The sequence below is a fragment of the Candidatus Merdisoma sp. HCP28S3_D10 genome (assembly GCF_052065835.1).
GTDB lineage: Bacteria > Bacillota > Clostridia > Lachnospirales > Lachnospiraceae > Laedolimicola.
In genome coordinates, this window is record NZ_JBQHTG010000001.1 from 115,344 (window position 1) to 173,014 (window position 57,671).

41 protein-coding genes, 3 tRNA genes and 1 riboswitch (2 of these 45 cut by a window edge) are annotated in these 57,671 nt (G+C 53.9%); of the genes, 2 read left to right on the forward strand and 42 right to left on the reverse strand.

What is annotated here, in order from left to right; translation table 11 throughout:
- The 11 genes from cytX to ACTNCH_RS00560 form a co-directional block, all read right to left on the reverse strand.
- Positions 1 to 494, reverse strand: partial view of a putative hydroxymethylpyrimidine transporter CytX gene (cytX, locus tag ACTNCH_RS00510; RefSeq protein WP_441015841.1) — the 5' portion only. 676 nt of this gene lie to the left of the window's left edge; 494 of the gene's 1,170 nt are visible here — the first part of the coding sequence; its start codon is at positions 492 to 494; its stop codon lies off the left edge, out of view.
- A gap of 1 nt (position 495) precedes the next feature.
- Positions 496 to 1,302: a bifunctional hydroxymethylpyrimidine kinase/phosphomethylpyrimidine kinase gene (gene thiD / locus ACTNCH_RS00515; RefSeq protein ID WP_441015838.1), complete on the reverse strand. Its 807-nt coding sequence runs from the start codon at positions 1,300 to 1,302 to the stop codon at positions 496 to 498.
- A gap of 86 nt (positions 1,303 to 1,388) precedes the next feature.
- Positions 1,389 to 2,033, reverse strand: coding sequence for a thiamine phosphate synthase (gene thiE, locus ACTNCH_RS00520; protein ID WP_441015835.1), 645 nt, complete (start codon positions 2,031 to 2,033; stop codon positions 1,389 to 1,391).
- A gap of 1 nt (position 2,034) precedes the next feature.
- Complete coding sequence (locus ACTNCH_RS00525; RefSeq protein WP_441015832.1) at positions 2,035 to 2,667, reverse strand: thiamine phosphate synthase; 633 nt, start codon at positions 2,665 to 2,667, stop codon at positions 2,035 to 2,037.
- On the reverse strand, positions 2,660 to 3,913 hold the full coding sequence (gene thiH / locus ACTNCH_RS00530; RefSeq protein ID WP_441015829.1) for a 2-iminoacetate synthase ThiH: 1,254 nt from the start codon (positions 3,911 to 3,913) through the stop codon (positions 2,660 to 2,662). Before thiH ends, ACTNCH_RS00525 begins: the two co-directional genes overlap by 8 nt.
- A 13-nt stretch (positions 3,914 to 3,926) precedes the next feature.
- On the reverse strand, positions 3,927 to 4,697 hold the full coding sequence (locus tag ACTNCH_RS00535) for a thiazole synthase (protein WP_158362974.1): 771 nt from the start codon (positions 4,695 to 4,697) through the stop codon (positions 3,927 to 3,929).
- 42 nt (positions 4,698 to 4,739) lie between these two features.
- Positions 4,740 to 5,375 carry a thiamine biosynthesis protein ThiF gene (gene thiF, locus ACTNCH_RS00540; RefSeq protein ID WP_441015825.1) on the reverse strand — a complete coding sequence of 212 codons (636 nt, stop codon included), beginning with the start codon at positions 5,373 to 5,375 and terminating at the stop codon, positions 4,740 to 4,742.
- A 1-nt stretch (position 5,376) separates the two neighbouring features.
- Complete coding sequence (thiS, locus tag ACTNCH_RS00545) at positions 5,377 to 5,571, reverse strand: sulfur carrier protein ThiS (protein ID WP_158362978.1); 195 nt, start codon at positions 5,569 to 5,571, stop codon at positions 5,377 to 5,379.
- 216 nt (positions 5,572 to 5,787) lie between these two features.
- Positions 5,788 to 5,891, reverse strand: a riboswitch (TPP riboswitch).
- An 84-nt stretch (positions 5,892 to 5,975) separates the two neighbouring features.
- Positions 5,976 to 7,343, reverse strand: a complete 1,368-nt coding sequence (locus ACTNCH_RS00550) for an MATE family efflux transporter (protein ID WP_441015822.1) — start codon at positions 7,341 to 7,343, stop codon at positions 5,976 to 5,978.
- 108 nt (positions 7,344 to 7,451) lie between these two features.
- Positions 7,452 to 7,534, reverse strand: a tRNA-Leu gene (locus ACTNCH_RS00555).
- A gap of 4 nt (positions 7,535 to 7,538) precedes the next feature.
- A tRNA-Leu gene (locus ACTNCH_RS00560) sits at positions 7,539 to 7,623 on the reverse strand.
- Between the two features lie 183 nt (positions 7,624 to 7,806).
- Here ACTNCH_RS00560 and ACTNCH_RS00565 point away from each other — a divergent pair.
- Positions 7,807 to 7,889 (forward strand) — tRNA-Leu (locus ACTNCH_RS00565).
- Between the two features lie 233 nt (positions 7,890 to 8,122).
- Here ACTNCH_RS00565 and ACTNCH_RS00570 read toward each other — a convergent pair.
- The 3 genes from ACTNCH_RS00570 to ACTNCH_RS00580 all read right to left on the reverse strand — a co-directional run bounded on the left by ACTNCH_RS00570 (position 8,123) and on the right by ACTNCH_RS00580 (position 10,754).
- Positions 8,123 to 9,172 carry an L-threonylcarbamoyladenylate synthase gene (locus ACTNCH_RS00570; protein WP_441038285.1) on the reverse strand — a complete coding sequence of 350 codons (1,050 nt, stop codon included), beginning with the start codon at positions 9,170 to 9,172 and terminating at the stop codon, positions 8,123 to 8,125.
- Positions 9,173 to 9,219: 47 nt separating this feature from the next.
- A complete protein-coding gene (locus ACTNCH_RS00575; RefSeq protein ID WP_441015816.1) occupies positions 9,220 to 10,398 on the reverse strand; it encodes an iron-containing alcohol dehydrogenase in 1,179 nt (392 codons plus the stop codon).
- A gap of 122 nt (positions 10,399 to 10,520) precedes the next feature.
- On the reverse strand, positions 10,521 to 10,754 hold the full coding sequence (locus tag ACTNCH_RS00580) for an ABC transporter permease (protein ID WP_441015813.1): 234 nt from the start codon (positions 10,752 to 10,754) through the stop codon (positions 10,521 to 10,523).
- 52 nt (positions 10,755 to 10,806) lie between these two features.
- On the opposite strand from ACTNCH_RS00580, the gene ACTNCH_RS00585 reads away from it, so the two are divergent.
- Positions 10,807 to 11,646, forward strand: a complete 840-nt coding sequence (locus ACTNCH_RS00585; protein ID WP_441015810.1) for an N-acetylmuramoyl-L-alanine amidase — start codon at positions 10,807 to 10,809, stop codon at positions 11,644 to 11,646.
- Between the two features lie 53 nt (positions 11,647 to 11,699).
- On the opposite strand, the gene ACTNCH_RS00590 is transcribed toward ACTNCH_RS00585, so the two are convergent.
- The 28 genes from ACTNCH_RS00590 to ACTNCH_RS00725 form a co-directional block, all read right to left on the reverse strand.
- Positions 11,700 to 12,794, reverse strand: a complete 1,095-nt coding sequence (locus ACTNCH_RS00590) for a hypothetical protein (protein WP_441015807.1) — start codon at positions 12,792 to 12,794, stop codon at positions 11,700 to 11,702.
- Positions 12,795 to 12,813: 19 nt separating this feature from the next.
- On the reverse strand, positions 12,814 to 14,658 hold the full coding sequence (locus ACTNCH_RS00595; RefSeq protein ID WP_441015804.1) for a hypothetical protein: 1,845 nt from the start codon (positions 14,656 to 14,658) through the stop codon (positions 12,814 to 12,816).
- Entirely contained in the window at positions 14,652 to 17,498 is a 2,847-nt protein-coding gene (locus ACTNCH_RS00600) for a hypothetical protein (RefSeq protein ID WP_441015801.1), read from the reverse strand. Before ACTNCH_RS00600 ends, ACTNCH_RS00595 begins: the two co-directional genes overlap by 7 nt.
- Positions 17,499 to 17,519: 21 nt before the next feature.
- Entirely contained in the window at positions 17,520 to 17,933 is a 414-nt protein-coding gene (locus ACTNCH_RS00605) for a GPW/gp25 family protein (RefSeq protein WP_441015798.1), read from the reverse strand.
- Positions 17,934 to 17,976: 43 nt separating this feature from the next.
- Positions 17,977 to 18,759 carry a phage baseplate assembly protein V gene (locus tag ACTNCH_RS00610; RefSeq protein WP_441015795.1) on the reverse strand — a complete coding sequence of 261 codons (783 nt, stop codon included), beginning with the start codon at positions 18,757 to 18,759 and terminating at the stop codon, positions 17,977 to 17,979.
- Positions 18,756 to 19,847: a phage late control D family protein gene (locus ACTNCH_RS00615; protein ID WP_441015792.1), complete on the reverse strand. Its 1,092-nt coding sequence runs from the start codon at positions 19,845 to 19,847 to the stop codon at positions 18,756 to 18,758. The genes ACTNCH_RS00610 and ACTNCH_RS00615 overlap by 4 nt, the downstream gene beginning before the upstream one ends.
- A gap of 25 nt (positions 19,848 to 19,872) precedes the next feature.
- Complete coding sequence (locus tag ACTNCH_RS00620) at positions 19,873 to 20,595, reverse strand: CIS tube protein (RefSeq protein WP_441015789.1); 723 nt, start codon at positions 20,593 to 20,595, stop codon at positions 19,873 to 19,875.
- The gene (locus ACTNCH_RS00625) at positions 20,596 to 23,313 is read right to left on the reverse strand and encodes a hypothetical protein (RefSeq protein WP_441015786.1); all 2,718 of its coding nucleotides are present in this window, start codon (positions 23,311 to 23,313) and stop codon (positions 20,596 to 20,598) included.
- A gap of 22 nt (positions 23,314 to 23,335) precedes the next feature.
- Entirely contained in the window at positions 23,336 to 23,794 is a 459-nt protein-coding gene (locus ACTNCH_RS00630; RefSeq protein ID WP_158363006.1) for a phage tail protein, read from the reverse strand.
- A gap of 18 nt (positions 23,795 to 23,812) precedes the next feature.
- Positions 23,813 to 23,947, reverse strand: coding sequence for a DUF6760 family protein (locus tag ACTNCH_RS00635; protein ID WP_262670681.1), 135 nt, complete (start codon positions 23,945 to 23,947; stop codon positions 23,813 to 23,815).
- 41 nt (positions 23,948 to 23,988) lie between these two features.
- Positions 23,989 to 24,357 (reverse strand): phage tail assembly protein, encoded by a 369-nt coding sequence (locus ACTNCH_RS00640; protein ID WP_441015782.1) that lies wholly within the window; start codon positions 24,355 to 24,357, stop codon positions 23,989 to 23,991.
- Positions 24,358 to 24,430: 73 nt separating this feature from the next.
- On the reverse strand, positions 24,431 to 24,871 hold the full coding sequence (locus ACTNCH_RS00645; RefSeq protein ID WP_158363013.1) for a phage tail protein: 441 nt from the start codon (positions 24,869 to 24,871) through the stop codon (positions 24,431 to 24,433).
- 37 nt (positions 24,872 to 24,908) lie between these two features.
- Positions 24,909 to 26,627, reverse strand: coding sequence for a phage tail sheath subtilisin-like domain-containing protein (locus ACTNCH_RS00650; protein WP_441015778.1), 1,719 nt, complete (start codon positions 26,625 to 26,627; stop codon positions 24,909 to 24,911).
- A 72-nt stretch (positions 26,628 to 26,699) separates the two neighbouring features.
- Positions 26,700 to 27,092: a DUF4280 domain-containing protein gene (locus ACTNCH_RS00655; protein ID WP_441015775.1), complete on the reverse strand. Its 393-nt coding sequence runs from the start codon at positions 27,090 to 27,092 to the stop codon at positions 26,700 to 26,702.
- 32 nt (positions 27,093 to 27,124) lie between these two features.
- Positions 27,125 to 27,802, reverse strand: a complete 678-nt coding sequence (locus ACTNCH_RS00660) for a hypothetical protein (RefSeq protein ID WP_158363019.1) — start codon at positions 27,800 to 27,802, stop codon at positions 27,125 to 27,127.
- Positions 27,803 to 27,817: 15 nt separating this feature from the next.
- Complete coding sequence (locus ACTNCH_RS00665; RefSeq protein ID WP_441015772.1) at positions 27,818 to 28,384, reverse strand: DUF4255 domain-containing protein; 567 nt, start codon at positions 28,382 to 28,384, stop codon at positions 27,818 to 27,820.
- A 17-nt stretch (positions 28,385 to 28,401) separates the two neighbouring features.
- The gene (locus ACTNCH_RS00670; protein WP_441015769.1) at positions 28,402 to 30,108 is read right to left on the reverse strand and encodes an MORN repeat-containing protein; all 1,707 of its coding nucleotides are present in this window, start codon (positions 30,106 to 30,108) and stop codon (positions 28,402 to 28,404) included.
- Between the two features lie 21 nt (positions 30,109 to 30,129).
- Positions 30,130 to 32,805, reverse strand: a complete 2,676-nt coding sequence (locus ACTNCH_RS00675; protein ID WP_441015766.1) for a HAMP domain-containing protein — start codon at positions 32,803 to 32,805, stop codon at positions 30,130 to 30,132.
- A 12-nt stretch (positions 32,806 to 32,817) separates the two neighbouring features.
- Positions 32,818 to 33,708 (reverse strand): hypothetical protein, encoded by an 891-nt coding sequence (locus ACTNCH_RS00680; protein WP_441015763.1) that lies wholly within the window; start codon positions 33,706 to 33,708, stop codon positions 32,818 to 32,820.
- Positions 33,709 to 33,724: 16 nt separating this feature from the next.
- Complete coding sequence (locus tag ACTNCH_RS00685; protein WP_441015760.1) at positions 33,725 to 35,512, reverse strand: hypothetical protein; 1,788 nt, start codon at positions 35,510 to 35,512, stop codon at positions 33,725 to 33,727.
- On the reverse strand, positions 35,502 to 41,183 hold the full coding sequence (locus ACTNCH_RS00690) for a chitobiase/beta-hexosaminidase C-terminal domain-containing protein (protein ID WP_441015757.1): 5,682 nt from the start codon (positions 41,181 to 41,183) through the stop codon (positions 35,502 to 35,504). The genes ACTNCH_RS00685 and ACTNCH_RS00690 overlap by 11 nt, the downstream gene beginning before the upstream one ends.
- Positions 41,184 to 41,234: 51 nt before the next feature.
- On the reverse strand, positions 41,235 to 49,082 hold the full coding sequence (locus ACTNCH_RS00695; RefSeq protein WP_441015754.1) for an FN3 associated domain-containing protein: 7,848 nt from the start codon (positions 49,080 to 49,082) through the stop codon (positions 41,235 to 41,237).
- Positions 49,083 to 49,106: 24 nt separating this feature from the next.
- Complete coding sequence (locus ACTNCH_RS00700) at positions 49,107 to 50,936, reverse strand: ATP-binding protein (RefSeq protein WP_441015751.1); 1,830 nt, start codon at positions 50,934 to 50,936, stop codon at positions 49,107 to 49,109.
- Positions 50,933 to 51,472, reverse strand: coding sequence for a hypothetical protein (locus tag ACTNCH_RS00705; RefSeq protein WP_441015748.1), 540 nt, complete (start codon positions 51,470 to 51,472; stop codon positions 50,933 to 50,935). Before ACTNCH_RS00705 ends, ACTNCH_RS00700 begins: the two co-directional genes overlap by 4 nt.
- Positions 51,473 to 51,482: 10 nt before the next feature.
- Entirely contained in the window at positions 51,483 to 53,462 is a 1,980-nt protein-coding gene (locus ACTNCH_RS00710; protein WP_441015745.1) for a hypothetical protein, read from the reverse strand.
- 3 nt (positions 53,463 to 53,465) lie between these two features.
- Positions 53,466 to 55,625, reverse strand: a complete 2,160-nt coding sequence (locus ACTNCH_RS00715; RefSeq protein WP_441015742.1) for an ATP-binding protein — start codon at positions 55,623 to 55,625, stop codon at positions 53,466 to 53,468.
- The gene (locus ACTNCH_RS00720; protein ID WP_441015739.1) at positions 55,622 to 56,482 is read right to left on the reverse strand and encodes a hypothetical protein; all 861 of its coding nucleotides are present in this window, start codon (positions 56,480 to 56,482) and stop codon (positions 55,622 to 55,624) included. The genes ACTNCH_RS00715 and ACTNCH_RS00720 overlap by 4 nt, the downstream gene beginning before the upstream one ends.
- A 235-nt stretch (positions 56,483 to 56,717) precedes the next feature.
- Positions 56,718 to 57,671: the final stretch of a LuxR C-terminal-related transcriptional regulator gene (locus ACTNCH_RS00725; protein WP_441015736.1), read on the reverse strand. The gene runs 1,383 nt beyond the window's last position; the window shows 954 of its 2,337 coding nt (coding positions 1,384-2,337); its start codon lies off the right edge, out of view — the gene reads right to left on this strand; the stop codon is at positions 56,718 to 56,720.

Below are 57,671 nucleotides of genomic sequence, written 5' to 3' on the forward strand. Positions count from 1 at the left end.
GCGCCGCCGTGTCCGAAGATTACAAAGCTTAACAGTATGGTCAGGATAAAGAGCGCCGCCATGGCCACCGTATTTACCTTGCCCAGGTTCTCAATACCGATGAGAATCCACACGATAATCAGGCCGCCAATCAGCAAACACCAGACCCAGTTGCCCACGCCCAGGATACCGTCCGCCGCCAGGGCTCCGTCATAAATCATAATAGCCGTCCAGCCCACCAGCTGAATCACATTCAATGCGGAAAAGAGCAGTCCGCCCCTGCTTCCAAAGCTCATCTTTGCCGTTTCCATGGCGCTTCTTCGCACCTTTCCGCCGATGAGACCGGATAAGAACAACATGGTACAGCCGATGATGTGGCCTACGATAATAGCCAGCAAACCTTTTCCGAAGCCCAGATCCGCAAGATAAGTTCCTGTCAGAATCTCCGCAATCGAGACTCCGGCTCCGAACCAGATAAGACCGTTTTCAAATACAGAAGTACGCTTTTCTGTCATCTTACCGCACCTCCTTCGCAAATTCGCCCGTCAGATCAAAGGCATGCTTCATAGGGCCGGATCCCTTGCCAAGATCCAGCATGGCTCCCAGCGCGCCGGAGATATAATCCTTCGCCCGCTTTACCGCTTCCGGAAGTTTATAGCCCTTGGCCAGATTGGAAGCAATCGCGCTGGAAAGGGTACAGCCGGTTCCATGGGTATTGGGATTGTCGATGCGCTTGCCTTCGAACCAGTGGCCTTCCCCATTTGCATAGAGATAGTCGTTGGCGTCATTGATACTGTGCCCGCCCTTTAATAAAACGGCGCAGCCGTAGGTTTTGCTGATTTTCTTTGCCGCCTCCAGCATATCTTCTTTGGTTTTAATAGCCATACCGGACAGAATCTCCGCCTCCGGGATATTGGGCGTTACCACCTCTGCCAGAGGCAGCAGCTCCTTTTCCAGTGTCTCCACCGCATCTGTCTTCAGAAGCACCGAGCCGCTGGTAGCTACCATGACCGGATCTACCACGATATGCTTCGCCTCGTAATCACGCAGCTTCTTTGCAATGACACGAATCAGTTCGCTTGCGGATACCATTCCGATTTTGACCGCATCCGGGAAAATATCCTCGAATACCGCGTCAATCTGCTGTCCCAAAAATTCCGGAGTTGCCTCCTGGATTGCTCTTACGCCGGTGGTGTTCTGCGCTGTCAGTGCGGTAACCGCTGTCATCGCGTACACTCCATTCATGGTCATGGTCTTCAGATCTGCCTGAATGCCGGCGCCTCCGCAGGAATCGCTGCCTGCGATTGATAATGCTGTTCTCATTTGTGTTTTCCTCTTTTCCTTTGTTTTCGCATTATTTTTCTATCGCGACAGAGAGTGGTGCCCCCGGTCTGCCGCTTTCACGGGCTTTATGCGCCCGTTACTACCTCTTTTACCTTTTCCTTCAGCTCTCCCGCTGCCTTTTTAATATCCTCTGCTCCGAAGATGGCGGAAACCACAGCCGCGCCGGCCATGCCGCCGCCCCGGATCTCTGTGATATTCTCTGCAGTGATACCGCCGATGGCCACCGCCGGAATCTGTACAGAGGTACAGATTTCACAGAGCTGCTCCCTGGTAATCCGAATAGCCGTTGTCTTGGTAGGCGATGGAAATACGGCTCCTACGCCCATATAGTCCGCGCCTGCCTGCTCTGCCTTCTTCGCCTGCTCTACCGTCTTACAGGTGGCCCCAATGATAAAGTCTGCCGGAACCCGGGCGCGAATCTCACTGACCGGAGCGTCCTCGATCCCCACGTGGACGCCGTCTGCGCCGCTTTTCAGGGCTACCTCCACGTTATCGTTGATAATCAGCGGGACGCCGTGGCGATGACAGATTTCCTTTACCCGGATAGCTTCCTGCAGAAATTCCTCCTCCGAAAGCTTCTTTTCCCGCAGCTGCAGGATCGTCACGCCTCCCGCCAGAGCTTCCTCAATCTGCTCTTCCAGCGTCTGTCCGCCGGTCCAGTGCCGATCCGTCACCGCATAGAGCAGCAGCATCTCTTTCTTAAATTTCATTCTATCTTATCCCCTTCTGTGTGTTCGCTGCCTGTTCTGTCTTTTCTGAAAAGGCTGACAGATAGCGTCCCGGCGCTTCACATACCATAGCGCCGCTCATGACGCACACGCCTGCTGCCCCTATAGCCATCACCGCTTTATAATTCTCCGGAGCGATTCCACCGATGGCATACACGGGGATCTTCACGCTTTCACACACCTGTTTCAAAAACTCCAGACCCCGCCCGGGCAGTCCTTTTTTGCAGTCTGTGTCAAATACATGCCCCGCAGTGATATAGGTACACCCCAAGGTTTCCGCCTCCCGGGCGTCCTCCGCGGAATGACAGGACGCGCCCAGCACGGTAAAATACGCCCGCTCATCCGGGGATAAGTTCCGCAGGATAGGCAGCGGCAGGTGGAGCCGCTTTACACCCAGCTCCAGAGCTATACCCGGAAAGCTGTGCAGAACACAGGGCGTCTGATATCTGTCGCAAATTTCTGCCGTCTGACGCGCCAGTTCCAGATATTCCGCCTCCGGCAAATCCTTTTCCCGCAGAATGATACCCCTGGGTCCCGCCGCAGCCAGCGCTTTTATACGCCCCAAAAAATCATCTTTGCAAAGCTTACGGTTTGTAATCACTAACACATTAGACATACACATAATCATTCAGCACCGGCTGAAGTCCTTCCTCCGTGATATCTTCATACATGGTCTCAAAGCTCCGCCCATCGTTGATCTCAAACTGCTCGTCGCCGGTCTCTGTTCCGTCGTCCTTGCCGCTATATTTACTCTCATGATCCCCGATACCGGTGGATACGCCTGCAGACACCTTCGTCGCCGCAATCTTCACGATCCCGTTCCGGAAGGACGCGCTCTCCCGGGAGGATACGGTGATCCCCACGTAGGGCAGAAAGATCCGGTACGCGCAGATAATCTGGCACAGCTGCTTTTCATGGACGTCCAGCGGATTGATCTTATCGTTGTTGATAATCGGACGCAGTCTCGGACAGGACAGGGACATTTCCGCATGGGGATATTTCCGCTGCAGATAATAGACATGCAGCGCGCTTGCCAGCGCGTCCCTATGAAAATCCGACAGCCCCAGAAGCGCCGAAAAGCCCACGCCGCGCATGCCGCCCATCAGTGCCCGCTCCTGGGCGTTGAACCGGTAGGGCCATACACGCTTGTGTCCCATCAGATGCAGCGTTTCATACTTATCCGTATCATAGGTCTCCTGAAATACCGTCACGTAGTCTGCGCCGCATTCATGAAGATACCGGTATTCATCGGAATTGACCGGATAAATCTCCAGCCCCACCATCCGGAAATACTTCTTTGCCAGCTTACAGGCCTCGCCGATATAATCGACGCCGCTCTTACCACGGCTCTCACCGGTCAGAATCAGGATCTCCTCCATACCGCTGTCGGCGATAACCTTCATTTCTTTCTCGATCTGCTCCATATTGAGCTTCATGCGGTTAATGTGGTTATAGCAGTTGAAGCCACAATATACACAGTAATTTTCACAGTAATTGGCGATATAAAGAGGCGTAAACAGATACACCGTATTGCCGAAGTGCTTACTGGTCTCCCATCTGGCCCGCTCTGCCATCTGCTCCAGGAAGGGTTCCGCCGCCGGAGATAACAAAGCCTTAAAATCCTCCACGGAGCAGGTACGGTGCTCCAGGGCTGCCTTTACATCCTTCTCTGTGTACGTTTGATAATCATAGGACGCCACCTGGGACATGACCTTCTCACAGATGTCCGAGTCGATCTGCTCCATGCCCGGCATATATTCCATATGGTTGGTTCTGGAGGAGGGATCCGTCTCCAGCTTATGCTTCTTCGCCAGCGCTTTTTCGGAAAGATATTCCGAGTCTACAAAGAACTGATTTTCCATGTGCTCACACCTCTCAATCCCGCAGAAATCCGGTCAGCGGATCGGAGGCTGCCGCGCCCCTGGTCAGCACTCTTCCAAGCCCTGCCAGATAAGCGTTTCGTCCGGCCTCTATGGCGTCCTTGAAGGCGGAAGCCATAAGCGGCAGGTTGCCTGCTGTGGCCAGCGCCGTATTGGCCATAATCGCCGCAGCTCCCATCTCCATGGCCTCGCAGGCCTGAGAGGGCTTTCCGATACCGGCGTCCACGATAATCGGCAAATCGATTTCATCAATCAGGATCTGGATAAATTCTTTTGTGGCCAGTCCCTTATTGGAGCCGATGGGAGACGCCAACGGCATAACGGAAGCTGCTCCTGCGTTCACCAGATCTCTTGCCACATTCAGGTCCGGATACATATAGGGCATGACCACGAAGCCCTCCTTCGCCAGAATCTCGGTGGCTTTAATGGTCTCCTGATTGTCCGGCAGAAGATACTTGGAATCCCGCATAATCTCCACCTTTACAAAATCGCCGCAGCCAAGCTCTCTGGCCAGCCGCGCGATACGGACTGCTTCTTCCGCAGTTCTCGCGCCGCTGGTGTTGGGGAGCAGTGTCACATGATCCGGAATATAATCCAGGATATTTTCATGCTCTCTGGTGTTCGCCCTGCGTACCGCCAGTGTGATGATCTCTGCTCCTGCGTCCTTTACCGCAGCCTCGATTAAGTTCAGGGAATATTTTCCAGATCCAAGAATGAAACGGGAATGGAATTCATGTCCCCCCAGTGTCCATGTATCGTTGTTCATATGTATACCTTCTTTCTCTTAAATTTCGCTTTTTATACTCTTCTACGGCTCCGGCTCTCCCGCCAGAATCCGTATCACCATATGGGCCTCGTGGGCCGCGCAGGTCATGACCCGGCTGGAAACCAGCGTGCCGCACTCCTTCACATCGCTGACGCCGTCCCCACAGAGATAAAACCGCTTCGTAACCCGCCGGGTCTGTATCCGGTTCACGCTGTCCATGCCGGCCATACCGGAGCCGGACAACAGATATTTCTCCGGAAATTTCTCCAGCACGGTATTGACCAGCATTGCTTTGCACTCCGGATTGTCAAAGGCCTCGCAGACCAGGTCCGCGTCCGTAAGAAGCTCTCCTATATTGTCCTCCGTAATACGGAGCGTATGAGTCTCCAGCTCGATATAGGGCGCGATTTCTTTCAGATTTGCCGCCAGCGCCTCCGTCTTCGGAAGCCCCAGCTGGCTTGCCTTGTACTGCTGCCGGTGAAGATTCGAGATATCCACCCGGTCAAAATCAATCAGTATCAGCTTTCCCACGCCGGCTCTTGCCAGGCAGATACTGATATTGGAGCCTAAGCCTCCCAGGCCGCAGATGGCCACGGTCGTATGCTCTGCCCTTTTCTGGAAGGCTTCCCCATGCCGGGCTGCCAGGGCCCGGTGCCATTCTTCCCTTGTCGGTATCATCTCAGCCGCCTCCCACAAAGCTGACCACTTCCACGCTGTCGCCGTCCGCCAGCACCGCTGTCTCATACTGTGCCTTTGGCACAATATCGCCATTTCGCTCCACTGCGATCCGCTTCAGATCGTAATTGGTTCCGGCCAGATATTCCGCCACGGTTTTTCCGGCGATATTAAGCTCTGTTCCGTTTACTTTTACCATGCTTTCTTCTCCTGTCCCATAATTTTTCGCAATAAACGCAATAAAAAAGAATCCTGCTTCGCAGGATTCTCCGCCTGCGGCGGGTCGCCTAAGCGACATACTACAACTCCGCCGCAGTGCGATCCTGCCCGGAGGGCTTTTTTATGTAATAGGGGATTCCATAGGAATTTCCTATTACATAAAAAAGAAAGCCACCGATTTGGCAGCTTTCCGTTTTTCCTTTTTGCTCAGGTATCCCTACGTTGGCATTATCCAAATCAGGTTCTCGGTCGAAGGTCACACCTTCCTCTCAGCCTGTATACAAGCTCCCGTCTGTTTTATTGTCTTTTTGCATTATAGATCGATTTTCATAAAAGAACAAGGTCTTTTCAAAATTTTCCTGTACAGTTTCTACTACATATCACCTATACAAGTTCAGTCTGGCGCTTTTCCATTTTTCGCATATAGAGAAACCAGACCACAAAGATCGCGCCGCCCGTACATACCCAGGAGGCTACATAGATATTCATCAGCATATCGTAGGTGGGGAACCATTTAAATACCGTCAGAAGCCAGATCATACGGAATACAACCGTTCCCAGAATTGTGATAATAGAGGGTTCCAGGGATTTTCCCATACCCCGGAGCGCCGCGCTCTCCACCTCATAAGTGGCTGTCAGCCCCTCCAGCGAGCAGACATGATGCATCCGCACCAGGCCATAGACCGCCACACTGCTGCTGATAGTATAGATTCCTACGAAAAATTCGTCCCAGATCATAAAAATAATGCTCAAAATCTCGGTAAAGCCCATTCCAAACAGCATACAAAGCCAGAAGATCCGCTTACAGCGCTTCAGATTCCCCGCGCCAAAATTCTGGCTGGTAAAGGTTACTGCCGCCTGGGCAAAGGCGTTGGCAATATCATATGTAAAATATTCAAAATTCAGCGCCAGGGAGGATCCCGCAATGGCGTCCTCTCCAAAGGAATTGATCCCGCTCTGGATAAATACATTGGACACGGAAAAAATCGCGCCCTGAATGCCCGCCGGAATTCCAATCAGCAGTACCTTTTTCAAATCAGCACCGTCGATACACAGTCTGTGGAAGCAGAATTGAAATTCATCTGTTCTTGCATGGAGATGAACCATTACCAGCACCGTACTCAGCACATTGGAAATCACCGTTGCAATCGCCACACCTGCCACGCCCAGGCCGAATCCAATCACCAGAAGCAGATTCAGGAGCACGTTCAGGATACCGGACAGAATCAGGTAATACATGGGCCGTCTCGTGTCGCCATAGCTTCGAAGAATGGCAGCGCCAAAATTATAAAGCACCATGAAGGGCAGTCCGATAAAATAAATGCGGATATATAATAACGCCTCGCGGATGACTGTTTCCGGAGTTCCGGAAGCCTCCAGCACAAGCCGTGCCGTCAGCATGCCGACAGCCAGCAAAATCATTCCCAGCATTGCCCCGAAGGTCATAATCGTATGCACCATCCGGCTTATGCTGTCCCGCCTTTCCTGGCCGATCAGATTGGCCAGGGCCGCATTGGGACCCACCGCCAATCCCACAATCAGATTGACAAAAATTCCCACCAGCGCCACGCAGCTTCCCACTGCCGCCAGAGCCTGGGAGCCCGCAAACCGGCCTACCACCGCCACATCCGCCGAGTTAAACAGCTGCTGCAGAATACTGCTGAAAGCCAGCGGAACCGCAAACAGAATCAGCTTCCCCGCCAGGCCGCCGTTCAGCATATCCATTTCTTTTGTTTTCTTTCGTTCTTCCATCTTTATTTCTCTCCGCCGCAGTGCGATAATATTTTTTTGTAATAGGGGATTCCATAGGAATTTCCTATTACATAACAAAAGGTCTCAGAAATCATTCTGAGACCTTCATGCAGGAGATGGGACTTGAACCCACACAGCCTTGCGACTACAGGCACCTGAAGCCTGCGCGTCTGCCATTCCGCCACTCCTGCTCACTGCGGAAGATGGGACTTGAACCCACACGATTGCAATAATCACAAGATCCTTAGTCTTGCTCGTCTGCCAGTTCCGACACTTCCGCATTTAGTTGTTTGCTCGTTTCGTCAACGCGCTTGATTATAATAACACCGCTTTTAACAAATGTCAACTGTTTTCCCGAATTTTTTTCAAAAATTTTTATCCGATTTTTAAATTTACAAATTTGAAAATAATTTCAAAAAAGTGTTGACAATAGGAACACTTTCTGATAAGATACTATTTGTTCGCAGGAGTGGCGGAATGGCAGACGCGCAGGCTTCAGGTGCCTGTAGTCGCAAGGCTGTGTGGGTTCAAGTCCCATCTCCTGCATCATGAAAGCTTTTCAGAGGAATCTGGAAAGCTTTTTTTTGTAAGAACGGACGAAACCAGGAGCGGCGGAGGATTTTCTTCTGAAGTGTTCGGACGTTTCACAGACAGGCGTCTGTCTGGCTCGGACTCAAGGTCCGCTCCAGTCAGACACCAGTGCGCGAAAAGCCGGACACTATCTTAGAAGAAATTCCTCCGCCGCTCCTGGTTTCTGGTTTTTGATATAAACTAGATGGCTATACCCGTACTACTTTGTGGCCAGCTGCCTTCAGCAGCCGGTTCATGATGGCAGCACCGATGGCGGCGTCTTCGAAGGATTCGGAGAAGATACAATCCACATCCGTGTCGTCGAATTTACGAAGTACCTCAAAAAGGTGTTGTGCGATCTCTTCTTCGTTACTGCGGGCTCCCAGGCTCATGACCAGGCCATGAGGATAGCGTGACGCGGTTTCATCTGTAGCGATGATTCCCACTTTTTTTCCTTCCGCTTCGGCCTCTGCAGCCATCCGGTTCATGGTCTCGACTACTTTGTCGCTGGGACCTTCTACGATGGTCAGGTCGGCTCTGGGCGCGTAATGGCGGTATTTCATACCGGGAGCCTTTGGCTTAACGCCTGAGTTCGGAGCGATGATCGCCTTATCAATCTCTACCGGACCAATGACTGCTTCCATCATATCTTTCGTGATGGCGCCCGGACGCAGAATGACCGGAGGCTCTACACTCATGTCTACAATGGTGGATTCCAGGCCAATCACTGCCTGGCCGCCGTCCAGAATCATCTCGATCCGTCCGGACAGATCCTCTATCACATGGGCTGCCGTAGTCGTACTGGGCCGTCCCGATACATTAGCGCTGGGAGCTGCTATAAAACCTCCCGCCGCCCGGATAAAGGCCGCCGCGATCCCGTCGCTCGGCATCCGTACTGCTACTGTATCCAAGCCGCCTGTGGTCTCGGAAGGTACCCGATCTGTCTTCGGAAAAATCAGAGTCAATGGTCCCGGCCAGAAGGCATCCATCATTTTTTCTGCCTTTTCCGGCACCTTCGCCGCAATTTTATACAGATCCGCCCGTTCTTCTATGTGTACAATCAGGGGATTATCCGAGGGACGCCCCTTGGCTGCGTATATTTTCTTGGAAGATTCCGGATTCAGCGCATCGCCGCCGAGACCATATACCGTCTCCGTAGGAAATGCCACCAGGCCGCCGGCCCGGATAATATCGCCTGCCTCTTTCATGATTTCCGGATCGATATTGTCATAATCTAGTTTTCTTACCTGTGTATCCAAAGTTTCACCTGCTTATCGTTATTTTTTACATGATAGATCCAATATGGCTATTTCGCCATCCGGTAGATTTCTGCCATATCTGATCTGGTCAGCTTCTGAATGCTGCCGATGGTCCGCTTATCCATATGACTGCATTTGTAGGCCAGTTCCAGAATCTGTCCTTCCGTCAGTTCTACGCCCAGCTCTTTTATGCTGGTGGGCATATGAATGGATCGGAAGAAATCCTCCAGTGCTTCAATGCCTTCCAGGACGGTTTTTTCCGGATCCGCGTAGTTGTAAGTAACACCCATTACATTCACCGCGAACTTGGCAAAGCGCGGAACATCATTGAGATATACGTAGCGTGCCCAGCTTCCCCAGACTGCCGCCAGTCCTGCTCCATGGGTCACATCAAACATACCGCCCAGCTCGTGCTCCAGCTGATGGCAGGCCCAGTCACCTGCTCTGCCGCAGCCGGTCAGTCCGTTGTGGGACAGACTTCCCGCCCAGAAAACTTCAGAACGGGCGTCATAATCCTGCGGATTTTTCAGCAAAATCTTTGCCTGGTGCATCACTGTTTTTATAAGTCCCTCAGCCAGACTGTCTGTCAGCTCCGTATCCATCTCATGAGAAAAATACCGCTCCATGGTATGCATCATAATATCTACACAGCCGCTCATGGTCTGATATTCCGGCAGGGTATAGGTCAGCTCCGGATTCATAATCGCGAATTTCGGCCTGCCCAGATCACTGCTGCATCCCCGTTTTAACCAGCCCTCTTCATTGGTAATGACAGAGGAATTGCTCATTTCACTTCCGGTGGCTGCCAGAGTCAGCACCACGCCTACCGGGACGGAGTCCTTCACCACCGCGATTTTTTCATAAAAATCCCAGACCTCACCGTCGTATTTGACGCCATACCCGATGGCCTTGGCAGAATCAATGGCGCTTCCGCCTCCTACTGCCAGAATAAAATCTACTCCTTCTTTTTTACAAAGCTCGATCCCCTCATGAACCAGGGACAGATGGGGATTCGGCACCGCGCCGCCCAACTCTACCCAGGGAATTCCTGCCTCGTCCAGAGACTGAAACACCCGATCCAGAAGACCGCTCCGTTTCACGCTTCCCTTTCCGTAATGCACCAGCACCTTCGTTCCGCCAAACTCCCGTACCAGCGCTCCAGCCTGATGTTCTGTATCCTTTCCGAATACTACCTTTGTGGGTGTGTAATACTGAAATCCGTTCATGTGATGTCCTCCTTGTTTCTCACGCTTCGAACTGGGCCTGTCATGCGTAGCTGACTGCTCTGTTTCTATTATACTTCCTTTTCTGTGCGCTGGCAACGATGGAGTAATTTTAACAAGCTTATTTATTCATACCGCAAGGCCTCGATCGGGTTCATTTTCGCCGCCTTGTTGGCCGGATAATAGCCAAAAAATACGCCAATCAGAATCGAGAAGGTCACCGAAAATACGATACCGCCCACGGAGGGCTTCGCCGCGTAGCCCAGGGCATTGGTGGCTATCGCCGCCAGATTTTGTGACTGTTTTTTGTATAAGCTGTGAGGAAATCGTGTGAATCCTGTGATTTTTTCTGTGTTCACACCGGATTCTTCCGTGCATATCTATATAAAAAACCTGCGTACAGGAGAACCTATGGTTGAAAAAATTGTAATCGATGCCGGCCACGGTGGAAAAAACCCCGGCGCCGTCTATCAGGGACGCCGGGAGAGCGACGACGCCCTCCGCCTTGCCATGGTAGTGGGAAATATTCTGGAGGAAAATGGCTATGACGTCATCTATACCCGAACCACCGACGCTACCCAGTCCGTTGGTCAGAAGGCTGCCATCGCCAATGAAGAAGGCGCCGATCTTTTTCTTTCCATTCATCGCAACGCCGCCGACTATCCGGGCCAGTATGATGGAATCCAGACCCTGCTCTATGACGATTCCGGCCTCAAAAAAAAGATAGCTGAGCGGATCAACGCCAATCTGGAGGCGCTGGGCTTTCGAAATATCGGCGTCGATATCCGGCCCAACCTGGTGGTTTTAAACAGCACCCGGATGCCTGCCCTTCTGGTTGAGGCCGGGTTTATCGACAGCGATAAGGACAATCAGCTTTTTGACAGTCGTTTCCAGGCTCTGGCCCAGGCCATTGCCGAGGGTATCATGGAGACTCTGGAGGAATCCGCCGCCACAGAGGAAGGCGTTTCCGCCGACTCACTTTCTCCCGTAGCTTCCGTGAGCGACCAGACAGAAGATCCTTCCCTGCCTGATAAAGAGCTTTACCGGGTACAGGCAGGCGCCTACCGGGAGCGGGAATACGCGGAAAATCTTTTGAGTCTTCTGGAAAATGACGGTTTCCCCGCCTACATCATTTATCATGACGGTCTTTATAAGGTGCAGATCGGTGCCTACGCCCGGCTCAGCAACGCCATCGCCATGGAGCGGGAGGTGCGGGAAAAGGGCTATAATACCTACATCACCACCTGCTGAAGAGGATTATAAAAAGGGAGCAGTTCCTGACTGCTCCCTTTTTCCTGTCAAATTTATCCGAGGATATAGCTTCCATCCAGGGCGAATCCTGCCGCTCCTGCCTGCTCCGGCCGGGACAGGCGACTGTTCCGATCCAGATAGCAATGAGTATCCATGTGGCTGCTCCAGTTCAGCAGCACCAGCTTTCCCTCCAGCCCCAGGGGTGTGAATTCCCGGAGCAGACGTTCCAGTCTTTCCCGCTCCGGCTGTTTTTCTTCCCCTGTCACGTCCAGGATTACCGTAAACGTATCCTCATTTTTTCCGTACAGCCGCTGATAGATCTGAAGCAGCTCCTGATTTCGGCTCATCCAGTCATGCCATTTGAAATATTCCACCAGCACTGCTTCCCGGCCGGTGACAAATTTCAGCATTTCCAGAAGTACCCGGCCGGTTCCCCGGCCGCTTTCCAGTTCTCCCATCCGGCCCAGCAGAATCCGGAGCTGCTCCGGTGTATATTCCTGCCCGGCTGCCCGGTTTCCCGTCCATTCTGCGAAAACCGGGAGATTTTCCCGGGGCGTACTCTCGTAATCCAGATACTCCAAAAGCCGGTCCACCCGTTCCTCCAGATCCTCGTAGACGCTCTGAAAGCCGCACAGATAGCGTTCAAAGAAAGCGTTTCTTCCCTCTTCCTGATAGATTTCCGGCAGATATTCTACAAAGCTTCGCCAGGGAAATTCCACCCGGAAGCCTTCGATAGTAAAAAAGCTGTCGCTTCCCGCTCCCAGCACCCGGATCAGCACCCAGAGATACCGGCCCTCCAGCCCGTGAAGCAGCAGATCCGGCGTATTGACCCGGCGCACACTTTTCCAGTTCCCGAAAGCCTCCTCCGGCGCTCTGCCCTCTTCCCAGAGCTGTTCCACAGTCTCGGACAGATCCGTATCCGCGGCAGCCGCGAAAATTTCGTATTTACAGTGATGGAAGCTTCCCTCCAGCACCAGCCGGTGCCAGGTTCCTCCCTGATCCATGGAATCATAGACCGGAGCCAGGTAGAGAAACGCTCCGCTTCCTTCTCCGGTCAGCCGGTACTCCTCCGTCAGCTTCATCCGGCGGGTTTTTCCTTCCTTCAGGCCCAGCCGGTAAAAATTCAGTTTTTTTCCAGTCTCCATCATAACCGGCATTCCTCCTCTTTCAGCAGAACTCGAAGTCTGATTCCTTTAAGTAAGCCAACGCGTCCTCCCGGAGCAGCAGATCTCCCCGGTTGCTCTTCTCCGCGGCGCTGCCCGTCCGTTCCAGATGCAGTTCCCGGACTTTCTCCACGCCCTCCAGATTTTCCAGGGCTGTATACAGCTTTCCATAAGAAATCACCGCTCCAAAGCTTTTTCCTCTGATTTCCTGCTGCAGGCATTCCCGTATCGCTCTGCGGACGGCAGGCGTATCCTGTCTGAGCTTAAGCCTGCCATACACTTCCACACCCACATACCGGGGCGATACAATCCGTACCCTGGTATTGATCAGGCGGAAGGACTCCAGATGTTCCTCCAGAAGCTTCCGGTAAACCGGGCTCAGCTCGGGACACCTTTCCTCACTCCAGGGCTTTACTACGACAACCACCTCATTGCTGCCTGCTTCCTGCCGGTGCAGCTCCCCGTAAAGCTTTCCCGGGATCACATGCACCTTTTCCAGCATAAGCCCCGGCGTCCCGCCGATGATTTCTTCATAATCCCGCTCCGCCGCCAGCCGTCTCTGGGTAAATAATTCCTGCTCCAGCCGCACCAGCATTTCCTTCAGGCTTTCCCTGGATCTGCCATTCTCGATAGCCAGCGGATTGTGTATCCGGTACGGAAAACTTTCCCCATGTTCAAAGGTCCGAAGTTCTCCCGCCTGGATATTTCCGGCGCCGCACAGGGAGGTTACCAGTCCTGTCACATAGATTTCCTGCTTCTGGCGCGGTACAGCTCCATGAATTCCATCTCCGAACCGAATCATCTGCCGTTTCCTGTCATAGGTAAATACCTGTTCCTCATAACCGGCCTCTTCCAGGTTCTCCCGGTGCTGATATAAGGCTGTTTCCCCGTCACTTCCACAGATCAGCAGAGAAAATCTCCAGGCGTCCGGATAGTCAAACAGAAGCTCCTGCCCTGCACAGCCGTCTGTGACGCCGATACGAAGTCCTTCCAGCCGTTCTCCTTCTCTGCAGATGGTTCTTTGCTGCACCACCGGAAGCGGATTGACACAGACCAGTCCCAGCCTGGGCGAACAGTCGTAGGTGTTTTCCGTAAGCACGGCCCGGATATAGAAGGCCTCCGGCATATCCGGATCCGGGCGCAGAGGCTGCATACTTCCCGTAAGCTCCGGCCATACAAAGCCGCTCCGGAGAAATCCGCAGGTGTCGTCCTCAACCGGAATATCGATCCAGCCCTTTTCTGTAAAAATCTGCCATTTTAATGCTGCCAGACAAATCCGGCCGGAAAAGGGATTTCGTTTTTCATTTTTTTCTACACAGAGATAGAGCGCGTCTCCCTGCTGCAGAGCTTTCTCAAATCCAAAATAGACGGCCTGCTCTCCCCATTTTCCTGTAGGGAACATCTCCGCGTAATCCCCGTCCACTCCGGCAAAGGCCGTCAGATCCACAAGTTCTTCTGCTTCTTCCCGCAAGAACGCCCGGAACCGGTTCGTCTCCACCCGATAGTCCTCTTCTGTCTCAAAGGGAATCTCTCCTGCCAGCAGCGCCGTCCCACCGGGAATCACCTGTCCGGATCCGGCCGCCTCCGCCACCACATAGCCTCTGGCCGGGCAGGCTGCCTTGGGGAGAATACCCAGAAGCTTCAGGTATTTTTCCACATGGGCATCCCCTGTGGCATTCATATAATAATCCAGCATATCGGTCAGCCATGCGTACAGCTCCAGTACGGTAATACCCGGATCATGGCTGTTGAAATCCGTCCACTCCGCTGTCATAGCCGGAATCCGGCTGACAGCCCTCTGTTTTATCTGCTCATAGGTCACCTGATCCAACTGGGGTACTTTTAACATGCGCTCACCTCGATATATACCATATGTTCACCGCTCACAGCCATTGCGAAGGGATCCTTGCGGTTTTCATAAAAGCTCTCGTCCACTGCGGTTTCCTTTCCGTCCACCAGAGCAGTCATCACCATTCTGGAAATGCCGGAATCCTCGATCCGGGTTCTTAAGAAAGCAGTCAGCTGGGCAGGCGTGGGCAGTTCTCCTATCTCCCAGCCATTTCCTGCCATACCGCCCTCCAGCGGATCCAGAAATGTCCGGATCAGCTCCAGCGTCTTCTGCTGCAGCTCATAGGCCTGCTCCATGGATTCCCGCTCCAGCCATACCCGGACGTTCATTCGGATAAAGTGGGGCTGAATCAGAGTCAGCGTCTTTCCCGACGCCGTCAGTGCGCTGTCCGCCAGTAGCCGCTCCCGAATCTGTCTTTTCACACTGGAAAATACATGGGCGCCCTTTCCATATTCCTCCACAAGAACCGCCACTGTCACACTGCCATATTCTCTGTTTCCCATAGAATCTGTATGGTTACAACAGCGGATTTTCCGGACGCCGTAGGCAGCCTGGGAAATGATGTCAAAAAAGTCTTTCTCTGTTACTGCCCGGCTCCGGGTGCGCAGCATTCCTGCCACCAGATCCATGGTTGTTTCCTCTGTATATCCGTCATAGCCTCCATAGGTAGGAAAGGGATTCGTTACTTCCGCCAGATAACGGATCGCGGTTCCCGGTACCCGGATGCGATCCGCCGGTACATTGGCTCTGCTGCCCCCATAATTACTGTGGGAGACACGGATTTGCGGTCCCTCCTCCGGAACCGGATAATCGGCAAACGCGTGCTTCCGAAATTTCAGCTCGCCGGAAGCCATGTCCAGCTGGCAAATCCGCCCTCTCTCATAAATGGGATTGCCCGGCTTCCATTCCACATAAGCTCTTTCCTCTCCTTGCTGCTCCAGCACCTCTACCCTTGCCTTCAGCAGATTCTGCTGGGAAAGCTGGATCGTCACAGCGTCCTCCAGGCTGTCCAGATAAAATTCCTCCGTCACCGTATTCACGTTGACTACCCGGACCATATTGGGATAGATTCCCCGGATCAGCGGAAGCCCGTACTCCGGATTTTCCTTATTTTCATTGATAAACCGGATAAAATAACCCTCATACCCGTAGAGCTTCTTCCGGACAGCATCCTGGGGAATCATCAGCAGCAGATTGCCGGATCCGCAGAATCCCTCCGTATAATCCTCTGTCCGCACCGGCAAAAATCCCTGTTCCGTCAGGTATTCCGTCCGGAAACGGATCGGCCTGTCCCCGTAATTCTCAATATCAAAATACAGGCTGAGGGGCAGTCCCGCCATCGAGCGGTCAAAGCCCAGATACATGGTCCTTTGCCTGTTTTCTGTCTCGTAGAAGAGAAGCGTTCCGCCTCCGGCTTTAAGCTCCTCCGTAATATCCTGTTCCTCAAAGTTGTTGCAGGTCAGCACACAGTCCGGCTCCTTTGGCGCTTCCTTATAAGAATAAGAAAAGGTCGGTGCCGATATCACAGGGCATTTATAGACTGCGGGCATTTTATAGATATTCTCCGCCTGCAGCAATCTCACGCGAATCCGTCCTTCCCCGTTCTCCTCATAATCCGCCATATCCTCCGGGCAGAGAAAATCCAGGGTAACCGCCCCTTCTGTGGATCCGTTGAACATGGATCTCCGATGGGCTTCCCGGAACAGCGGCTTCCAGCCTGCGTAACTCCGGTATTCCCAGACCGTATCCTCCGCCAGAACCTCCGCAGCCCGGACACTTAAGGGCTTCTTGGGCTTCTTCATAATGGCCTTGTATTCCAGATCCAGCTCCGGCACCTCCGGCCGTTCCTCGTGAAGCCGGTAGTCCAGACGGAAGGAAAGCTTTACCCGCGCCCCTCTTCTGCTTAAGACCTCCCCGTCCTCAAAAACAGTTTCATTGTACAGCCCGAGAGGTTTCCCAAAGGGATAAAAGCTTGTGCCAAACTCCGGATTTCCATTCAGCCGAATCTCCTCCGGTGCCTTTCCTTCCCGTCCCATGGATACGGAAATTCCCCGAAGATACAGCTTTGGCAGCTCCCCAAGACAGGTCAAGGCCAGATAATAGCCCTCCTTCTGACCCATGCGGATCTTCTGGGGAATATAATGGTCCATACGAAGGCGCACCGCGTCTCCGTCCCGTTCTACCGTCTGGAAAACGCGCTCCTCCCCCTCCGGTTCCAGTATGGACCAACAGAAATCCTGGGAGGTAACGGCTGTCAGCAGCTCTTCCCGGGCTTTATCCCCGGAGGTCTCCGCGTAAATACGTAAATCCAGCTCCGTTAGTCCGTCAAAGAGCTGTTCAAAGCACAGATACAGCCTGTGTCTGGTGCTGTTGGTTCCTTCTGTGCCAAAAGCGGTGAAGGCTTCCTTCTCCCGATATTCTTTTTTTACAATTTTACCCAGTTCCCGGTCTGTGACTACAATTAGCTCCGGGTGTACGTCTGTCGCTGTAATCCCATGCTCTGCGGAATATACCAGTTCTTCTCCCTTATCTCCGGTGGCCAGCACCCGGGTTCCCCGGGGAATGGATACCAGGCCTTCATAGCCCTCCACCGGCCGGAACTGTACATAGCCCCTGGAAGCGCTGATGGGTTCTCTGACCAGTCCGTCAAACAGATTCAGATACTGGATTCTGTGCTTATCGATCACGCCCTGATACCGCTCCTCGCAGGAAGCAAGCATTTCACTGCCAAGATCCGTCAGCACCGAACCGGCGTCCTTTCCCCCCGGCTCGTAGGCAAACTCCGGCACGTAGGAACGCATCAGCTTCTGCAGTTTTTCATTTGCGGAATATTTCTCCATGCTTTTTTCCTCCTCCGGCCCTTAGAGCTCGCCGATTCCCTCCTCCAGATAGTAAGGAAATACCAGATTGTTTGGATTGTTGGTCGCCCTCACGTCATAGCTGATATTCAGATAAATCGTTCCGCCCGTCAGGTTTCTTCTGTCTACGGTCACATTTACATGCCGGATTCTCGGCTCATAGCGGGTCAGCGCGTCCTCCGCCTCCCGGATTAAGCCCGCCTCGAAGGCAGCGTCCGGTAAATCAAAGATATAATCCTGCAGATTGCAGCCGAAATCCGGAAGCATGGCCCGCTCCTTCAGTCTGGTCATCAGAATGATATAGATCGCCTGCCGGATATCCTCTTCCCCCTCCGCCATCCGGAATTTTCCTGTTACCGGATCCACCTTGGGCGGGAAAGCAAATCCCTTTCCCAGAAAAGCCCTTGAATCTTCCATGCCTGTCTCTCCCTTTCCCGCTGTGCTTCCTGCGTTCTGTCTCTTAATTAATCTGTACCATAGCTCCCTTTACGGCCACCGGACCGGAGGCCTGCAGGTTCATTTTTGCCTGGGCCTTCACATCCACCTGCGCCCCCTCTGCCTTCCAGGCGGAATTGGCCTTCATGCCAATCTCATTGTCCGCCGTCAGGGAGATCTTCTTTGCTTTCAGGCTGATCGTTCCTCCGTTTCCGTCCAGCGACAGCTCTACGCTCCCCGCCTTGATGGAAATGGTCTTTTCTGCCAGAAGCTCTGCCTTCCCGTTTTTGTAATCCAACTGTATCCCGTTCTTGCCGTCCTTATCTGTGAGTTTACAGCACTCCTTTTCATCGTCGATGACCAGGGTGCTCCCCTTTGGCGTCGTCACCGTGATACTCTGCTTCCCGTCCTCGTCTGATATGGCGATATCCACGCCGCCCTTGGTTTTTATCTGCTTTTTCACATTTTTTTTATCAAAATTCTCCGACACCAGGGCCGCGCCGCCAGGATACAGGCTGCCCAGCAGGAACGGCCGCTTCAGGCTGCCTCCGATGAAGCCCACCAGAACTGTCTCGTCGATCTCCGGCACCCAGTAGGTTCCGTAATCCTTCCCCGTATAGGGAGTCAGCAGCCTCACCCATTCGCACATATTTTTACCGGATTCCCAGACTGTGAATTCCACCTTCACCATGCCCTTGAAATCCGCATTGTTATTCTCTACTACCGTCCCCTGGACGAAGCCCGGCGTGTGCTGCCCGTCATAATATTCATTTTCTCTCTGAAATAAATCTGTAATTGCGTTATTCATAGACTGCTCACTCCCGCTCTCAGATAAGTCCGGTACCCGTCCTCATTCAGCACATGGCGCACATAGGTAATATAATATTTTCTGTCTGCCTGGGCCGACAGATTCTTTACCTCCACAAAACGTCCCGGCACCAGCTCCGGAATTCCCACGCACTCACATTCCAGGGATCCGAATTCCTGGCAGCTTTGCTCCATGCGCGCCTGGGCTCTGGCCTTGGCCTCCGCCGCGTCCTTCACGCCCGCTTCATAATAAACCTGTCTGGAATTGCCCAGAAGCTTTCCGGACTGCTTTCCAAAGCTGCCGGAAATCACAGCCTCTCCCTTTATCTGCTTTCCGTTTTCCGGATCGATGGCGCGGATTTCTATCTTCTTTACCAGCGGCTGCGCCGACATGAAAAACCGGGCATTCAGGATTCCCTGGGACGGTCCCAGTGTCATCAGCGATGATGTTACCTTCTGCCGTTTCCGGAAATAGGCTTTTCCCTGGATAACAAAGAATTCATATCCCTGCTTTTCCGCCTGCTCCACGATCAGTTCATAGTCTGTCATCATATGGCTCCGGAGCGGAACCTCCTCCTCTTTACAGGAGTCGATCTCCTTTCCCGCCAGGTAGCTGCTTACCGGCGTTTCACCCAGAATCGCCTTCACCACTGCGTCCGCGCTTTTCTGGGTAAAAAATTCCATTCTCCTGGTCTTCATGAGAAGGCCTTTGATGTCCATGCACTCTACCCGGATCCGGTAATCGTCCTCCTCGGTGCCATGCTGGTATTCCACCTGGGAAATATAACCCCGGAACACTTCTTCCCTGGAAATATATCCCAGCTTTATTTTTACACTTTCTCCTATCTGAAGCTTATCCGCAATCTTCCGGTCAAAAGCCGTATCCTTCACCCGGTAGGCTCCGTCCACATAGAATACGCAGCCGGAGGCCTCGAAACCGCTGGTCAGCTCCAGCTCTATCTCCTGGATATCCGCCTTTTTTTCCGACAGCTTTTCTGACCCCACCGTAATCTCCACGGAAGGAGCGGAAAAATTCTTATATTTATCTCTCAGGGCGCGAAAGCTGGTGCTTCCCTTCATCATATCCATATCCGCTGCCTCCTCCGTCTGTCCCTTACAGGGCCGGAACCTTCAGTCTTCTGGTATAATCCACTTTTCTGGGATTTAAAATGCCATTTTCCTCCGCAATGGTTCTCCAGCTGCCCGGATCGCCGTATTCCTCTGCCGCCAGCATCCAGAGCTCTTCCTTCTGGTTGATCCGGCGGTATTTGGTCCGGTCCGGCGACTCGTGGGGATTGGCTCCGATTTCATTCAGAATCTTCTTATCCTCACCTTCGATCTCCATATCCAGACGGGCCCGTACCGGCATTCCGTTCCGGTTGAACATCTGATAGCTGATTCCCAGGGAAGTCACATGACCGTAAAAGGCCATACTGCCCCATTCAAAAATCACCAGGCTGGGCTCATGATTCTCCGCCGTCCGCTTCATAATCATACCCAGATCCCTGCAGATCTCCGTAAGCTCGTCATTGCTGTCCAGATATTTGGATAAGCCTTTGGGCAGCTGATATTCTGTCAGCTCGGTAGAGGTATCCAGAATCAGGCTGACCCTTAAGATAGCCAGCTCGCTCCCGGATGCCTGGGTATTTTTCGGGTGCGCTTCCTCTCCCTGCCCGTTGTGGCTTTTAAATTTCACACTGCGGCTGATGGAATACTCCGTAGGATTGAACTGTACCGGTATGGTATTCTTTTTTCCGTTCTGCGTGTTGTAGGAAAGCCGCGCCCGCTGGAGAGCGCCGTCCCCATATATCAGCTTCTGTCTCGTATCTGTGCTCATTTATACCAGTCCTCTCCTTTCCCGTTCGGTACGGAGCTTCTGCTCCAGCTTTCGATAGACCCGATTGGTCATATTCTGGAGACTTTCGTCCATATAGCGCTCCACTTCCTTCTGTACCTGCCGTCCCACACTGGCAGAAACAGCGTTCTCTGTCAATAGCTCCGGATCCTTTGTGATAACCTCCCGCACAAGCTCTCGCTGTTTTTCCACCTGAAGCTTCTTCTCTGTCCGCACACTCCGACGAACCTCCTGAAGCTCCTCGGTTACGTTGCGAATATGCTCCTGCATTTGCCGACGGCTTGCCTCCTGCTCTTTTGCTTCCCGATCCTCTGGATAAACCATGGACGCAGTCTCCAGAGTCTGTCCGGGAGACGTCTGTCTTGAGGCGGCCCGTCTTCCGGCTGCTTGCATCTGAAAGGCCCGTATCAGGGTCGGCTGACCGTTCCTGGTGGCCTGCCGTATCTGCGCCGCCTGTGGAATCACTCCCGGACTTTGCATCTGCCGCGGATAGGGCAGCCCCGGCGTCCCCAGTGGCTGTATAGCCTCCAGGGTCTCTCCCTGCAGCATTTCCACCGGCTGAAATCCGTTCCCTATCTGAGGTATGCCAAAGCTGTCGCCCGGCATGCCCGGCTGTGCTGCCTTTTGCAGCATCCGGTAGCCTGCCGTATTCTGAACGGTATCCCGGACCCGATTCTCCACGATGGTCTGCAGGGTTCTCTGTTCTGCGGGCTTTTGCAGTGTCTGTTCCACTGCGGTCTGCAGGACTTTTTCTCCCTCCGCTTTCTGAAACACCTGCTCCGCCGTCTGCTGAGCCTTTTTTTCTGTCTCTTTTTCTATCTTTTTTTCTATAATATGCCCGGTTGTCTTCTCTACGGTATTCTGCAGGACGTTCTCCACTGTTTCCCGTACAATCTTCTGTACCGTGTTCTGTACGGTCTCCTGTACTGTCTGCTCTGCAACGCCCGGAAGCTTTCCCGGTTCCGCGGATCTTCCTGTGTTCTCTCCGGCCTCCTCCGGCCCGGTCGTCTCGCTGGCTGCGTGAACCATCGGTACCTCCGCCAGCTCCGGCCGCGCCTGGCTGCCGCGCTCCGAATCTCCCGGAATCAGCTGTCCGGAAATCCCATGACCCGGCGTCCGGAATTGTCCCGCCTCCACAGGCGTCTGCCCGATAGGCTGTCCGGGCGTCCCGGAAGTAATCTGCGTCTGCCCTGGCGCGTTTTTTGCTTCCGCAGGACTCTGCCACCGGCTCCCCGGTATGGACAGCTGTTCTGCGCGCTGCCCCGCTGTATCATGCCACAGCTGTTCTGTCTGTGTCAGCTCCGCTGCGCTGCTCTGCCGCTGTACCAGCTGCATCGGTTCCACCGTGCTCTGCTGCCGGTTCCGCTGCGTCCCAGGTGTCTCTGTCACGTCTCTTCGTCCGGTCTGGTTCTGCACTAACCCATCTGACTTCCACGCTTCGCTTTCGACAGCTTTCTGCCCCTGTTTCTCCGCCGCTTCCTGCTCCTCCATATCGTAGAGCAGGGACATGGGAAGATACCCTGTCGATACGTCCAGCATCCGCTCTGTGCGGAGCAGAAGCCGCTCGATTCCGGATGGCGCAGACCCGGCATTACTCCGGATGGCGATTTCGGACGATCCGGCTGCGGCATTTGTCATCACCGCCGCCCCCGCGTTCCCGATTCTTCTTCCCGGTACCCGGAACTCTGCCCGGTAACTGCTGTTATATATATTCTCGATTTTTCGAAGCAGCACCAGCTGCTTCTCTCGGATTTTTTTCTCTCTGATTTCTTTCTCTCTGACTTCTTTTTCCTGAATTTCTTTCGTTTGAATCTCTTTTTCCAGAACTTCTCTGTCCCGGAGTTCTTTCTCCCGGATCTCCTTCTCCCGGAGTTTCCAAATCTCCTGCGCGCCCCTGTCTCCGGACGGTGCCGTCTCTCCCGGCTTCTTTTCCTGTCCGGGCTCCGCGCCCCGGCCGCTTCCGCGACCCTGTTCTCTGTATCTGTGCTCCGTATCCGCAGGTACGGTACGAAGCTCCTCTCTCATGGATTCTGTGTGTACAGGCACCGTCTGAAGTTCCGCTTCTGTCCGCGCCTGCTCTGTATGAATCTGTTCTCTTTCTGTCTGCTCCGTGTGGAATCGTTCTCTCTGAAGCTCCTCCCGTAGCCGTTCCGTATGAATCCGATCTTTCTGAACCTCAGTCCGCAGCTCCTCCCGGATACGCTCCGTATGGGTCTGCTCCCGCCAAAGCTCCTTCTCCAGACGTTCCGTGTGCGTCCGCTCCCGCCGAAGCTCCTTCTCCAGCGTCTCCCGCTCTGTCTTTTCCAGCCGTTCTTTCAGTACTGTCAGCTGTTCTGTGCCGCCCTCCCGCACCAGCCTGTGGATTTCCTGCGCCATACGGACCGTCAGCTTCTCTTCCAGCTCCGGCATCTCCCGGCTGATAAGCTTTTCCACCTGTTTCTCCACCGTAGGATAGAAATTCCGGAACGTCTGTTTCTCATAAAGCTGATTCAGCAGCTGAAAATTCTGCTGATACAGATAATTTTCCTCGGTGATTCTCTGAATCCGGTACCGGTTGGTCACATAGCTGTTCTGCACCGTTTCCCCGGCTGCCTGCTCTGCCGCTTCCGGGAAAATCATGGCAGCGGAATCGAAGGGTCCGCCCCCCTGGGTATGCTGCGCTATAATTTGATTGGCAAAGCCCAGAAACTGATTCCGCATTCCGGTCACCCCTTACTTTTTTCTACAGCTTGCGCCATGCGCCGCTGTCCCTGCTGCCTTCCTCCTCCAGGGTTTCATATCCCAGCTCAATGCTGGCCACCTGAAGACCGCTGTCCCTGGCGGAAAATTCATTCAGGCTAATCCGTCTGATATAAGCGCCCGCCAGATAATATTCCTTCTTTATCTCACCCTTTTGGTCTGCCACATAGATGGCCACCTCTTCCCGGAACCGGTATCCGGGCTGGTAAAGCCGGAACTCCATTTCCCGTTCCAGGACTCCCCGTTCCAGCGTCAGGCTTCTCTCCTGCCTGCCTCCCCCGGAGACCAGGGCATAGACGGCTCTGTTCCAACCGCCCTCCCGCAGAACTTCGAAATTTTCTTCCTCGGAAAGACCGGACAGACGCTCAAAGCCGATTCGTTTTCCTTCCAGATACACGATAAAATTATAACTTCTACGCCGGTTTTCTCCGTTTTCTGCCACAGCTTTTGTCCCCCCTGTCTACAGTTCAAAAATATTTTTCGGCTTTCCGCTGATCTTTTTATGGATTTCTGATATTTCCGCGCAGAATCTCCGTCTGGTCATATGATCCATCTGCATGACCGTCTCGTAATCCCAGTGAAAATAATAAGCCACAAAGGAAACCTCCCTGTAAAGCTCGTCCTTGGGATAGACGGTTATTCCGCTCTCGTAAAATTTATAGGCTTCTTAAATTTTTCCCCGCAGGCCGGACACACGCAGGTCTCCGTCAGCTCCTCCATGGAATTGATCTGCTGGTACATATTCTGCAGATACGCCAGATCCGCGGAAAACAGCTTCTCAATGGTATTGGGCCGGATATTGGTCAGCGTTCCCAAAGAAGTCACAACTCTGGAGAGAAGGATAATGGTCAGATAGGCCGGATTGCTGACTACCCTGGGATCCCGCAGAGGCAGAATCTCATCTGCCGCAGTAGCCATCCGCATGATGCCTCTTTTATGCAGTTCCCCATTTTCGTCCAGATAGCCTCTCGGAAGTTCAAATTCAAATTCTGTAATGAGTTCCATACGCGCTCCTATTCCATCAGAAACAGGGGAGGGCCTTCCGGCCCCTTTCCCCTGTATCCGATCTCAGTCTTACTTAGCTCTCTCTTGTCATAGACTCATATACCAGTTCCACGCTCTCAAACGCAATCTCACTGGAGCTTGCATTGAAATCCGGAGCCGTATACTTGCTGGGCCATGCATTGGTCAGCGTCCACACTGCCAGTGCGGTGGATCCGTCGTCATCAAACAGGGTGATGGTCACATTCTTGTTGTGATCCTCGCCCAGGGAGGTTCCCTGGGATACGGAGGTAATCCAGTCATAGAAGCTTAAGGAGCTTGTCATGCCCCATTTCAGGGTTACGTTGCCGAATTTGGTCAGACCGTTCATTTTCCGGGACCAGTTTACGCCCTCATCGCCGGTACGGTACTCAATCACATCGATACTTGCGTCAAAACCGCTCACCTCTGAAAAGCTTGCCTCTGTAATACCGTCGATTTCGACCTTATAATTATATTTTTTAAATGGATATGCCACCTCTTTATTCCTCCTTTATCTTATTTTTTGCAGGCTCTTATGATTCTTCCATGAACTGTGTAATACGGAAGATTACGAACTCAGCCGGACGGCTGGGCGCTACGCCGATTTCACAGATCAGACGGCCGTTCAGGATATCGCTCTGGGACATGGTATCTCTGCCGATATTTACATAGAAGGCCTGATCCTCCGTATTGCCCACCAGAGCTCCGCTTCTCCACATGTCACGCAGGAACGCGCGGATCGTACGTCCTACTCTTGCCCACAGCATTTCATCGTTGGGCTCAAATACCGCCCAGTTGGTCTGGGACTTGATACTCTCCTCCAGATAGATGAACAGACGGCGAACGTTGACATATTTCCACAGGCTGTTGCTGGAGCAGGTTCTTGCGCCCCATACGCGGATGCCCTGTCCCGGAAGCGCGCGAATCAGGTTCACGCCGGCCGGATTCAGGATATCCTGCTCTGCCTTATTGTACAGGCAGGAGAGACCGATGCAGTTGTATACAACTTCGTTGGCCGGAGCCTTATGTACGCCTCTCTCCACATCGCTTCTCGCATAGATACCGCACACAGCTCCTGAAGGCGGAATGTATGCCGGCTTCTTGTTCAGCGCGTCGTAGATCTGGATCCAGGGGTGATACATTGCCGCATAATCGGAATCAATCTTCTCTCTGTGTGCCAGCACATCCTGGGGCTTGGTCAGATCCTGCGGAACATCCAGAACCGCGAAGCTTGCTCCGGTATTGGTGCAGTGCGCCACCAGCGCCAGCTGAACGGCCGGACTTGTCACGCCCGGAATCGCCATGATACTCACATTGCTCAGCTCTTTAAAGGCTGCCAGACCGGTTCTCTTGCCCGGGCCGCCGTCCCTGCCCATAAATACGTCATCTGTGATTCCCTTTTTGCCGCCGTCAGAACCGCCTGCCAGGAATACCACTGCCTTCTCCGCGTCAGCTGCAGCGCCGAAAACTGCCAGCGGGCTTCCGATTTCCTTGCTTTCTTCCGCAGTCACATCTACCAGTTCAGACTTGGAAAGAACCTTTGCGATGTAGGAAGCAGCCCCGATATTCAGGGACACGCCCTCGTAAATCTCTACCTGATCCCGGTACGCAATCTCAATGTTCATTTCGCACGCGGACAGTACCTTCTTCGGTACCGGATTCTTGTCTACCAGATCCTCTTTCACCGGATTAGCCAGTGTGATGGTATTGCCCTGTACCATGGAAATCTTATTGTAACCGGTCACCTTACCGTTATTGCGGATAGCGATGATGTCGCCCTCTGCGAATACAGATCCGTTGGCTACGGTATATACCTTGCCTGTGGCGTCATCGCCGGTTGCCTCAATTATGGCTGTCTTTCCCTTGGAAGCCGCTACTGCGGTAACCTTGATTTCATTGCCCCATTTTCCGGGATTCTTTGCCTGAATGCTGATTCCGTTGGCTGTTACGCCTGCTGTGGCCGCGTCAGAGGCTACCGTTCTCATCACGTAGCAGCGGGATCCGCCGTTGGCAAAGAACTGCTCTACCGCGTAAGCCAGATAACGGAATTCCCCATAGGTGCTCTCCGGAAGATAACCGCCGAATTTCCGGTTGAAATCCGCGAAGCTGGTAACAAATTCCGGCGTTCCGCTTACTTTTCCTTTTTCAGCCATTCCGATGAATCCGGCTGTACTGGTTCCCACGCCCTCCATCGGTCTTAAGCCTGACTCAAATTCCTCTACATATACTCCTGGAGATAAATATTCTGCCATTTTCTTTTTTCGGCACGAAGCTTTCTACTTCGCCCTTCCTCCTTTCAAATTGATATCTCTTGTTACACAACCCTATGGAATCATAGTCGTTGTGGCCGGACCGGGATTTACCACCTGGATAACCCCGCCCCAATTGCACATGCATTTACATGTGTGATTCACTGCTGGTTTCCCACCGACCAGGACGGTCGGGCTGCCCGGCGCCCAGGGTGCTGACGTCACCGGTATACAGGGCATCGGTGTAAGCACTCCAAGCGCTGCCGCAGTCGCCGCCGCTACCTGCGGGTTCGCCATGGAAGTACACATACCAAAGGGCATAATGTTTACCATCGGCTGATTGTCTGTGATACAGGCAGGCGCCATGCTGCTGCATTGAACCTTCGCAGCCGGAAGTACATTCAGTACAGACGGCGCCATGCCGAAGCTGCACATAAGCTGCGCTCCTGCAGTCACAATAACCGGCATTTTCAACCCCCTTTCCTTTCAGGCAATTCCCGCTAAAGCGGTATGACCTTTCCTGCTTCTTTTCCTTCTCCCGGTCCCACCGGGATCGCGTAGGCTCCGTTTTGGTCTGTTACCGTACGGTATATCCGCACCAGCGCCCCGCCCTTTTCCAGTTGCTCCGGAGGTTTCTCCTCCGGTTCCACGCGATATTCATTGATACCGCGTTTTTCCATAATGACAAAGGGAAAAAACTCACCTCTGTTTTCCAGCATACAGGGTTTCCCGGTTAAATCCTCCCGGGTAAAGCCCTGAAACAAAAACCAGTACTCTTCCCCAATCCTGCGCAATTCCCGGAAGGTAAGCCCTGTGGGCTTTTCCCGTAAGAAGCACACCTTTCTGGGGAAGGGGGCGTCCTCCTTCGGAAGCTGTCCCTCCAGATATTCACAGCCGCCCCGGCCCGGCCTCCGGTACATCCGCACCTCGGCCACCGGTTCCTCCGGGCTCAAATGCTTTTTCTCCACCTGTACGGTACAGGGGTGATAATCGGGACCCTCCAGATGAACCCTGGTCACAGCCTCCTGGGGCTCCAGAAAAATATAAAGCCCGTTCTCCTTTTCTACCGGATGCACGATACGCTCCCCGATAGAAAACAGAAAGCTGTTTTTTCGGATATCCTTTCCCGAATAATCGTCCACCAGCCGCAGCGCAAAGGCTATCTTCATCCGAATCATCGCATTCCTCCCTGTCTATCCCCGGTTCGCCACATCGAATTCCGCTGCCACTACGCGGCGGAAGCTCCGTACTCTTCTGGAAGACAGAAGCACCGGCGCCACGCTGAAATAGATTCCCAGCTGATAGGGAACGGACAGCACCGACCAGATTTTGGTCTTTTCCTCGTAGCTCAAGGGTAAGAGTGTCACCGAAGCCGTCGTATCCTCTTCCTCCTCCGCCGTCTCATACAGAATCGCATGATCCATCAGCACCTGCATGGCCCTGCCCAGAATTCTCTGCTCATTTTCCATATTGGACATAAACTGCGACTTTGTGTTGATAAAAAGCGCAAAGAACAGGTTCAGCGGCTTCGGCGGATACTGGGCTTTATTGCCCCGCAGACGTATCAGATCCTGCTGCTGATATTCCCGCAGCTCCTGAATGTCATACAGATACAAGCCCAACTGAAAATCCGCGTTTTTGTCTGTAGGTACAGCCAGCGCGATGGACTCCGGCGACTGAATCAATTCCGGACAGATGTTTTCCCGCAGCACTTTCAGCACTTCATTGCTCACATCTGATATCACCGAAAAATCTGCCATAAATTCGCCCTCTCCTTCTACTTATTTTCTACGGTAAGGAACATCAGCTGTTCCGGATCGTCCATTTCATAACAGAGCCGGTAACGCACGTTGTTCTCTTCACATACTTCTTCATAGATGGCTTCCGCCATATTGACCCCGCTGACCTCAAGATAAGTCTTATTCCTGGTTGTCAGCTCATAGCTTACGGAGCTGAAGGCCGTCGGAATATCCATTCGGATCCGATCGATGGCCACGCACTCCTGAAGTCCCACGCCGCCGTTTTCCGGCGTCTTCAGGGATTTCTCCAGGAAATCCACATTCAGGCTGTCTCCGTAGGCTGTTACCGCCGTAATATTGACGGCGGATCCGTCCAGGTCTGCTGCCGACTGCCATTTGTCGCTACTCAGATAATAATAAATATGGTAACCATTCAAAATAGGAAGGGTGGACAGCCGCTGCTGTTCCTCCTCCGCGGCCTTTTCCGCCGCAGATTTCTCTATGGTAATCACGGTTCCGTCTGCCGTCGTTGTGCTGCTGTCTGCCGCAGCCGCAGTGGTATCGGTAAGCTGGCTTGACTCCGTCTCGTCCAGGGTCTCTCCATTGTCGTTTGGCACATAGTAGCTGTCTCCCTCCGAGGTGGAGGCGCTGTCCAGCTGCAGCTCCACCAGGCAGTCCGCCTTCAGAATCAGCTGCGCCCGCTCAAACAGGAAGCTGGTACTGCCTTCATTGTAGTAGACCATGGGCTTCTCCCCGGTCATCTCCAGTACCTTATCCAGGGTCTGTCCCAGAAGCGCCTCACACTGAATCCCGCCTCTGGCAAACTGGCCTTCAAACAGCTTCCGGCCCGACGCGTCATAGGAGGTTCCCCTTCCCTGGAAGCGTCCCAGATAAAACTCTCCCTCGTATTGCTTCACGCCGCTGTCATAATAGCTGATGCCTGTTCCGTGATAGACGCCGTTCTGGAACTCTCCTTCATAGATTACGGCTCCGGACTCGTTATAGAGGGTCCCTTCGCCCTGGAAGGCTCCGTTTTCAAAATTGCCTGTATATGCTATGCTCTTGTTTTCAAAATACAGAACGCCGCTGCCGGAAAACTGATTGTCTTTAAATTCTCCGGTGTACCGCGCCGCGCCGTTGGCCCCGTACAGGGTTCCGGTTCCGCTGAAGCAGTTGTTTTCGAAACCGCCCTCGTATACCAGCACACCGTCCTGGTTCCACAGCTTTCCATTACCCTTGCACACACCTGCGGAAATATCTCCCGTATACACCACTTTGCCGTTAGCCGCCCGGATATTGGCTTTCCCGGTATACTCTCCCAGCTTCACATCGTCGTAATCATAGTAAACGGTGGTGGTCACATTTTCCGACGCCGTAGTATCGGAAAGGGGGGCCGCTATCCAGTTGAAATAGATAAATACCGCCGCGCACCCGGCCAGAATCAGAAAGTAAACCAGCATTTTTGAAATCCAGAATCTTCCAACTGTGTAATAATCCTCGGGAGATTTGGCCTCGCCGTTTAAAACCTTCCGGACCTTTGCATTGATGGGCGTTACCAGCTTGGACGTGATAATATTAGCGTTGAAGAGCTGCTGTACCCGGCGTACTACCCTCTGGAAGGGATTCATAACCGCGGTACGGAGCCTTATAAATGCCTTTCCCAGCAATGTGAAAGCATAGGAACCCTGTACTCCCTGAGACATACGGGCTATCCCATTTGCTATAAGCTTAAACAGACTTCCCATTCCTTTCCTTCCTCCAACCAGTTACTTCTCTTCTGCCTGTAATGCCTCGCAGCGGAAGATATAATACTTCGCAGCCATATCTCCGGGATTTTCCCGCAATACCCGCGCATACAGGTTCTTTGCCTCATAGTAGAAGCCCTTTTCGTAAAGCTCCATGGCTTTGTCAAAGGCGTGCTGACTCTGTTTCATCACGCGCACCTCGTCCGCGCCCTTTTCGTCATACATATCCACAAGACCGATATCCAGATCCTCCGTCTTCAGACGGCCCACATAACGTCTCGCGTATCGCGTGGCGCTTCCCAGCTTTTCTCCGGCTGCTTCTGTCATCAGGAAGCGGCTTCCCATGCTCCGCAGGAATTCCGCGTGCTCCAGGAGCTTCTCGAATTTCGGAGCCAGCACCACCGGAATATAACGCTCCTCGTCGCCGCAGATACCGAAGAATACATCGGTCTGATCCACCACAAAGGCCACGTCCAGCTGTCCCTCTGCTCCATAGAGACGGTTTTCCGCGTCAATCCGGGCCAGAATCGTCAGGGCGGCCAGGGCGGCTGCCTCTGCGCCCTCCTTGCAAATCAGGATCATGCTCTGAAGATTGGCGTCATCTACAATCGAAACAATCTCACTCTGCTTCGCAAACCGGTTGACAGTACTGAAGAACCGGTTCATCAAAGCCTCCTTCTGTTCCATGGACAGGGATTCCTCCGGATAAAGCCGCACATTCATCACGGCAAAATTACCCTTTACACTGCTTCCCAGCGTCAGGGAAGCCAGATTATCCTGTCCCAAAAGTCCAATCATACTGGGCGGTACAAAGTGATAATAGGTCTCGCTCATCCGCTCCAGACTGACAATCTGCACATTGATATCGTCGGCCATCTTATTGAAGACCTGGGTGATCCCTGTAAGCTCGTCCTCGGAGGTGCTGCGGATCCGGATACTCCGGTCGCCGTCCGCAAACAGCTGCATTTCCCGCTTGATTTCTCCGATGGGAGCAAGGATCCGGTAAAACAGCACCATCAGCATCACCAGTACAATGACCAGGAAGGCCGCGCAGACCACTGCGAAATCCTTCACATAGTTGGCTGTATAAGCTGAAATATTCGCCGTATAGACGCCGGTCTCCAGAAGGTACACGGTTTCGCCGGACAGACCACCCACCGGGGTGATACACACCAGACGCCGTCCCTGCTGATCCGTAATTACGCCGTTTACCGACTCTCCGGTAAGAGCCGCCCGTTTATACAGCGTCTCCGCCGGAAGATTCATCAGAATCTCGCCGGGGTAGAAGCAGGGGCTGTTCTTATCCACACCCACGTAAATCTCACCGCTCTCGTAATAGAGAACCCGGGTATAGAGCTCGCGGGTGGCCAGCTGCTGGCTTAAGTAACGGTAAGCCTCTGTGGAATAATCGTAGGGATATTCGATTTCCTGAAAGGATTCCTGTCCGAAGAGGGCCGCCAGCATATTGCCCTCGTCCATCACCTGTTTTTCAAAATTCTCGTCGATGGCGTTGCCATAATACTGAAAGGAAATGTAACCGAACAGAATCATGGTCAGAGCCAGCAGCGGAACGGTCGCGCTTAAGAGACGCTCCATAATCGTATGGCCGCCCCGGATAGCGCTGGAAAACATTCCCAGCATCAGTACGGCCGCCAGGGCGATGACTCCATAGATCAGCCACTGCTTCAGTATGAACCAGAGAATCGCCAACGGGCCGTAATGCAGACTGTTCAGCACTGCGCCGCTGCCGTCCTCACACACCAGGAAATGGAAGTCCGTGTCCTGTCCGTTCTTCACCAGGGCCGTAAAGGTATTGAGCCCCGACATGGACATGGCTGCAATATCCCGCGGCGTATACACACTGGAACCGCCGAAGGGGCTGCTGCCTCCAAGCAGCGTCTCCTCGGAACCGTCCGACAGATTCAGACGGCTGATATCTCCGCTCTCATGCTCGCCCAGATAGATGTATCCGCTTTCCGCGTAGGCAATGAAGGTCGGGTACATAAGCGTCTCCAGGGTTCTGGCCGGATACACCTCGTACACGGTTTCCTCATCTGCGAAATATACCTTGCCCGAATCGGAGATATAAACCAGATTCGTACTGTTTCCCATAGCCTTATAGACGCCTTCCCCGGTCTTCAAGGGATAGGTTCTTGTATTCTTCAGCGAAAGGGTGTCGTCCAGCACCGCTCCGAATTCATAGCTGCTGCGGATAGCCTGGGTCTCATTTTTATCGGTGGAAATCAGGGTAATCGTATCGCCCGTGGCATTGATCCAGCCAAAGGTATGATTCTCCTCCGGAGTCAGGGTAAATACCTTCTTTTCCTTCCGGAAATGATTCTCAAAATCCAGCACCACCAGTTCCTGGGACAGAAGCTCTCCGGTATAGGCGTCCTTTCGATCCCGCAGGACATAGACATAAGTTTCACCGGCCGCCATACCCCGGATATTGTACATGGTGGACTTCTTCACGGTCCGGAACCGGTAGGTTCCACTGATGGCGCCGTTCTTCTCTATCCGCGCAATGACCGTGTCCTTTCCTTCATACCAGCCGGAAACTGTCCTGCCCTCCGCGGCTGTACAGAAGCCCAGCAAGGAATCCAGAGAAACCGTATTCTTTTGAATGCCCTGCCAGCCTGCGTATACTCCCGCCAGTATCCAGATGACCAGCAATAATCTTCTCAATCCTTTGTTCATAGCTGCGCCCCTTTATTCTTCATTTCCCAGATATACATTTCCGATATATTCAATGCCGTTATAGCTCACATTGCTTTCATAGGCCTTCCGCACCGTGTACCTTCTGTAAAACTGTGTCAGACCGTACACCAGCGTCACCAGCACCAGAATCGTCAGAAAGGCTGTCATGGAGTTGCGGAACAGAAATCCCCGGATTCTCCGGAACCTGCTTTTGAACCACCAGAGCAGTCCCCGCATTTCCACCGGTTTATCCGGCATACTTCGGATCGTGGATATCATATGGCCCAGGGACTGGAAGCCTGTGGTGTTCATCTTCATATAGAACAGCCGCACGTCTCCCGGATAGCTGTCGGGCGATTCGTACTTTCCCTTATATTTCAGCTCCAGAATCCCGAATACCCGCTCCGCCACCTCCTTCAGGTAGCGGCTTTCCTCCATTCCCGGCTTCAGCTGGGCGAAATCCAGGAAATAATTGAACTGTACCTCGCCCTCCCGGGTAATATTGATATTGCGTTCTTTCAGAAGCAGGCTTCCCAGATCCGGGCCGGCCCCGCACTCGGCACAGGCTGCAATCAATCCCAGCGCCGCCCGCTTACAGTCCGCGAATTCTACCAGATACACGCTTCCCAGCAAAGACAGGAGATTTTCATGATAATACCGGAATACCAGATTCAGTCTGTTTTCATAGACAAAGGAACCGATAAAATCACGGTTGGAAAAGAAAATCCGTTCGGTATTCAGTTTTTCTGTTACCATCTTCCGGCAATCCTTATCGTGAATGGAAACCATGGTGTAAAATACGCCGGTGTCCTTCAGGGTATCCGTGCAGACATAAATGTCGTTGACGGAATTCTTCAGGACTGTCCTCACGATCTCAAGCTCCATATTCAATGCTGGGAACATGCTCTCTCACCTGTCCTTACTCCGCGGTGTTTTTCTGGGATACAATCACAAATGCATGGGTGAAGATCTCCGGATTGCTTACCGCCTCGATTCTGATTTCGTATACGCCCTCCTGGGCCGGCGCGGTATAGACGCCGTTGTTGTCTACCTTGCCGCCCTCCGGATCAAGAAGCGTATAGCTTAATGCCTCCTCCGGCATATTGATGAATACCGGCTGGATATGGGCGCTGCCCTTGGGAGCCAGCACAATCGTATCCGGCTGCAGCATAATGCAGCCCTTCTGCTCCTTCCGGTTGTATACACGCTGCTCCAGATCCTCCGGCTTAAACGCGTACCACCGGATCCGGATGCCGATCTTGCCAAGCTTCGTCTTCGGCCGGACGCCCACAATAAAGGTGCCCCGCTCCGGAAGAATCTTGATGGCCTGATCCACCTCGAAAACCCGCTCCTCGGTGATGGTCGTATCCTCTGCGAAGATACTGCCGTCTCCCAGAATGATCGCCTCCCGATCGCCCTGGGCCGCCGCGTCTCTGCTGATATATTCAATCCCCAGCTCCACGCATACGGGACCATTTCCGAGTCCGTGCATGATCTCGTCTGAGAAATAAACCTTTCCGGCTTCTCCGCCGCTTCCCAGGGACAGTTCAAATACGCCGCTGGAATTCATGCGCTTTTCCCGGATCGGAAGCTCCGCGCCGACGGTGCGCTCCGGCGTCCTGTCCGTGCTCGGCGCGCTTTTCGCCTCCTGCTCCGGTACCAGATACTCCTTCAGCTTTTCCAGAATATAGAGCTGTTCCGCGGTACACACGTACTGGTCAAAGGGCGGCTTATCTACCCGCTCAATGATGGAATGGCTCTGGGAACGGATCAGTCGGATCTCCGCAATCCACAGCTTCTCGTCATAGGTTCGATCCAGATCGATATCCAGAGCGCCCGCATGTCCCGTCTGCCGCAGCCAGGAAAGAAGGGTGCCGCGAACCGGAAGCACCTCCATAACCAGGTCGCTTCCCTTTTCCTCCCCGCCGGACTTCGTTACCTTGCTTTCCAGGAAGGAAAGCTTCACCGGTTCCTTTCCGAAGATATAGCTCTCCGGACGGAATTCCTGCTCCAGAACCATCTCCTCGCCGTATTCCAGGCTGATGTTCTCCCCGTGAATTTCACAGTTTTGGGGCTCCATTCCCTCTGCCGTCACATTTGCGTAAAAAGAGCATACTCCCGGCGCATGACTGGTTTTCCGGATTCTGGTCCGGGCTTTTAAAATCGTATGCTCCGTCACAAAGGCCGGAACCTCCTCTGTGATATACAGGTCCTCGTCCTCGTAAATCAGACTGCTTTTCAGATACTGATCCTCTTTTTTCCCGTCCCGGACACAGTCTTTTCTATCGCAGAGGAACAAATGGTAGCTTTCCTTCTTCCGGTTGTAGCTTTTTCCGCTGCCCTCTGCCTCCATCACCGCGTATACCGGATCCGTATCCTCTTCCGCGTAAGCGATACCGAGTACGGCCCTCTCTGTCTTCAGTTCCTCATATCCATCGATGGTGGAAAGCTTCAAAACCTGGGTTCTGGGAACCACAATCTCCCGTCCCGCCCGGTCCAGAGCCATTCCCGACTGCAGAATCACCGAGGAATCATCTGCCGCTACCACATCGAGCCCATAGACGATACCGCTGCCCTGTAGCAGACGGTTTTCCAGCCGCCGCTTGTCATTCATATAGGACTGCTCGTTCTGGAAATCTCTGGAAGTCAGCATTTTCCCGTAATAATAATTGTTCCGCTCAAAGGAATAATATTTCCTATTCTCCATGCCTTGCTCCGCCCTCTCTCTTTATTTTTCGCGCTCTGTATAAGAGCAGGATTCCGATTCCCAGAAGAAGCACCGCGCCGCTGTAGCCGATAAGCAGCCAGGGCGTCTCCTTCTCTGCCTCCGCGAATTCCACCGGGGCAGTAATCGCGTATACGCTCAGATGTCTGGTCTTAATATAAGCCACTCCACCGGAACGGCGGGTCTCATAAAGCTCTACCGAACCGTCCTCCGTCACATAAGCCACCTGAATCAGGGAATTCTCATAAGCCGCCGGAATCGGAAGTCCGATTTCTATCTCTCCGTCGGGCTGTACGGCCTCTCCGTTCACCAGAAGTGTCACATCGTAGCTGTCCACGATACCATAGCTTTCGCTTACCAGCTGCTTTACCATCCGCTCTGCCGCGTCGGAGGCCTGCACCTGCTTCACGTCCAGCTGTACGCCGTCCGGAAGCGTATCCTCTTTCGAGGCTACCACCACGCCGTAAACTGCGTTCTTCAGTACCACATCTGAGAAGCTGGGGCCCGACTGGGCGTCCGAAAAGCTTCTGCGGCTCTTCAGTCTGCCGTTTCCGGTCTGTTCAAGCTCCGTATCCGTGTCCTCTGTATTCTTTATAAGCTCCGGCTCCCGCACGGTGTAACCTACGGTCACCACCTTGCTGTCCTGCAGCTCTTCCTTTACGGCTATGATCTTAAAGGTTGTCGCCCGGTTGACCGTCACAGGGCCTGTATAAAGCTCCAGCCCGTCCTTATCCTTCAGGCTTGGATCCGCGCCGTCTGTCCGGTAATAGATACTGGCTCCCTCGGTCTCACAGCTGAATTCCACCTCTGTGCCGACCTCCAGCTCGCCGCTGGCGTAGCTGGCCTGGGGCGCCGATACCTGATCCGCAAAGCCGTAGGTGAAGCTGCTGACCTCTGACTGCTCATAATTTTCTGCCACCGCAATGGCTTTGATGGTTACGGCGCCGGTAATCACCACGCCGTCCTTATACAGGTTGCTGGCTGTGCTTGGCTGGGTCCCGTCTGTGGTGTAATAGATACTTCCGGTCTCCGCCGTCAGCTTAACCGCGCTCTTTTTGGTAAATACCGCTCCGGTGGGAACGGAGGAAGTCGGCGCTGCCAGCCGGTTCATAATCGTATAGGTAAAGGTTGCCGCCGATACAGCCCGATCCGTACCCGGCGATACCGCAATGGCTTTCACGGTAACATTTTCTCCCGGCGTACCCTTTATCGTCACCCGGCTTCCGGAGGCGCTGCTCCTGGTAGGGGTCGATCCGTCTGTGGTATAGTACATCGACGCGCCGGATACATCGGAATTCAGCTGAATCACATCGCCGTTTTTTACGGTGCTTCCGGTGGGCCGGTCTGCAAAGATACCGCCCTCGTAGCTGCTGATACTGTAGCTGTAATATCCGGTTTCACTGTCGCTGTAACCATTCTTTGATGCATAGGCCTGAACCGTAATGACGTCCCCGGCGTTGCCGCTCAAGATCACGCTGGTTCCAATCAGTACCTTCTGATTGTCCGCCTTCTTCGGGTCGCTGCCGTCCACCGTATAATGAATGGTCGCTCCGCTGTCCCCGGTAAGCTCCACTACGGTTCCTGCCGCCACTACCGATCCAGTCTCAATGGACGCCCGCGGTGTGGAAAGCTTCTCAGATACCGTATAGGCAAAGGTCACGACCTCACTCTCCATCTTACTCTTAACTGCCAGAGCCTTGATCGTGGTATTTTTACTGATTACAAATGGATTGCTGCTGTCATACACATGACTGTTGACCGTAGGGGTGCTGCCATCGGTTGTATAATAGATCACGGCCCCTTCTGTGGCTGTCTTCAGGGTCACCTGCGTATTTTCCGATACCGCTCCGGCTGCCGGTGTGGCATAGGGTGCCGACACGGCGCTGGGGTACTGGAAAATCAGTCTGGATATATTACTGCTGGCCAGCCCCTCGCACCAGGCCACCGCCGTAATCGTAATCACGGAGCTGTCCGTAATGGGCGGTACCGTAATGCCCTGGGTAGCGTCGTATTTCAAGGTACTGGATCCGGTGGGCTTCAGCGTCGTCTCATCAAAGGCCGGCTCGCTGCCGTCCAGCGTGTAGAAAATCACAGCCCCTTCTGTGGCGGAGAACAGACGGATCTTGGAACCGATGGTCACCTCTGTCCGCTTGTCTGAGCTGGCAGCCGGAACCGAAGTAACCGGCTCTACCGCTGCCTGGGCTCCTACGCTGTAGGTAAACCGGGCCAGCTCGCTGTCCCGCTTGGTACGGGCCATTCCTGCCGCATACTCTTTGAATCTGCAGGCTACCGCTGTAATCGTGACACTGCTTCCGTAAGAAGCAAAATCTGTGGAAATCTGAATGGGCGTCGTGATAAATTCCTTTGTCTCTGCTCCCAGCTCCACCTTTCCGTTTACAATGTTTACCACCGGCGCGCTGCCATTGGTCGTATAGAAAATTCGGCTGTTCGTCTCTCCGCAGATCAGATTCACCGTATCTCCTATCTGAACGGTAGCTCCGTTTGCCACGGACGCCACCGGCGTCGCTACCTGTTCCCGCAGGGAAAATCCGTAGCTGAACCGATCGGTGGTTCCGAATACCTTGCCTTCCACCACAGCCTGCGCATTGATCTCCAGATAATTATCCGTATAAATGGTCTCGTCTACGACAATACGCGTCTGCTTATTATAGAGAAGGGTGTCGGCGCCGCATTCATACCAGAGGCCATTCAGCTTCAGATACAGCTTTCCGTTCAGAGACGCGGTTCCATCGCTCAGCCGCTGCTCCAGTTCTGCAATATTGCTGTCGCCTGCAGCCAGCTTCGTAAAGGAAGGCTGTTTTCCGTCCGTAGTATAGAAAATAATTGCCTTGTTTTCCGTGGACTTCAGCTCAATCAGCTCAATCTCATCGCCATAGTCCACACCGCCGGTAATTTCCTGACCCTTTACATAAGCCTTGGCTGTAACGCCTGCGGGCTTGTCCGTCAGATATTTCAGCTCATATCTCCTGGGCGGGCTGCTCAGATGAGTACTATCCTCCGGGGTCTTTGCGCGGACATAGAGATATTTACTTCCTGCCAGCGCTACCGGACTGCCTGTCCAGCTTCCCCACATGACGTCTGAAACCGTATCCAGCTTCCGATCCGTCAGGAGGTACTGATATTCCAGGCCCGCTGCTGACGCCGTGCTCTTTATCTCCGTCAGTACTTCGTCCGGAGACACCATATCCGTGCCTGCCGTTTTGCCGCTTTCCAGGGTCACAGTCGGAGCCTTCATGCTCTGAATCGTCCGTTTCTTTACGGCTGTTCCGCTGTAACCGTCAGCCATAGCCAGCGCATGGACCGTCAGGCCCGCTGCCAGTTCAGAGGCCTTCAGTTCCTCGCCGCCCGTACCCTTTACGGTTCCTTTTTCTCCACAACGATACCACAGTCCGTTGGCCCGGATATAGCAGTGGTTTCCGTATTCGGTATAAGCGGCCGCCCTTCCGGCTGCCTGGGCGTCCAGGGCTTTCCGGAGTGTGGTATCGTCCACGCGCTCCACGGAAATTTCACCGGCCAGGCTGTATACGATCACCGTATTGTTGACGGTAGAGGAAAGCTTCAGGGTTCCGGTGCCGTCCTCGTCTGTATCCTTTACTGTGATGTCCGGTTCTATCTCAAGCTTCAGGAACTCTGACTTCATGGGATTGCTGGTGTAGCTCAGGGCATATTCCCGGACCTCGCTCTCCACATAGACGCCGTCAAACTTCGTTCCCGTATTCCCGGAAGGTACCAGCTTCAGGTAAATATACCCGTCTCCGGTCGGCAGATCCGCCGGAAGGGACGGAAGCTGCGTCCAGGAGGTAATGCTGTCCGTATCCGTGATCTGGGTAGCGCTGAAGGCATATTCTACCTTTACCTTTTTTACTTCTGCCTCGTAATCTTCATAATAATCATGGGTGGAAGGATAGGGATTCGTCACCGTCACCGTCACAATCCGATCTCCCGGAATCAGTGCCGTGCTTCCTGCAGCGCTTCCGCTTTCCAGCAAAATGGCAGGAGGATTCAGCTTCTGATAGCGGTGTACCCGGTTGACGTTATCCACTGCGCAGCCGTCCGCCAGCACACAGGTGCGAAGCTCCGCATACTGCCGGTTGGTGCTGTAATCCAGAGCCACTGCCGTTTTGTAATAGCTTACATTTGCTCCGCACTCATACCAGAGACCGTTGACACGCACATAGCTTTTTCCGGAATAGCTGAGGATTCCCTTGCTGTAGCCCTTTTTTCCCGCTTCCGCTTTCAGACTGGCAATCAGCGTACTTCCCTGCACCTTCGTAAAGACTGCGTCCGCGCCATCCGTTGTATAAAAAATCTGTCCGTCGCTCTGGGTCGTTGTGAAGCTTACGGAATCGTCCGAAAGCGCTGCCTTTGCCGGCGCTGCCGCCTTGTTCAGGTAGCTAATCCGGTACTCGGCCGCGTCACTTGGAAGCCTGAGATTCGTATAGGTTCCCGATGTATACTGCGGCGTCATCCGCAGGTACAGATATTTCTTCCCTGCCAACGCCACTGCGCGTCCGTCCCAGGTGCTCCAGGAAATCTTGCTTTTGTCGGTGATCTGCTGATCGCTGACACAGTATTCATAGATTCCCGTAAGCCCCGTCTCCCCGGGCTTCATTTCTGTCAGCCGATCGTCTGCGGAGATCCCTGTGGTCTCTGCGGCGCTTAAGGACGTTCCGCTTTCCAGAACCGCCGTAGGATCCGCCGCCTTCAACGCTGTATTGGTCATACTATAGCTGTGCTTTTTATAAACGGCCACATCATAATCCGCGCGGAAACTCACTCCTGTTTTATCATCGTAAAGATAAAAGTCCGCTTCCGTTACCGTCAGCATATCGATTCGTACAACCCGCTTTCCGTCCACATACAGGGGCAGCTTCACGCCGTCGTTGTACTGCTTATAGTTCTTTTCTGTCATATAGGCTTCGATATAGGCTCCGAAAGCCCGTCCATAGCCTGTATTCCTTCCTCCGTCCTTGTTGGTCATCAGCATCCTGTCGGATACCGTGTAATCCGGGAATTCCGCCCGGAACCTGCTCCGGACCGTATTCTCAAAATCCGAAAAGCTGTCCTTGTTCGATGCTGCCTTATCTTCGGTAACCAGATTATAATAGGTTCTTACCGCCTTCACGTAGAAGGCGTTCCTGGTACTCTCACCTGTTATCTGAGAGCCGTCGCTCCTTTCTGCGCTCCAGGTCCATTTCCCGATATCCCAGGTATTCCCTTTAGAATTTCCCAGATTATACTGAACCCGAAAAGAAAGAGAAGCGTCTTCCAGATAATCGGCGCTGATTGTCTGGCTTTCATTTTCATCTTCTACTTTATAAGTCTTTGTAACGCTGTTTGTATACAGAGTTGCCTCTGTATCCTTTACACTTCCGGCGATCGGCTTTTCCATGCCTGTAATGGTCACCTTCGTAAGATCGCCGGACTGCGTCCCGTTTTTCAGTCCCTCAGACCATAGACCGTCCTTGGCGCTATAGGTGATCTCGCCGGCTGCCCGGGCCTCCAGAAGCTGTCCGCCCCACTGGACGTACAGAAGCACCGCTGCCAGAATCAGGCAGAGTGTCCCCGTGATTCCATACCGGAATCTGACTGTCTTATGCAGTTTTCCAGAATCTAAATGTATCTTCTTCATCAGGCACACTCCTTCTGTCTGTTATGTTAGCACAGCTTTTTCAAAAGCTCATTACTCGTTCGGGTAGTCTTTTCTTTTTTTTCGCGCCAGATAAATGGTTCCCGCCAGCGCAACCACAAGGGCTGTGCCTCCCAGAAGCTGCAGCCAGGGAATCGTAAAGCTCCTTTTTTCCTCCAGCTTCAGTCCTACCAGCGCGTAATTGCTGAAATGCTTTACTTTTGCATAGGCTATCCCGTTTTCCCGCCAGGTGTCTGTCTTTGTAACCTTATTTTCTTCATTGATATATACAATCGTAACCGCAGCGTTTTGATACTTTGCCGGAATCGGAATTCCAATCTCCACTTCTCCCTCCGGCTGTACGGTCTCTTCTCCCTGCACAAGCTTCATATCATAGGACGCCAGAATTGCGTACTCCCGGCCAAATATCTGCTGTACATTCTTCAGGGCCTCCGGCGCGTATTCCTGCTTTTCTGTCACCAGCTCCACCTGCCCCGGGAAATTTTCTTCCGGACCGGATACCAGCGTCTGACAGTTTTTTTCCTTAAGCACCTTCTGAGAACCGGTATTCTCCGTCTCGTCGGTAATCCGGGCCAGGGCTGACGCGTCCGTATCGTGCAGGGCTTCCTCTGCTAGACGTTCTTCCTCCGCTTTTTTCTGCTCCACGGCAGGAATGGTGTCCACCACATACTGGAAGGTCCCCACTTTAGACAGCTGCATGCTTTCCTCGTAGGCCACCGCTTTGATGGTTACGGTTCTTCGGACTGTAATTCCCTCGTCTGTATACCGGATCATACTCTCCAGATTATCCCTGGTAGGATCGGTTCCGTCTGTGGAATAATAGATAGCCGCTGACGGACTTGCGCTGGTCAGATAAACCACGGTTCCCGGCTCCAGCGTCGTTCCGGATTCCTCGGAAGCCTCCGGAGTGCCGGCCCTTCCCGCCGCGCCGTAATAAAAGGAGGCTGTCTCACTGACTTCTCCATCAGCCGCCACCGCAATGGCCTTCAGGGTCGTAGTCTTATTGATCAGAATGGGATCGCTGTACAGGTTCGAGCTCTTGGTGGGCGCGCTGCCATCTGTGGTATAGTAAATCTTCTCCGCGGAAGCCCGCAGCTCAACCCGGACTGCCACAGTCAGCTTGCCGCCTGCAGGAGTTGCCGTAGGCGCTGTGGGGCGCTCCTTAATCCGATAGATAAAGGTGCTGACCGTACCGGTCTGTCCGCCAATAGACGCCACCGCCTTTACGGTTACCGTGCTGCCCGCTTCTCCTGTAATCGTTACAACCGTACCTTTGCTTCCATGCTCCGCCGGGGAGGAGCCGTCGGTCGTATAATAGATGTCTGCCCCTGTTACGTCTGTCATCAGGTTTACCTTGGATCCGCCGGATACCTCTGTGCCGCTGGCCACATCGGCTGTGACCCCTGCGGCGCTCTTACTGATCTGATAGGTAAAGGTCACGGTCTCGCTGGAGGATTTGTTCTCCATCTTTGCATAGGCCCGCACGGTAACCTGGGATCCCGGTGTTCCGTCCAGTATCACCTCTGTGCCGCTGGCCACTGCCGCATTGCCTGCCGCAGCCGGATCGCTGCCGTCGGTCGTATAGTAAATCGCCGCGCCGCTCTCCGCCGACAGGGTAAGCCTGGTTCCTCTGGATACCATAGCTCCGCTTTCAATGGACGCCGTCGGCGTTCCCAGCTGGCTGTTGGCTGTATAAGTCAGCGTTACAACCTCGCTCTTTACGCTGTTTTTCACCGCAATCGCCTTGACGATAACCTTTCCCTTTATCTCGATGGGCTGGGATTCGTCAAAGACTGAGCTGGACACAGTCGGATCCGCAGGCGTACTTCCGTCTGTACTCATGGTGTAATGAATCACCGCCCCTTCGGTCCGGTTCTTCAGAAGAATCTTCGTTCCAATCTCCACACTGCCCGACGGGATATTTCCGTAAGGACTCTGCACCGTCTCCGGATATGCGTAGACAAAGACCGCCTCTTTACTGTTTTTATATTCCTCTGCCACGGACACGGCGCGAATGGTAAAATATCCCTCTCCGTCCGTCGGCATGGTAATGCCTTTTCCGGCGTCATACCGGAGCGTGCCTGTACCCACCTCCAGGGTGCCGTCCTCTTTCCAGGACACCTCCGGCGACGGGCCGTCCGCGGTATAATAGATCGACGCGCCTTTGGTGCCGGAGGACAATAGAATCTTATCTCCCGGCGCCACGGTCGTAGGACTGCTCTCTGTGGTAGAAGGCGTCGCCGTAGGGGTAAGCGCCTGCTTCTGATCCGCTACCCGGTATATAAAGCAGACGGTTTCACTGCTCTTCATGCCTTCCTTTACCGCCCGGACGCTCACGTAGAACTGGCTTCCATAATCGCCGTCCACCAGAATTCCCTTACTGCTGTCATACGCCAGGGTTCCGGTCGCCTCGTCCACGCCTTCCGACACCTCTCCATTTTTCAGGACATAATAAAGCTTTGCGTCCGACGTCTGGGAACGGAAGGAGATATAGGTTCCCTTTTCCACCACGGCGGTTTCCACATTCTGGCCATTGGGCAGACTCTGGGTTACCAGAGCCGCCTCCGGCGCTGCCACCTGTTCCGCCTGCTTCACCTTATAGCCATATACCGTCACCGTTCCCGGATCCAGATCCTCGCCCAGAACGGCCACTCCGATATACCGCATGACCATATTGTCTGTGCTGTTGTGGAAGACCGGTCTGTTATTGCCCTGATACTGGGCTACCTCTGCCTTGTCCACGTGATACCAGCGTTTTCCGGCCTGATAATAGCCGTCTACGCCATCTTTATCTTTCAGCGCTGTGGTATCCCCGGTAATCCGTTCCACCGTAAAGGTGGCGTCATCCAGCCGATCCCCGGTCAGGAACAGAATCTTGGAACCGCTCTGTCCTCCCAGCGTGATGGAGGTTCCCGACGGAATCTCCGTAGCGGAAGCATCGTCTGAGGAGGACGCAATCTCCACCGTCCGCGGCGACGCAGTGGGCGCTCCCTTCTGGGAGGCAAAATCATAATTGTACTCTGACACAGCGCCGTAGGAATGGCCGTCCGCTGACTTCATTCTCACATAGATATAGCAGGCCGCCCAGTTTTCCCCGTTTTCCAGCGTGATTCTGCCGCCATCATAATCCTTCCATTCCTCCGCTCCGATAGCCGCTATGGTCCGCGCCTTATCCGAAAGCAGATACTGAACCTTGGTCAGCGTTCCGGTTTCGGTTCCGGTTGCAGCAAAGGTCAGAAGATCTCCCTTCATCACTTTGCCGGAGGTATTCTCCGTTCCTCCTGCTGTTCCGTAATCATAGTAAATCACCGGCTTTGCAGAGCTTCCTTTTTCAAGCTTCAGGGTTCCATAGGCATACACGGTCGTGGGATAGTTTTCCTTTTCTATCCTGATATAGAGATGGTTTGTACCCTCCGTAGCCGGAAGCGGGATCTGGCTTCCACTGGCCAGGGACTCCCATTCGCCGTTTACCTTATCCGCCTCCTTTGTATATCGCAGTCCTCCTGTAGCCGTATTCTCCCAGGACGCGCTTTCTCCCAGCTCCTTATCGGACAGGAGATAGCTGTAGCTGCCGTCTGCGAGAAGATCCTTAAGCAGCAGGCTGCTGCCGGTCAGATGGCTGCTGCCCGGCGTAAAAGTCTCTGTCTGCGGAGTTCCGTCCGCCATGTAGTAATCGCTGCTCTTTACCGTCGGATAGGGCAGGGCCTCCCTGTCCGCGCTGGTGAAAGGTTGTGTCCTCTCTATTTCCTCGTAAATCGTCTCATTCCCGCCGACCAGCGGAATCGCCTTTACCGTCGCCTTCGCGCCATCAAAATCCAGAATTGCTTTCTGTCCTTCCTCGTCGATGACCGCCCTTTTCCAGTCCTCCGCGTTCGGGTTCCCTGTGGTATTATAAATCAGCTTCAGATCCGATAAATCGATTCCGGCTGGGGACTGAAGCTTCAGCACAATGTGATCCACCAGGCTTCCTCCCGCCTCGCGTTCCACAGACCAGGAATCCTCGCCCCGATAAAAGACCGGCTTTGTACCCGAGGAAAGATACGGATACCGGGTCATCAGCGCTGTCCCGTCCGCGGCCGTTTCCACATAGTGATAGTAGCCGTCTGTGGCATAGACAGACTGCCTCTGATAATAGCCGCTCTTTCCCAGCTCAATCGCGCCCTCCACGCCTGTGTTCTTTGCATAATAAGTCTCATACTGGGCGTCTCCCAGGCTCTTTCTGCCCTTATAGACCATCTGCCAGGTAAGCGCGCGGGAAGGATTCTTCTCTGCCGTCACGCTTATCTTTTCATTCTTGGGAGTTCCATAGGTGAAACTGTTTTCCGCATAGACCAGCCAGCTCAGATCAAACAGGCTTTCCTGACTGTTTTTCGCCGTATAACGGGTAAAGCTCTTCCACTTTTCCCACGTTGTATCCGGTTTCGCGCTCATTCCCAGCTTTACATTTGTAGCATTTACATTTTCTCCCAGTTCTGTTTTATCGTTTACCGTTGTTACGATCGCCCAATCCAGCTTTACGGTTCCTGCCCCGGATACCAGTCCGGATTGCACGGTTCTCGATCCTGTCGCCTCTGGAACCGTCAGCGAGCTGTTCATATAGAGATCTGTAACGCTGCCGCTGACGCTGCCGCCGACTCCGCCCAGCGTCATCTCTGTCTGATTTCCTGCGCTGTCAAGAATTCCCCGCAGATTCAGAGACAGGCGACTTTCTGTGATACTTCCTGCGCTCTGTCCGGCCAGTGCCCCTGCAGTCAGATTCTGGGCTGTATAGATCGGATTGCTTTCCGTTACATTTTTGATCACGGAGTTGCCGCTTGCCACCACTTCCTTCTCATAGGCGTAGGTTACGATGGAGGTCGTGCGGATCTCTGTCGCCCGGATATCCAGCGCTTCCTCATGGGGGCTTGTAAGCTCATCGCTCCAATGTACTGTTTTTTCCAGTTCAACCTTGCCACCGGCTGCTATGAGATTCTTCGTATAACTATTTTCTTTCAAAGAGCCCGCATTGATGGTATAAGTTCCTGTGGCCCAGCTGCTGCCCGCGCTTATCGTCCAGCCTGTTAATGTGGCCGGATCGATATACAGAACGTTGCTTCCCGTATTTTCCAGGGTCAGATGGTAAGTGACACTTCCCTCTTTCTTTATGTAGGAATTCTTTGCAGACAGTGTGGCCTTCAAGGCTCCCTTTGTCTGGCTGTCGGGAGCCGCGCTGCCGCTTCCGATGATTTCCGTACGGATGTCGGCCTGGGCGGCACATTCTGTAGAATCGGAAAGCTCCCGATAGGCAGTAAAGGATATTTCCAGCGGATCCGCAGAGCTGTAGGATGCCGCTTTGTAACAGAAGTACGCTGTCATCGTTCCTGCAGGCAGGCTATAAGAAGTCCCTGCCGCCGACGCTACTGCCGACGCTGCTGCCTTCGCTGTCGTTCCCCAGCCTCCGGCTTCCGACGACGTCAGTCTGGAGGTCGTTCCGGTTCCTGAAGTCAGCTCTACTTTGTAAACCACCGCAAGGCTTCCATCTGTCTGTACAGCCTCCAGACCGGGCGCGCTCACCGTTATCCCGATCTGCTGTTCCGCTATGGTCGTATTTGTCTTACTCTGTTCCTTTTTTACACTCTGAAACAGAGCTGTGGTCTCCGTGGTCGGCTGGCAGACATATTTTTTCTCCCCGTTGCTTCCCACGGTATACACGCTGAAGGTGGCTCCATAGTTGGAAGCCGTACTGCCCCCCACCGGATAGGATACCGTGATTGTTCTTTTACCTGTCCCGGAAACCTTCTTCCTGCTATCTGTCCCCAGTCCTTCTACGATGTGGCCGCCCCAGTCGCTGCTTGGGTTCGCTGTCTCCACCCAGGTTGTTCCGTCCGCGGGCGCCTGTATCGTCAGCTTATATGTCAGTTTTGCAGAAGCAGAAGCAGAATCCGTAAGCTTCGGCACCGAGATGGTGAATTTTAGAGTCCCCGCCGAAACTGCCGGGGAGACTGCCTCTGCCGGGGCTTCTTCGGACAGCTGGGACTCTCCGCCCTCCCCCGGTGTGGGAGTTGGCGTCACGGTCGCAGCTGACAGCGTTACCGATCCCGTCGCTTTTCCTGTCTCAATCGCCTGTCCGGAAGCCGTCGCCGAGACCGAGAACTCTGCTGTAACCGTTTTATTTTTCTTTCCTGTTTTTTCCAGTGTCAGTGTCCTGCTTTCCCCCTTTGGAAGCTCTTCAAAGGTGACGGTCTGGAATCCTGTCGTTCCTCCATTTGCATTTGTCACAGTCACTTCATAGGGAAGCTTCAGGCTCACATTGGAAAGCTTCTCTGTATGCTGATTTGTTATTGTTACCGTAAAGACTGCCGTAGTTTCTGATTCGGCCTTCTGCTCTGCGCTAACCGTTAACTTCAGCGCCCCTTCTGCCACTGCCGGGTTCTCTACCTCAGCTCCTATCTTACTCGTTCCATCTGCCAGGATGGTTTTTGCCGTAACCTCTGCCGTAACCTTCTGGGACGGCGTTCCCGTATGCACCGCCGCCTGGAAGGTGAGATCTTTCTTATCCTCTGTGCTGTGTGTTCCATGATAGGTATAGGTCACTGTCTTCGGATTTGTACTGTCTCCTATGCTGCTTATGGTAACTGTCTGCAGACTGTTTCCGTTTGCGCCGCCTCTCCAGTCTCCGGCCTCTCCGGCCGTCAGGGTTGCTTTATCAATCTCCGCACCCGCTTCTGCTGCCTGCAGGGTAACCGTACAGGTTATGGTATAGCTGCCGTCATCTCCGTATACGACCTGATCGGGCGCGGACACTGTCATGGAAAGAAGCCCGTCCACCTTCGTATTGTATGCCGTATCTGTGGTCGTCGTTTTCTGTACCGGAAGCGCCACAGCAACCTTCGCCTCTTCCAGTTCTGTGGCCTCTGTTTTCTTGGCTTCTCCTACCTTGTAATAATAATAATGCGGTGTGACATTATTTTCTGATATCTGCTCCGCATGGTCCGCGCCTTTCTGACGGACGGTCATTTCCTCGCCGTCCAGAAGGATCTGTTCCAGCCGGCCCTTAGCCGTCAGAGTTCCGCAAATCACGCCAAAATAATCTGTGGCGGAGGCAGCCGTAGGGGTATAGGTCGTGACGCTGCTATCCAAGGCGTCGCTTTGGTAACGTTTGTATTCCTCGGCGTCTTTAGTTCCCTCCGGTACCTCTTTACCTTTAAGAAGCCATACGGTCGTATAGTTGTCAATGCTGTGATAGGCGTCCAGATCCGTCCCACTGCTTATTTCGCTGACGATTTTGTCTTTTTCTATCGTAAGTCCCCGATCCGCACTGGTCTGCTGCTTCTGGGGCTCTCCTGCCCTCATTCCCGCATAAGAGGTTCTGGTGTAGGAAGCATCCGTATCCTTCACGTCCACAACCAGCTTCTTTACGGTTCCCGATACCGTTCCGAACAGGGCTCCCCGGGAAACCGAATCTGTTTTTCCTATACTTCCTTTATTCCTGTCTTCCTCTTTTCCGGTCCCGGTGCTGTCGTTGATCTGCAGCGTTTCCACTGTGATCACATGGCCGTTGCCGTCAAAGGTGCCTTCGAAGGTACCCCCAGCCGCTGCCCGGATGTCTACGGTCAGGTCATTTTCCAGGCGGAAGGTATTATCTTTTGTCCCCTGCGTGGCATTTCCAAGAGCCTTTAACTGAGCCGGGTTTTTTACCAGGTAAATCTTCTGGTTGTTCTCATTTACATATTCGAAGTTCAGCTTTCCCGCTGTTCCCAGATTGAGCTCTTCCGCCCGGGCTCCGACTCCCAGACTCAGGGCCAGCACCAGGGCTGCCCCCGCCAGGCAGACCGCGCCGCCCGCCAGATAGCCCTTCCTTCCGTTTTTCCCATGTTGTTTCAACCATTCTTTTATTTTCATCTGCATCCGCCTCCGAAAATCGTTCTATCTGAAAGCATCCAGCAGCTCCCTCTGGGAAGCGCTGAAATTTTTGCCCTGCTTTTCATATTCATTCCTGATACTGTCCATCAGGTGCCGCATCTGTACCTCCGTGCCTTCCGCAGCCGCCAGAAGCGCTCCGTGAAGCGCCGCATTCTTGATGGAAGCGCCGGACAGCTCAAAGGCCCGGGCCAGCAGCGCCGGATCCAGATCCTCGCCAAGCGGCGTCTCCTCCGGGAAGATACTCTCCCAGAGCTCCTGCCGCAGCCCTTCGTCCGGCAGCGGGAAATGCACCATATAAGAAATCCTGCGCCGGAACGCGTCGTCGAAGTTCTGCAGCAGGTTGGTGGCCAGAATGCAGACGCCGCCGTACTGCTCGATCCGCTGGAGCAGGTAGGCTGTCTCCGCGTTGGAATAGCGATCCTGGGCGTCCGACACGTCGCTTCTTCTGGTGAAAATAGCGTCCGCCTCGTCGAACAGCAGGATACAATCACAGCGCTCTGCCTCGTCAAAGATCTGACCGATATTTTTCTGGGTTTCCCCGATATATTTACTGATCAGCTGGGACAGATCCACCCGGTACAGAGGAAGTCCCAGTTCCGCGGCCAACACCTGGGCCGCCATGGTTTTGCCGGTTCCCGGCGCTCCGTAAAACAGCACCGAGATTCCGTTTCCGTAAGAAAATTTCCGTCCAAAGCCCCACTGCTCCAGAACGCGCCCCCGGGCGCTGATCATTCTGCAGATCTCCCGAAGCTTTCCATACTGGGCAGCCGGAAGCTTCAGCTCCGAAAAGCTCCGGTTGGCCGGAAGGCTCTGAAGCCGTCCGCCCTCCACGGGCGGCAGAAGCTGCCGGGGCTCTGTCGTGCCAAGCAGAAGCTCTGCCCGGAGGCTGTACAGATACTTAAGATACGCGCCGGTGGGCAGCTGCCGCCCGGTCAGCGCTTCCTCTGTCATACCCTCCGGAAGCCGGCTAAGACAGCCCCCCAGCACTTCCCGGGCCATCTGAAGCTTTTCTCTGCGATCCGGCCGCTCCAGGAAACGCGTGATCACTCCGGCTCTTCCGGCTTCCCCAAGTCCCCGGCTGCTTTCCCGAATCACTCCGTAAAAGGAGAATTTTTCCTCCGTCCGGGTAAAAAGCGTTTTCCGCTCCTCCCGGCCCAGCCGGATACAGAACAATCCGTTGTAAAGGCGGGCGCAGAGGACACAGGCCTTCCATTCCTCCGGGGTTCCCCGAAACAGATCTCCCTCCGCCAGAAGAAGCGTCAGACCCTGCCGGAGCGCAATCTGCTCCATGGCAAATTCCCGGCCGCTTCCGGCTTCCCCGGCCAGACAGAGGCAGAGTGGCTCCTGTTGTTCCTCCGCCAGACGAAAGATCCCGTCGCTTTCTGTCAACAGACGCTCCAGCCCATAAGCCGGCTCCTCCGCCGGAAGCCGCAGGCTTAAGCCCTCCGGCAATTCCGGGGTCTCGCCCTCCAGCCAGCCACGCAGCACCGGAGACAGACGGATTGCTTCCTCCCGCCGGATATACCAGTCCGGAAGCTCCCGGTTTTCTTCTCCCGCAAGCTCCTGGCGCAGCCGCAGAAATTCCTGTTCCGATACCGGCTCTCCCCGGCTCTCCAGTCCCCAGAGCACCGCCAGCAGTCCTTCCTCTTCCCTGCTCAAGGACAGACGCGCGGCCGCATCCGCCCAGGGGAAAAAGCTGTCCGTATCCTCCGCTTCCCTGCGGATCTCCCGGATTTTTTCCCATAGCTCCTCTGTTTTTTTCATTTCCCGGCTTTTTGTATATTCCCGGCCTGCAGCCTTCAGGCGCTGGTTCAGCATCTGTGTATATCTCATCCGTTCTCCTGTCCGCGTTTCTTCTCATCGTTCGCTTTTTTCAGGGCTCCAAGCGCCACATCGTATCCGGTTCCCATTTCCAGAATGGCGTCGGCCACCAGTCCCTCGTCAAAGGGCTCCTCCGGTACGCCCGACACCATCATGCGGTACTGGACGCCCTCGGTCTCCTGGCCGTCCACCGGTCCCAGAAAGAAGCAGCCCAGCCGTACCCTGCGGTTCAGCTCATTGAGCATGCTTAAAACCTCCGCTTTCGTAAGCTCCGCCAGATCCACCTCTATCTGGCTATAGAACATCAGATACCGGGACAGGCGCTCTTCCTCCCCATCCAGGTCCACCAGATATCCCACCGCCAGATGAAGCTCTTCCTCTGTCAGCTCATGATCCTCTGGAAATTCTTCCGCTGTGGGCAGGGATACCAAAAGTACCGTATCGTCAAACAACTTTCCCTTGTCGGCTACCTCCGCCGCAATCTCTGCCTGCGCAAGAAATTCCCTGATCCGTTCAAATTCTGTCCTTTTTTTCTCCTGTGTCAGCATACTGCTCCTCCTAATCCGGCTGTCCGAACGCGGACGCGATATTTTGCTTCAGCTCTGTCCGATCCTTGCTTCCAATCAGCTCTGTCATCGTGGCGTCCAGGCCGCTCCGCAGGATTCCGTGCAGATGATCTACATTTTTTCCCTGTCTGGCCAGCTGATGGGCCTCCACCTGATCGAGACCTCTGTCGTCCTTGAAGCCTCCGGCTGTGGCGTCCCATACGGCCGAGGTTCCCACCTCATGCATACGCTCAATCAGGGAGATTGCCATATCCTCCCGGGTGGTCGCCTTGTTGTCCGACGTTCCGGCCATATACCGGATACTTTTATAGATGAGAGAACCGCCGCCCCGGGCCAGCTCATAGCTTCCCTCCGCGATTCCGGTGGCCATGCCAGCCGTATAGAGCCCGGCTCCCGCCATAACTCCCACGCCGGTGGCTGAGGCGATCTCTCCTGCCAGCTTCAGGCCGTTGGCTACCACATTGGTGCCTCCTGTAATAACGCTCTCCACATTGTGGAGCAGCGCCTTTCTCATCTTCTTTTCTGCCTTATCTGCTTCCCGGTACTGCTCCATGGTCTCCATGGCCTCCAGCTCCCGCTTCTGGGTCTTCAGACGGGCCCGTTCCTCTGTGGAAATGCTTCCCTGGCCGTGGATCTTCTCGTCCAGTGCCTGAATTCTCGCGCCTACGCCGTACTGGGCCTCCCGGTAAATGGTATCGTTGCGGGAACGTAAGGAAGCCGCCTTTACGATACGGATCTTACCGCCCACGCTGTCGTCGCCCTGATTTTCTCTTGCAATTTTTCCCAGCAGATTCCGGCGCTGCTTATCGATGGCGCTGGACTTATTTCTTACGGTGTAAGCCTGGGCTGCGGTCGTATCCCCGCTCTTCTCGTATTTCGTTTTCTTATCCACCATATTCTGGTAAAGCATTTTGCAGCGCTTCCGCATATTGTGGTGGAAGATGGAATTGGCCACCACATCGGTCGCGTCCGCCAGCACAGCAGCTGAGTTGCTTACGATACCCAGAATGGAATTGTAGAAGGGAATCATTTTCGTGGCGGGACCAAAAACCGTTCCAAAGCCGTTGATGATCTCTACGATGTCATGTAACAGACCCCGGACCACCTGGAAGCGTTCCTGCTTGTCCAGCGTAATCTCCGTTTTATTATCCCTTTCATTTTTGATCGCGCCTACGATGGTGATTCCCGTTTTTACACACTTGAGTATCGTAGATACGCCGCTGAATACGGCTCCCGTGATCCCGGCTCCTCCGGTATCCGCATCCGTCATGTCCTTCATGACCTTCTCCATCTCCTGGATATCGCTGGAATCACCGCCGACGCCGCTGGAACCGGCTCCCACGTCCATCGTTCCCGTCAGCTTGTCGTATACGGTATTCAGACCGGTCTTCCAGTCAGAAAAAGCGTCCTTCACGGCTTCACAGACTGCCCCCGGCAGATTTTTAAATTTATTTTTCGCAATCTTCCCCCTGGACTCCTTCAGCTTCTCTTCCTGGTTCAGATCCGTCCCGGCGGCAGCCGCTTCTCCCTCCGGTTTGAATTTCTGACCGTCGGTCATATTCTGCTCCTTGCGGATCAGGGTCTCCAGAGGCGTCTTCCTCTCCTTGCGAATGGTTTCTTTATGACCCTCCTGCTTCTCCGCCCTGCTGATCCGCTCGTCCGCCGCCTTCATGGAAGCATTCAGGGCGTCCGTCAGGATCTGGGCGTGGGGACTGTTGCCCATGCCCTGCACCAGCTGTTCCCGCATAGCCGCCAGATTCTGATATCCCTTTCGGTCTCCCGCGCCCTGCATCCGCTCCAGCATCTGGATATAATTTCTCGTATATCCCATAGACTGCTGCGCCTGGGCCTCCTGCTGCCGCTTTTTCTCTTCCTCCGCCGCCTGTCTGGCCTGACCTGCCGCCAGCCGGGCCGCTTCCTTTTTCGCCGTCTTTTTCGCTTTCCGTTCCTGATACCAGTCGCCTAATCCCATACTCTATACCTCCTCCATCAGATAATAATAGCCTCCGAAATCGCTGGCCAGCAGCGTCTTTCCTGTCTTGGCCATCTCCCTTTTTACGCCGGTCAGCACATGGCGCATTCCCACCGGCACGCCCTCTCCGGCTGCCAGGAAGGCCGCGGCCACCGCCACATTTTTAATCTGGCTGCCGGAAAATTTGAATTCCTCCGCCAGATATCCGTAGTCCAGATCCTCCCGGGGCGTATCCGCCGGAAATACCCGTTCCCAGATTTCCCTTCTTCTCGGTACGTCCGTAAAGGGGAATTCAATAATGAACTTAAATCTCCGCAGGAACGCGTTGTCAAAATTCTGCAGAAAGTTCGTAGCCAGAATGATAATGCCCTCGTATTCCTCTATTTTCTGCAACAGGTAGGCGGTTCCTGCATTGGCGTATTTGTCGTTGGAGTCCTTCTGATCCGTCCGCTTGCCAAACAGTACGTCTGCCTCGTCGAAAAACAGAATGCTCTGGCTCTTTTTTGCCTGCTCGAAAATATTGCCCAGCTTTTTCTCCGATTCACCCACATATTTGGACATGACTCCGGCCATATCCACCTTGTAAAGCTCCATGGCCAGCTCCCCGGCGATGACCTGGGCTCCCATGGTCTTGCCGGTTCCGGGCGGCCCGTAGAAAATCATAGACACGCCTCTTCCATAGGCCAGCTTCTGTTCAAAGCCCCAGCGATGATAGACCTGATGATGAAGCCGCACCTGATCGCAGGCGTCCCGAAGCAGCTTTTTCTGGGGATCCGGCAGCACCAGATCCTCCCAGCGGTAATGCACCGGAATCCGCACCGCGTCCTTCCCCAGCTTATGCTCCAGCTGCGCCCTGCAGGCCTCCAGCAGATACCGCTCCTCTGGCTCGCTCTGCTCCAGCAGCAGCCGATCCTCGTATTCCTGTACGCTGTTGCGAATATATCCGGCCGGAAGCCGGTATTTATCCGCCAGATATTCCAGATTCAGCCCTTCCGGGAAAAGCCGCTCCCCCAGGAAGCTTTTCCAGAGAAGGATCCGTTCCTCTGTGGTATTTTCCGGAATCCGGACCTTTCGAATCAACCGTTCACAGCGAATCTTCCGATCCCACTCGCTTCCTCCGGTCAGGAACAGCACGCCCTGCCAGGTGCGAAGTCCCCAGAGGATCTGTTCCGCCTGTCCGCAGGCTACCCGTCCGGTCTCCGGATCTCCCTCCAGATCGCAGACGCACAGGGCGCTGCCGCCCTGGAGAATGGCTTCCCGCATAATCCGCCGGAGCATTTTCTGAAGGCTCTCTCCCTCCTCCGGCAGCTTTCCGCTGTCCACATAGAGAATGGGCAAGCCCTTCCGCCTGCAGAGAGCTCCGGCCTGAAGCTTCTTGCCGGAACCATTTTCCCCTTCCAGGTAAAAGCTGCGGGCCCCGCTGTCGTAGAGAGCCTCCAGCCCGTCCGTCAGCTTCTTCTGAATCAGCGGCTCCCGCATGTCCTCCTCCCCGCCGGTTCTTACGATACCGCCCAGGGCCGGATCCTCCTGCTCAAAATTCTGAAGGTAGCTCAGAATCCGGAAATCCAGCTTCAAGCGGAATTCCTGAAAGCCCTCCGGGACAGGAATTCCCCCTCCCAGGCTCAAGTCCTCCATTCCCTCAAAGAGAAGTCCTAGTTTTTCCCAGTCCCGCAGACATTCCTGGTACAGGAACCGCTGCTCCTCCTCCTTCTCCGTATACAGCCTAAGACACAGGCTTAAGCTCGGTACCCGGACGCCGTTCTGCTCGTTCAGGTATCCGATTGCCAGTCCCAGTCCGTGATCCAGCTCGCAGGCCAGGGAGAGGGCCGTCAGAAAGCCTTCGAACTCTGTCAGCTTCAGCGCATGGAACAGATATTCCATCACAATCATGCCGCCGTCTCTTAAGGTCTCCCTGCCCCGCTCCCGGATGTCCGCAAGCTCTTCCCGGAAAACCGTCGGCACATAGGTCTTTTCCTCGGACCTAAGCTCAGCCAGAAGCTCCTCCCTGGTAATCAGAATCCCGCCGTTCTTCCGAAGCAGCCCTCCGTCGGAGGTTTTTACATGGGTCAGCGCATAGGAAACCAGAAGTTCTCTGGCCCACCCGGTCAGCGCCTGATAGTATTCCTGCTCATTTTTGAATATCCTTGTCCTTATCCCGCTCATTCGTCCTCATCCTCCGGGCGTTCTCCATCGCCCTCAGTCTCTGCCCGTACTTCGCCAAGCGTCTTTTTCCGCTCCCGGTAATAGCTTTCGATATCCTTTTTCTGGAAATCATACGCGTAATTCATTTTCCGGAGAAAGATCCGGGCAGACGCGTCCTTCTTTATCAGAATGGCCTCCAGAAGGTTTTCCTCGTACATGCCCCGGGTATCTTCCCTCCGAAGCTCTTTTAACTCCGTTTCCCGTTCCCGATACTGCTCCCGTTCCGCCTCCTGGCGTCCGGCCTCCAGACGAAGCTGCCGTATCTGCTTTTCCAGCTCTTTTTTCCTGCTTTTTCTCTTTTCCAGCGCCTTCTTTTCTTCCTCTTTCACGAAGAAGGGCAGGGTCTTCTGTAAGCTTTCCATATTCTCCCGTCCCAGATAGGAAGCGACGGAGCGCCTGGTCCAGGGCTTATTCTCGCGCTTCTCGATAAGAACGGAAGCCCCCTCCCAGTACCGGGACACGTAGGCCCGGTTTTCATTGTTTCCCTTTAAAAGGGTCTTCTGCTGATACTCCTTCAGCTCCTTCTGGTACCGGCTCGCGACGGTATCGTAGCGGGAGGTCTTCAGATTGGCAAACAGAAATACCCGTTCCCGGTTGGGATTGTAGCCCAGCTGCAGTCTGCCGAACATATTTTCCTGCTTCATCAGCCGGTCGCAGCCCAGCATCTGCCCCTGCATCCGGCTCTGATAATAGCCCTCGATTTTTTTATGCTCCCCAAAATATTCCGTCTGCACATGACTGGCCGCCGTCAGCCTGTCAAAGGTTTCCCGGAAATGCTCCAGCTGCTTTTCCGACCGTTCTGCTGCTTCCTGCTTCATACTCCCACCTCCGGACACAATACGACTACTCTATCATAAATTTTCCCACAAAAAAGCAGGAAGCGCACTGCCCGAACGGGTAGTCCTTCCTGCTTTTTTATTTATGTAATAGGAAATTTCTCTGGAATTCCCTATTACATAAAAAACCTCCGGGGGATCGCACTGCGGCGGAGAGGTAGTATGCCGCTTACGCGACCCGCCGCAGGCGGAGAATCCTGCTTCGCAGGATTCTTTCTTATATAAGATGATACTCCGTAATCAGATTCAGCGCCTGACTCCGGTTTTTTGCCCCCAGCTTCTGATAGATATTTTTCAGGTGATACTTGACTGTATTTTCCGACACGCACAGGGTACGAGCAATCTCCGCGTTTTTTTCTCCCCGGGCCAGAAGCTTCAGCACGTCTCTTTCATAGCTGGTAAAATTGTCTGTCTGCAGTCTCTTTTTCCGCTTCAGATAACCGGGATAAATCAACATCTGGGCCCGGGCCGCCTTCAAAATTTCCCGGATATACGAATCCTTTCGCTCCTTCTCCCCGTACAGCTCATTCAGGAGCTCATAGACCGCCTCCCCTTCGTCCGCGAAAACCCGGATAAACCAGTAGCTCCGACCGGTCTCCACCGCCTCCGAAAGAAGCTCCTGCCAGTCCTCTCTCTGCTGCCGGAAAGCCTGTACCGCTTCCAGAATCCGTACCTGGATTCCCAGATAGGTCATCTGATAGCTGTCCGCAAAATCCCGCAGGGTCAGTAAAATCAGCTCTGCCGGAACATACTGCTCCAGCCACAGATACACTCTGGCCTTCATCAGATACTGATAATACTCCACGCTCAGAAAACGTCCCCGTTCGTCCGGCGCTTCCTTTTTCAGCCAGTCCAAAATCCGTTTCTCATCATTTTTCAGCAGATAATACCAGATCCGGTGAGCCAGCAGATTGCCATTCCAGTAGCAATCCGTCTCCTCTTCCTCCTCCAGCCGGTGAAGCAGAAAGGCTTCCGCGCCGTCGGCCTGATTCCGGACTACCATCAGATCTGCCACCTTCAGGTTGCACAGCTTCTGCATCCGGAGATTTTTTTCCTGCACAGCCATACGGAAGGTTCTGGTAAAACGGTTCAGGGCTTCGTCCAGCTGGTTTCGCTCATAGAAGACCTCTCCCAGAAGAAATTCCGCCATAGACGCATGCTCTTCTCCTGC

What these genes read in the sequence shown, in the direction of transcription:
- ACTNCH_RS00650 (WP_441015778.1), bottom strand. Translation starts at nt 26,627, where the DNA reads ATGGCAGAATATTTATCTCCAGGAGTATATGTAGAGGAATTTGAGTCA.
- ACTNCH_RS00575 (WP_441015816.1), bottom strand. Translation starts at nt 10,398, where the DNA reads ATGAACGGATTTCAGTATTACACACCCACAAAGGTAGTATTCGGAAAG.
- ACTNCH_RS00690 (WP_441015757.1), bottom strand. Translation starts at nt 41,183, where the DNA reads ATGAAGAAGATACATTTAGATTCTGGAAAACTGCATAAGACAGTCAGA.
- ACTNCH_RS00700 (WP_441015751.1), bottom strand. Translation starts at nt 50,936, where the DNA reads ATGAGATATACACAGATGCTGAACCAGCGCCTGAAGGCTGCAGGCCGG.
- ACTNCH_RS00655 (WP_441015775.1), bottom strand. Translation starts at nt 27,092, where the DNA reads ATGCCGGTTATTGTGACTGCAGGAGCGCAGCTTATGTGCAGCTTCGGC.
- ACTNCH_RS00720 (WP_441015739.1), bottom strand. Translation starts at nt 56,482, where the DNA reads ATGAAGCAGGAAGCAGCAGAACGGTCGGAAAAGCAGCTGGAGCATTTC.
- ACTNCH_RS00600 (WP_441015801.1), bottom strand. Translation starts at nt 17,498, where the DNA reads ATGGAGAAATATTCCGCAAATGAAAAACTGCAGAAGCTGATGCGTTCC.
- ACTNCH_RS00675 (WP_441015766.1), bottom strand. Translation starts at nt 32,805, where the DNA reads ATGAACAAAGGATTGAGAAGATTATTGCTGGTCATCTGGATACTGGCG.
- ACTNCH_RS00620 (WP_441015789.1), bottom strand. Translation starts at nt 20,595, where the DNA reads ATGAGCACAGATACGAGACAGAAGCTGATATATGGGGACGGCGCTCTC.
- thiF (WP_441015825.1), bottom strand. Translation starts at nt 5,375, where the DNA reads ATGATACCGACAAGGGAAGAATGGCACCGGGCCCTGGCAGCCCGGCAT.
- ACTNCH_RS00590 (WP_441015807.1), bottom strand. Translation starts at nt 12,794, where the DNA reads ATGATGGAGACTGGAAAAAAACTGAATTTTTACCGGCTGGGCCTGAAG.
- ACTNCH_RS00715 (WP_441015742.1), bottom strand. Translation starts at nt 55,625, where the DNA reads ATGAGCGGGATAAGGACAAGGATATTCAAAAATGAGCAGGAATACTAT.
- ACTNCH_RS00525 (WP_441015832.1), bottom strand. Translation starts at nt 2,667, where the DNA reads ATGTCTAATGTGTTAGTGATTACAAACCGTAAGCTTTGCAAAGATGAT.
- ACTNCH_RS00705 (WP_441015748.1), bottom strand. Translation starts at nt 51,472, where the DNA reads ATGCTGACACAGGAGAAAAAAAGGACAGAATTTGAACGGATCAGGGAA.
- ACTNCH_RS00670 (WP_441015769.1), bottom strand. Translation starts at nt 30,108, where the DNA reads ATGGGAAGTCTGTTTAAGCTTATAGCAAATGGGATAGCCCGTATGTCT.
- ACTNCH_RS00625 (WP_441015786.1), bottom strand. Translation starts at nt 23,313, where the DNA reads ATGCGGAATCAGTTTCTGGGCTTTGCCAATCAAATTATAGCGCAGCAT.
- ACTNCH_RS00535 (WP_158362974.1), bottom strand. Translation starts at nt 4,697, where the DNA reads ATGAACAACGATACATGGACACTGGGGGGACATGAATTCCATTCCCGT.
- thiH (WP_441015829.1), bottom strand. Translation starts at nt 3,913, where the DNA reads ATGGAAAATCAGTTCTTTGTAGACTCGGAATATCTTTCCGAAAAAGCG.
- ACTNCH_RS00660 (WP_158363019.1), bottom strand. Translation starts at nt 27,802, where the DNA reads ATGATTCGGATGAAGATAGCCTTTGCGCTGCGGCTGGTGGACGATTAT.
- ACTNCH_RS00585 (WP_441015810.1), top strand. Translation starts at nt 10,807, where the DNA reads ATGGTTGAAAAAATTGTAATCGATGCCGGCCACGGTGGAAAAAACCCC.
- ACTNCH_RS00610 (WP_441015795.1), bottom strand. Translation starts at nt 18,759, where the DNA reads ATGAATAACGCAATTACAGATTTATTTCAGAGAGAAAATGAATATTAT.
- ACTNCH_RS00615 (WP_441015792.1), bottom strand. Translation starts at nt 19,847, where the DNA reads ATGGATATGATGAAGGGAAGCACCAGCTTTCGCGCCCTGAGAGATAAA.
- ACTNCH_RS00710 (WP_441015745.1), bottom strand. Translation starts at nt 53,462, where the DNA reads ATGGGATTAGGCGACTGGTATCAGGAACGGAAAGCGAAAAAGACGGCG.
- ACTNCH_RS00595 (WP_441015804.1), bottom strand. Translation starts at nt 14,658, where the DNA reads ATGTTAAAAGTACCCCAGTTGGATCAGGTGACCTATGAGCAGATAAAA.
- ACTNCH_RS00685 (WP_441015760.1), bottom strand. Translation starts at nt 35,512, where the DNA reads ATGGAGAATAGGAAATATTATTCCTTTGAGCGGAACAATTATTATTAC.
- ACTNCH_RS00665 (WP_441015772.1), bottom strand. Translation starts at nt 28,384, where the DNA reads ATGGCAGATTTTTCGGTGATATCAGATGTGAGCAATGAAGTGCTGAAA.
- thiS (WP_158362978.1), bottom strand. Translation starts at nt 5,571, where the DNA reads ATGGTAAAAGTAAACGGAACAGAGCTTAATATCGCCGGAAAAACCGTG.
- ACTNCH_RS00680 (WP_441015763.1), bottom strand. Translation starts at nt 33,708, where the DNA reads ATGTTCCCAGCATTGAATATGGAGCTTGAGATCGTGAGGACAGTCCTG.
- ACTNCH_RS00605 (WP_441015798.1), bottom strand. Translation starts at nt 17,933, where the DNA reads ATGGAAGATTCAAGGGCTTTTCTGGGAAAGGGATTTGCTTTCCCGCCC.
- thiD (WP_441015838.1), bottom strand. Translation starts at nt 1,302, where the DNA reads ATGAGAACAGCATTATCAATCGCAGGCAGCGATTCCTGCGGAGGCGCC.
- ACTNCH_RS00640 (WP_441015782.1), bottom strand. Translation starts at nt 24,357, where the DNA reads ATGGAACTCATTACAGAATTTGAATTTGAACTTCCGAGAGGCTATCTG.
- ACTNCH_RS00550 (WP_441015822.1), bottom strand. Translation starts at nt 7,343, where the DNA reads ATGGAAGAACGAAAGAAAACAAAAGAAATGGATATGCTGAACGGCGGC.
- ACTNCH_RS00695 (WP_441015754.1), bottom strand. Translation starts at nt 49,082, where the DNA reads ATGAAAATAAAAGAATGGTTGAAACAACATGGGAAAAACGGAAGGAAG.
- thiE (WP_441015835.1), bottom strand. Translation starts at nt 2,033, where the DNA reads ATGAAATTTAAGAAAGAGATGCTGCTGCTCTATGCGGTGACGGATCGG.